At 34.4% G+C, this 57,671-nt stretch carries 66 protein-coding genes, 2 tRNA genes and 1 other annotated feature (1 of these 69 running past the window's edge); of the genes, 8 read left to right on the top strand and 60 right to left on the bottom strand.

The annotated features are described in order from the left end of the window. From recN to CBP76_RS01205, 15 genes are all read right to left on the bottom strand, one after another. Positions 1–907 carry the 5' portion of a DNA repair protein RecN gene (gene recN, locus CBP76_RS01275; RefSeq protein ID WP_102195119.1) on the bottom strand. The gene continues 791 nt to the left of window position 1, outside the view, so the window shows 907 of its 1,698 coding nt (coding positions 1–907); the start codon lies at positions 905–907; its stop codon lies off the left edge, out of view. 8 nt (positions 908–915) lie between these two features. Then, positions 916–1,740, bottom strand: a complete 825-nt coding sequence (locus tag CBP76_RS01270) for a TlyA family RNA methyltransferase (RefSeq protein ID WP_102195118.1) — start codon at positions 1,738–1,740, stop codon at positions 916–918. A 10-nt stretch (positions 1,741–1,750) separates the two neighbouring features. Then, positions 1,751–2,599 (bottom strand): polyprenyl synthetase family protein, encoded by an 849-nt coding sequence (locus CBP76_RS01265; protein WP_102195117.1) that lies wholly within the window; start codon positions 2,597–2,599, stop codon positions 1,751–1,753. After that, positions 2,589–2,834: an exodeoxyribonuclease VII small subunit gene (locus CBP76_RS01260; RefSeq protein ID WP_102195116.1), complete on the bottom strand. Its 246-nt coding sequence runs from the start codon at positions 2,832–2,834 to the stop codon at positions 2,589–2,591. The genes CBP76_RS01265 and CBP76_RS01260 overlap by 11 nt, the downstream gene beginning before the upstream one ends. Beyond that, entirely contained in the window at positions 2,827–4,176 is a 1,350-nt protein-coding gene (gene xseA, locus CBP76_RS01255) for an exodeoxyribonuclease VII large subunit (RefSeq protein ID WP_102195115.1), read from the bottom strand. The genes CBP76_RS01260 and xseA overlap by 8 nt, the downstream gene beginning before the upstream one ends. Further along, positions 4,169–5,029, bottom strand: coding sequence for a bifunctional 5,10-methylenetetrahydrofolate dehydrogenase/5,10-methenyltetrahydrofolate cyclohydrolase (locus tag CBP76_RS01250; RefSeq protein WP_102195114.1), 861 nt, complete (start codon positions 5,027–5,029; stop codon positions 4,169–4,171). Before CBP76_RS01250 ends, xseA begins: the two co-directional genes overlap by 8 nt. 26 nt (positions 5,030–5,055) lie before the next feature. Beyond that, positions 5,056–5,460, bottom strand: a complete 405-nt coding sequence (nusB, locus tag CBP76_RS01245) for a transcription antitermination factor NusB (protein WP_102195113.1) — start codon at positions 5,458–5,460, stop codon at positions 5,056–5,058. 5 nt (positions 5,461–5,465) lie between these two features. Beyond that, a complete protein-coding gene (locus CBP76_RS01240; RefSeq protein ID WP_102195112.1) occupies positions 5,466–5,885 on the bottom strand; it encodes an Asp23/Gls24 family envelope stress response protein in 420 nt (139 codons plus the stop codon). Positions 5,886–5,908: 23 nt separating this feature from the next. Beyond that, positions 5,909–6,472 (bottom strand): elongation factor P, encoded by a 564-nt coding sequence (gene efp / locus CBP76_RS01235; RefSeq protein WP_102195111.1) that lies wholly within the window; start codon positions 6,470–6,472, stop codon positions 5,909–5,911. A 137-nt stretch (positions 6,473–6,609) separates the two neighbouring features. Further along, positions 6,610–6,882 carry a 50S ribosomal protein L27 gene (gene rpmA, locus CBP76_RS01230; protein WP_102195110.1) on the bottom strand — a complete coding sequence of 91 codons (273 nt, stop codon included), beginning with the start codon at positions 6,880–6,882 and terminating at the stop codon, positions 6,610–6,612. Between the two features lie 12 nt (positions 6,883–6,894). Further along, positions 6,895–7,239, bottom strand: coding sequence for a ribosomal-processing cysteine protease Prp (locus CBP76_RS01225; protein ID WP_102195109.1), 345 nt, complete (start codon positions 7,237–7,239; stop codon positions 6,895–6,897). A 2-nt stretch (positions 7,240–7,241) separates the two neighbouring features. Beyond that, on the bottom strand, positions 7,242–7,553 hold the full coding sequence (gene rplU, locus CBP76_RS01220) for a 50S ribosomal protein L21 (RefSeq protein WP_102195108.1): 312 nt from the start codon (positions 7,551–7,553) through the stop codon (positions 7,242–7,244). A 9-nt stretch (positions 7,554–7,562) separates the two neighbouring features. Beyond that, positions 7,563–7,630 (bottom strand) — a sequence feature (ribosomal protein L21 leader region). Between the two features lie 44 nt (positions 7,631–7,674). Next, positions 7,675–9,039, bottom strand: coding sequence for a YfhO family protein (locus CBP76_RS01215; RefSeq protein ID WP_166667138.1), 1,365 nt, complete (start codon positions 9,037–9,039; stop codon positions 7,675–7,677). A 298-nt stretch (positions 9,040–9,337) separates the two neighbouring features. Further along, a complete protein-coding gene (locus CBP76_RS01210) occupies positions 9,338–9,586 on the bottom strand; it encodes a hypothetical protein (RefSeq protein WP_102195106.1) in 249 nt (82 codons plus the stop codon). Between the two features lie 144 nt (positions 9,587–9,730). Next, on the bottom strand, positions 9,731–11,131 hold the full coding sequence (locus tag CBP76_RS01205; RefSeq protein WP_102195105.1) for a carboxylesterase family protein: 1,401 nt from the start codon (positions 11,129–11,131) through the stop codon (positions 9,731–9,733). Positions 11,132–11,335: 204 nt separating this feature from the next. Here CBP76_RS01205 and CBP76_RS01200 point away from each other — a divergent pair, with 204 nt between their 5' ends. The 4 genes from CBP76_RS01200 (at position 11,336) to CBP76_RS01190 (ending at position 12,222) form a co-directional block, all read left to right on the top strand. After that, on the top strand, positions 11,336–11,521 hold the full coding sequence (locus CBP76_RS01200; protein ID WP_102195104.1) for a hypothetical protein: 186 nt from the start codon (positions 11,336–11,338) through the stop codon (positions 11,519–11,521). 172 nt (positions 11,522–11,693) lie between these two features. Continuing rightward, complete coding sequence (locus CBP76_RS13450) at positions 11,694–11,816, top strand: hypothetical protein (RefSeq protein ID WP_281258456.1); 123 nt, start codon at positions 11,694–11,696, stop codon at positions 11,814–11,816. Between the two features lie 144 nt (positions 11,817–11,960). Beyond that, positions 11,961–12,034 (top strand) — tRNA-Arg (locus tag CBP76_RS01195). Positions 12,035–12,148: 114 nt separating this feature from the next. Then, positions 12,149–12,222, top strand: a tRNA-Arg gene (locus CBP76_RS01190). A gap of 46 nt (positions 12,223–12,268) precedes the next feature. Here CBP76_RS01190 and CBP76_RS01185 read toward each other — a convergent pair. The 4 genes from CBP76_RS01185 to miaA all read right to left on the bottom strand — a co-directional run bounded on the left by CBP76_RS01185 (position 12,269) and on the right by miaA (position 16,212). Next, positions 12,269–13,243 (bottom strand): cation diffusion facilitator family transporter, encoded by a 975-nt coding sequence (locus tag CBP76_RS01185; RefSeq protein WP_102195103.1) that lies wholly within the window; start codon positions 13,241–13,243, stop codon positions 12,269–12,271. A 234-nt stretch (positions 13,244–13,477) separates the two neighbouring features. Next, positions 13,478–13,609 (bottom strand): hypothetical protein, encoded by a 132-nt coding sequence (locus CBP76_RS13445; protein ID WP_281258454.1) that lies wholly within the window; start codon positions 13,607–13,609, stop codon positions 13,478–13,480. 430 nt (positions 13,610–14,039) lie between these two features. Next, positions 14,040–15,290 carry a methionine gamma-lyase family protein gene (locus CBP76_RS01180; protein ID WP_174683314.1) on the bottom strand — a complete coding sequence of 417 codons (1,251 nt, stop codon included), beginning with the start codon at positions 15,288–15,290 and terminating at the stop codon, positions 14,040–14,042. Beyond that, complete coding sequence (miaA, locus tag CBP76_RS01175) at positions 15,286–16,212, bottom strand: tRNA (adenosine(37)-N6)-dimethylallyltransferase MiaA (protein ID WP_102195101.1); 927 nt, start codon at positions 16,210–16,212, stop codon at positions 15,286–15,288. The genes CBP76_RS01180 and miaA overlap by 5 nt, the downstream gene beginning before the upstream one ends. Positions 16,213–16,297: 85 nt before the next feature. Here miaA and CBP76_RS01170 point away from each other — a divergent pair, with 85 nt between their 5' ends. Continuing rightward, entirely contained in the window at positions 16,298–16,492 is a 195-nt protein-coding gene (locus tag CBP76_RS01170) for a DUF3042 family protein (RefSeq protein ID WP_102195100.1), read from the top strand. Positions 16,493–16,552: 60 nt separating this feature from the next. Here CBP76_RS01170 and CBP76_RS01165 read toward each other — a convergent pair whose 3' ends face one another. The 13 genes from CBP76_RS01165 to CBP76_RS01105 all read right to left on the bottom strand — a co-directional run bounded on the left by CBP76_RS01165 (position 16,553) and on the right by CBP76_RS01105 (position 28,496). After that, the gene (locus tag CBP76_RS01165; RefSeq protein ID WP_102195099.1) at positions 16,553–16,960 is read right to left on the bottom strand and encodes a rhodanese-like domain-containing protein; all 408 of its coding nucleotides are present in this window, start codon (positions 16,958–16,960) and stop codon (positions 16,553–16,555) included. A 12-nt stretch (positions 16,961–16,972) separates the two neighbouring features. Beyond that, positions 16,973–17,935, bottom strand: coding sequence for an ROK family glucokinase (locus CBP76_RS01160; protein WP_102195098.1), 963 nt, complete (start codon positions 17,933–17,935; stop codon positions 16,973–16,975). Continuing rightward, positions 17,932–18,156: a YqgQ family protein gene (locus CBP76_RS01155; protein WP_102195097.1), complete on the bottom strand. Its 225-nt coding sequence runs from the start codon at positions 18,154–18,156 to the stop codon at positions 17,932–17,934. The genes CBP76_RS01160 and CBP76_RS01155 overlap by 4 nt, the downstream gene beginning before the upstream one ends. Further along, the gene (locus CBP76_RS01150; RefSeq protein ID WP_102195096.1) at positions 18,149–18,829 is read right to left on the bottom strand and encodes a rhomboid family intramembrane serine protease; all 681 of its coding nucleotides are present in this window, start codon (positions 18,827–18,829) and stop codon (positions 18,149–18,151) included. The genes CBP76_RS01155 and CBP76_RS01150 overlap by 8 nt, the downstream gene beginning before the upstream one ends. Further along, entirely contained in the window at positions 18,801–19,382 is a 582-nt protein-coding gene (locus CBP76_RS01145; RefSeq protein ID WP_102195095.1) for a 5-formyltetrahydrofolate cyclo-ligase, read from the bottom strand. Before CBP76_RS01145 ends, CBP76_RS01150 begins: the two co-directional genes overlap by 29 nt. 48 nt (positions 19,383–19,430) lie before the next feature. Then, positions 19,431–19,580: a 50S ribosomal protein L33 gene (gene rpmG, locus CBP76_RS01140; RefSeq protein WP_075887565.1), complete on the bottom strand. Its 150-nt coding sequence runs from the start codon at positions 19,578–19,580 to the stop codon at positions 19,431–19,433. 88 nt (positions 19,581–19,668) lie between these two features. Further along, entirely contained in the window at positions 19,669–21,765 is a 2,097-nt protein-coding gene (locus CBP76_RS01135; RefSeq protein WP_425430293.1) for a peptidoglycan D,D-transpeptidase FtsI family protein, read from the bottom strand. Between the two features lie 37 nt (positions 21,766–21,802). Beyond that, entirely contained in the window at positions 21,803–22,099 is a 297-nt protein-coding gene (locus tag CBP76_RS01130; RefSeq protein WP_102195093.1) for a HesB/YadR/YfhF family protein, read from the bottom strand. 51 nt (positions 22,100–22,150) lie between these two features. Then, positions 22,151–22,627: a transcription elongation factor GreA gene (gene greA, locus CBP76_RS01125; protein ID WP_102195092.1), complete on the bottom strand. Its 477-nt coding sequence runs from the start codon at positions 22,625–22,627 to the stop codon at positions 22,151–22,153. A gap of 98 nt (positions 22,628–22,725) precedes the next feature. Beyond that, positions 22,726–23,889: an endolytic transglycosylase MltG gene (gene mltG / locus CBP76_RS01120; RefSeq protein WP_102195091.1), complete on the bottom strand. Its 1,164-nt coding sequence runs from the start codon at positions 23,887–23,889 to the stop codon at positions 22,726–22,728. Between the two features lie 53 nt (positions 23,890–23,942). Continuing rightward, a complete protein-coding gene (gene pheT / locus CBP76_RS01115; protein ID WP_102195090.1) occupies positions 23,943–26,348 on the bottom strand; it encodes a phenylalanine--tRNA ligase subunit beta in 2,406 nt (801 codons plus the stop codon). A gap of 4 nt (positions 26,349–26,352) precedes the next feature. Next, entirely contained in the window at positions 26,353–27,399 is a 1,047-nt protein-coding gene (pheS, locus tag CBP76_RS01110) for a phenylalanine--tRNA ligase subunit alpha (protein WP_102195089.1), read from the bottom strand. A 335-nt stretch (positions 27,400–27,734) separates the two neighbouring features. Then, positions 27,735–28,496: a TrmH family RNA methyltransferase gene (locus tag CBP76_RS01105; protein WP_102195088.1), complete on the bottom strand. Its 762-nt coding sequence runs from the start codon at positions 28,494–28,496 to the stop codon at positions 27,735–27,737. A gap of 65 nt (positions 28,497–28,561) precedes the next feature. On the opposite strand from CBP76_RS01105, the gene CBP76_RS01100 reads away from it, so the two are divergent. Then, complete coding sequence (locus CBP76_RS01100) at positions 28,562–28,837, top strand: acylphosphatase (RefSeq protein ID WP_102195087.1); 276 nt, start codon at positions 28,562–28,564, stop codon at positions 28,835–28,837. Positions 28,838–28,896: 59 nt separating this feature from the next. Further along, positions 28,897–29,895, top strand: a complete 999-nt coding sequence (gene yidC / locus CBP76_RS01095; RefSeq protein ID WP_102195086.1) for a membrane protein insertase YidC — start codon at positions 28,897–28,899, stop codon at positions 29,893–29,895. 143 nt (positions 29,896–30,038) lie between these two features. Here the strand turns inward: yidC and CBP76_RS01090 are convergent, their stop codons facing one another. From CBP76_RS01090 to CBP76_RS01015, 17 genes are all read right to left on the bottom strand, one after another. Then, entirely contained in the window at positions 30,039–31,121 is a 1,083-nt protein-coding gene (locus tag CBP76_RS01090) for a sensor histidine kinase (RefSeq protein ID WP_102195085.1), read from the bottom strand. After that, positions 31,118–31,804, bottom strand: coding sequence for a response regulator transcription factor (locus tag CBP76_RS01085; protein WP_057867881.1), 687 nt, complete (start codon positions 31,802–31,804; stop codon positions 31,118–31,120). The genes CBP76_RS01090 and CBP76_RS01085 overlap by 4 nt, the downstream gene beginning before the upstream one ends. Before the next feature lie 266 nt (positions 31,805–32,070). Then, positions 32,071–33,495 carry an NADP-dependent phosphogluconate dehydrogenase gene (gene gndA / locus CBP76_RS01080; RefSeq protein ID WP_102195084.1) on the bottom strand — a complete coding sequence of 475 codons (1,425 nt, stop codon included), beginning with the start codon at positions 33,493–33,495 and terminating at the stop codon, positions 32,071–32,073. Between the two features lie 148 nt (positions 33,496–33,643). Continuing rightward, positions 33,644–33,772, bottom strand: coding sequence for a hypothetical protein (locus tag CBP76_RS13440; protein WP_281258453.1), 129 nt, complete (start codon positions 33,770–33,772; stop codon positions 33,644–33,646). 147 nt (positions 33,773–33,919) lie between these two features. Then, positions 33,920–34,480, bottom strand: coding sequence for a YceD family protein (locus CBP76_RS01075; RefSeq protein WP_102195083.1), 561 nt, complete (start codon positions 34,478–34,480; stop codon positions 33,920–33,922). Continuing rightward, positions 34,480–35,580: a nucleotidyltransferase gene (locus tag CBP76_RS01070; protein WP_102195082.1), complete on the bottom strand. Its 1,101-nt coding sequence runs from the start codon at positions 35,578–35,580 to the stop codon at positions 34,480–34,482. Before CBP76_RS01070 ends, CBP76_RS01075 begins: the two co-directional genes overlap by 1 nt. Positions 35,581–35,589: 9 nt before the next feature. Beyond that, complete coding sequence (locus CBP76_RS01065; RefSeq protein ID WP_102195081.1) at positions 35,590–36,321, bottom strand: class I SAM-dependent DNA methyltransferase; 732 nt, start codon at positions 36,319–36,321, stop codon at positions 35,590–35,592. Continuing rightward, complete coding sequence (gene rsfS / locus CBP76_RS01060) at positions 36,321–36,680, bottom strand: ribosome silencing factor (RefSeq protein WP_102195080.1); 360 nt, start codon at positions 36,678–36,680, stop codon at positions 36,321–36,323. Before rsfS ends, CBP76_RS01065 begins: the two co-directional genes overlap by 1 nt. Before the next feature lies 1 nt (position 36,681). Beyond that, positions 36,682–37,284: a bis(5'-nucleosyl)-tetraphosphatase (symmetrical) YqeK gene (gene yqeK, locus CBP76_RS01055; RefSeq protein WP_102195079.1), complete on the bottom strand. Its 603-nt coding sequence runs from the start codon at positions 37,282–37,284 to the stop codon at positions 36,682–36,684. Then, positions 37,277–37,915 carry a nicotinate-nucleotide adenylyltransferase gene (locus CBP76_RS01050; RefSeq protein WP_102195078.1) on the bottom strand — a complete coding sequence of 213 codons (639 nt, stop codon included), beginning with the start codon at positions 37,913–37,915 and terminating at the stop codon, positions 37,277–37,279. The genes yqeK and CBP76_RS01050 overlap by 8 nt, the downstream gene beginning before the upstream one ends. Positions 37,916–37,932: 17 nt before the next feature. Continuing rightward, positions 37,933–38,247: a YhbY family RNA-binding protein gene (locus tag CBP76_RS01045; RefSeq protein ID WP_102195077.1), complete on the bottom strand. Its 315-nt coding sequence runs from the start codon at positions 38,245–38,247 to the stop codon at positions 37,933–37,935. A gap of 10 nt (positions 38,248–38,257) precedes the next feature. Beyond that, entirely contained in the window at positions 38,258–39,379 is a 1,122-nt protein-coding gene (gene yqeH / locus CBP76_RS01040; RefSeq protein ID WP_102195076.1) for a ribosome biogenesis GTPase YqeH, read from the bottom strand. After that, positions 39,366–39,893, bottom strand: a complete 528-nt coding sequence (locus CBP76_RS01035; RefSeq protein WP_102195075.1) for a YqeG family HAD IIIA-type phosphatase — start codon at positions 39,891–39,893, stop codon at positions 39,366–39,368. Before CBP76_RS01035 ends, yqeH begins: the two co-directional genes overlap by 14 nt. Positions 39,894–39,963: 70 nt before the next feature. After that, positions 39,964–40,320: a 50S ribosomal protein L20 gene (rplT, locus tag CBP76_RS01030; RefSeq protein WP_057892750.1), complete on the bottom strand. Its 357-nt coding sequence runs from the start codon at positions 40,318–40,320 to the stop codon at positions 39,964–39,966. A gap of 51 nt (positions 40,321–40,371) precedes the next feature. Next, positions 40,372–40,569 (bottom strand): 50S ribosomal protein L35, encoded by a 198-nt coding sequence (rpmI, locus tag CBP76_RS01025; protein ID WP_025084493.1) that lies wholly within the window; start codon positions 40,567–40,569, stop codon positions 40,372–40,374. Between the two features lie 14 nt (positions 40,570–40,583). Then, positions 40,584–41,117 (bottom strand): translation initiation factor IF-3, encoded by a 534-nt coding sequence (gene infC / locus CBP76_RS01020; RefSeq protein ID WP_102195074.1) that lies wholly within the window; start codon positions 41,115–41,117, stop codon positions 40,584–40,586. A 271-nt stretch (positions 41,118–41,388) separates the two neighbouring features. Continuing rightward, positions 41,389–42,393: an NAD-dependent epimerase/dehydratase family protein gene (locus CBP76_RS01015; protein ID WP_217350190.1), complete on the bottom strand. Its 1,005-nt coding sequence runs from the start codon at positions 42,391–42,393 to the stop codon at positions 41,389–41,391. A 98-nt stretch (positions 42,394–42,491) separates the two neighbouring features. On the opposite strand from CBP76_RS01015, the gene CBP76_RS01010 reads away from it, so the two are divergent. Then, on the top strand, positions 42,492–42,938 hold the full coding sequence (locus CBP76_RS01010) for a MerR family transcriptional regulator (protein ID WP_102195072.1): 447 nt from the start codon (positions 42,492–42,494) through the stop codon (positions 42,936–42,938). A gap of 53 nt (positions 42,939–42,991) precedes the next feature. Here the strand turns inward: CBP76_RS01010 and CBP76_RS01005 are convergent, their stop codons facing one another. The 11 genes from CBP76_RS01005 to CBP76_RS00955 form a co-directional block, all read right to left on the bottom strand. Next, the gene (locus CBP76_RS01005; protein ID WP_102195071.1) at positions 42,992–44,356 is read right to left on the bottom strand and encodes an APC family permease; all 1,365 of its coding nucleotides are present in this window, start codon (positions 44,354–44,356) and stop codon (positions 42,992–42,994) included. Between the two features lie 106 nt (positions 44,357–44,462). Further along, positions 44,463–45,497 carry a bifunctional threonine ammonia-lyase/L-serine ammonia-lyase TdcB gene (gene tdcB / locus CBP76_RS01000; RefSeq protein WP_102195070.1) on the bottom strand — a complete coding sequence of 345 codons (1,035 nt, stop codon included), beginning with the start codon at positions 45,495–45,497 and terminating at the stop codon, positions 44,463–44,465. A 41-nt stretch (positions 45,498–45,538) separates the two neighbouring features. Continuing rightward, positions 45,539–46,660, bottom strand: coding sequence for an alanine dehydrogenase (gene ald / locus CBP76_RS00995; protein WP_102195069.1), 1,122 nt, complete (start codon positions 46,658–46,660; stop codon positions 45,539–45,541). 430 nt (positions 46,661–47,090) lie between these two features. Continuing rightward, complete coding sequence (gene thrS, locus CBP76_RS00990; RefSeq protein ID WP_102195068.1) at positions 47,091–49,034, bottom strand: threonine--tRNA ligase; 1,944 nt, start codon at positions 49,032–49,034, stop codon at positions 47,091–47,093. Between the two features lie 297 nt (positions 49,035–49,331). Continuing rightward, on the bottom strand, positions 49,332–50,240 hold the full coding sequence (gene dnaI, locus CBP76_RS00985) for a primosomal protein DnaI (RefSeq protein WP_102195067.1): 909 nt from the start codon (positions 50,238–50,240) through the stop codon (positions 49,332–49,334). Positions 50,241–50,242: 2 nt separating this feature from the next. Further along, on the bottom strand, positions 50,243–51,595 hold the full coding sequence (locus CBP76_RS00980) for a DnaD domain protein (protein WP_102195066.1): 1,353 nt from the start codon (positions 51,593–51,595) through the stop codon (positions 50,243–50,245). 11 nt (positions 51,596–51,606) lie between these two features. Continuing rightward, positions 51,607–52,080: a transcriptional regulator NrdR gene (gene nrdR / locus CBP76_RS00975; protein ID WP_102195065.1), complete on the bottom strand. Its 474-nt coding sequence runs from the start codon at positions 52,078–52,080 to the stop codon at positions 51,607–51,609. Positions 52,081–52,101: 21 nt separating this feature from the next. After that, complete coding sequence (gene coaE / locus CBP76_RS00970; protein WP_102195064.1) at positions 52,102–52,695, bottom strand: dephospho-CoA kinase; 594 nt, start codon at positions 52,693–52,695, stop codon at positions 52,102–52,104. Then, entirely contained in the window at positions 52,692–53,519 is an 828-nt protein-coding gene (mutM, locus tag CBP76_RS00965; protein ID WP_102195063.1) for a DNA-formamidopyrimidine glycosylase, read from the bottom strand. The genes coaE and mutM overlap by 4 nt, the downstream gene beginning before the upstream one ends. Before the next feature lie 10 nt (positions 53,520–53,529). Then, the gene (gene polA / locus CBP76_RS00960; RefSeq protein ID WP_102195062.1) at positions 53,530–56,187 is read right to left on the bottom strand and encodes a DNA polymerase I; all 2,658 of its coding nucleotides are present in this window, start codon (positions 56,185–56,187) and stop codon (positions 53,530–53,532) included. A 113-nt stretch (positions 56,188–56,300) separates the two neighbouring features. Then, a partial coding sequence (locus CBP76_RS00955; protein ID WP_102195061.1) for an MFS transporter occupies positions 56,301–57,671 on the bottom strand: 1,371 nt, incomplete at its 5' end.

Below are 57,671 nucleotides of genomic sequence, written 5' to 3'. Positions count from 1 at the left end.
TATTATCCAAACGATCCTCATCAAAGTCCAAGTTTTCTATCTGATCAGCGATGGTTGAAGCATTGTCCTGCAATTGGTAATAAGCACCATTAACTGAATCGTATAAATCCTTATAAGACTTATCATAATCCATAATGTCTTCCAATTGATCACGAACGTTTCCTAAAGCATCTACCACGCCAGTATTATTCTCAGAAAGGCCTCGATAGCTTTCCTGTAAAGAGGAACTAATTTTCTCAAAATTGGAAAGTTGGTTCTTTTCGTCTTCTAATTGATCATCTTCGCCAGCAATTACTTTGGCACTGTCAATTTCCTCAATTTGAAATTTTAACATGTCAATTCTTTGTACTAAATTTTGTGAATTTTTTTGAATCGTTCTTAAACGACTACGTTTATCCTGATAATTCTTAAATAATTTTTGATATTGAACTAAATTCTTTTGAAACTTATTGTCAGCAAATCGGTCTAAAATATGAATATGATTATCTTCATCCAATAATTCTTGTTGCTGATTTTGACCATGGATTTCTACCAAAAATTGACCCACTTGTCTCAAAACATTGGTTTTAACTAACTCATTATTAACTCGACAAACATTTCTACCTTTACGATTTATTTCACGTTTAATAATTAATTGATTATCATCATGAGCAATCCCGTATTCGTCCAAAATAGCAAAAAGAGGACTACCTGATTTCACTTCAAATAGTCCCTGCACATTTAATTGTTCCTGTCCTGTTCTAATAAAATCAATCGAGGAACGGCTTCCGACTAGCAATCCCAAGGCATCAATAATAATTGATTTACCGGCACCAGTCTCACCCGTCAATGCAGTCATTCCACTGCGGAAGTCGATCTGTAACTGATTGATAATTGCAAAATTATTGATTATTAATTTTTTTAGCATTGTCTCACCTATTTATTTAGATTTGAGTAAGCTGCTTCCATCGTCTTCTCAACAGAAACATTATCTAAAACTTCACCATCTTGTGATTCAGTTGGTTTTTGAATATGCATCAGAAACTCAATATTACCTTCTCCACCCTTAATTGGTGAATAATCCAAACCAGATACAATAAATCCAGTTGTTTTAGCAAAGTTAATAATTTTTTCAAGAACCATTTGATGAACTTTATGATCACGAACTATTCCGTGTTTACCGACATTTTCTGGACCAGCCTCAAACTGCGGTTTGATCAAACATACTGCATCTGAACCTGGCAAAATGATATTAAACATTGGTGGCAAAATCAACTCTAAAGAAATAAAAGAAACATCAGTCATTGCAAATTGTGGCAATCCTTCGTGAAAATCTTCTGGTTTGCTGTAACGGAAGTTGACCCGTTCCATCACAACTACTCGCTCATCTTTTCTTAACTTCCAAGCTAATTGATTATATCCAACATCCAAGGCATAAACTTTTTGGGCACCATTTTGCAAAGCAACATCAGTAAAACCACCAGTTGATGAACCTATATCCAAACAAGTTCTATCAGTTAAATCAATTTCAAATGATTTGAGAGCTTTCTCCAACTTATATCCACCACGACTCACATACTTGCTATGAGCATTCTTAGCCAAATGAAAAACTGTGTCAGGATCAACCTTTTCACCTGGTTTATCAAAACGGAGATTATCCTGATTATAAACTTCACCGGCCATAACTGAGCGTTTGGCTTGTTCTCTTGATTCAAATAGATTTTGTTCAACTAATAAAACATCAATTCTTTTTTTTGCCAATATGTGTCACCTATTCTTTAAAATAATCCAAAAAGCTTACCAATAAGTTTTTATCGAATTCTTCTTCCTTCAAAACCGCATTAAGTGCAGACTTAATTAATTCAGTTAATTTTTGTTCAGTCGCTTTTTTACCAATCAAGTTTGGAAAAGTATTCTTATCGATATCTTCTCCATCATCAGCATCATTCAAATCATCCTTCAATTGAAAGGCTAAACCAATATTATTAGCATACTGAACTAAATTTTTAGATAAATCATGTCCGGCACAAAAAGCTCCAACTGTTACCGCAGCAGTAATCAAATCAGCTGTTTTTTCTTTATGTAAAGTTGTCAGTTCCTCTTCGTTCAGATGTTTATCTTCCATGGTAATATCAGTCATTTGTCCAGCTACCATACCCATCGGACCAGCATTATGAGCTAGTATGCGTATGGCCGCCATCCTCTTATCAGTTGTCAAGTTTGATTTGGCGATCCAATAAAATGCCTGTGTCAATAATCCATCTCCGGCAAGAACTGCGGGGCCAGTTCCAAATTTTTTATGGTTGGACAATTTTCCACGGCGATAATCGCTATCATCCATCTCTGGAAGATCATCATGAATCAATGAATATGTATGAACCAATTCAATTGCTCCAGCAATGTCAAAATAACTCTTCAAATCTTCTTTTCTGATACCACAAGAATAAACGACTGCCAAAAACAACATTGGACGAACCCTTTTGCCACCAGCATTCAGTGAATAAAGCATTGCATCGCGAAGAGTAGTCTGTTTTATTTCATTATTTAGTTTGTCATTCAAGAATTGATTGAATTCAGGTAAAACTTGTGTGCAAAATTCTGAAAAATTTTTAATTTGCATCTTTGTTTCCTTCATTCTGGTCATTCTTCATATTAACTTCTTGTCCATCTTTAGTCATGATTTTGGTAACTGTGGCTTCAGCATCACTAAGAGTTTTTTCCAATTCCTTACTCAAGGTAACACCGATCTTAAACTTCTCCATAGCTTCTTCCAATGGGACATTACCTGACTCAAGGTTTGTCACTATTGCTTCTAAATCAGCCAAATTTTCTTCAAAAGTTTTCTTATCAGCCATTATTATCCTCACTTATTTCTTTGGTTATTAATTTGACATTACCATTTTTAACGTGTAAATCAACTAACTGATCTACTTGATAATCGGAAACATCTCGCAATACTTTACCGTCTGGATTGGTAGGAATAGCATAACCTCTACTCAATGTCTTCAGCGGACTCAATGAATCTAATGCAGCTACACGACTATTAAATATATTACGATTTTTATTGATAATTTTATTAACATTGTTAATTAAAATTTGATAATTTCGATTAACTTGATTGCTATAACTATATATTTGTTCACGTGGTGATTCTCTGACTAATCTATTAGCATATTGAATCAAATCAGTTTTTGAACGAGTTAATGTATTCTTGATATTTTGATTTAATTTATCTTTTAAGTAATCGACCTTTTGTAGGTATACCTCATAGATACGTTCAGGATGCCTCAAAAAAACGTTCTGAGACAAAGAATTAACTCTGTCCTTATAATTACTTATTATATTATTTTGTGCGCTGTAAAGACGAGTCTGTAACTCTTGTAGATGTTCCAAAACATCATTTAAAACAGGGGTTGCTAATTCTGCTGCCGCTGTTGGAGTTGGAGCCCTCAAATCAGCAACTAAATCAGCAATTGTAGTATCAGTCTCATGCCCTACTGAGCTAATTACAGGTATTTTGCTTTGGACAATAGCTTGAGCAACAATTTCTTCGTTGAAGGGCCAAAGATCCTCAATCGAACCACCACCACGACCGATAATAATCGTATCGAAATGACCGTTTTCATTAATTCGTTTTAGTTGTTCAACGATTGTACCTGCTGCTTCATCTCCTTGAACCTGAGCCGGATAAAGTACCAATTGAACAATCGGAAAACGTCTACTTACAGTTGTCATGATATCATGAATCACTGCACCCGATTGGCTAGTAACCACGGCAATCCTTTTAGGGAATTGTGGTATCACCTTTTTTGGTAAATCAAAGACCCCTTGTTCAGCTAATTTCTTTTTCAATTGTTCAAAAGCAACATATAGAGCTCCTAGACCAGCCGGTTCCATCGAATCAATATAAATTTGATAGGAACCTGAGGGTTCATAAAGAGAAATTCTTCCTTGGACGAGGACTTGCATACCCTCTTCTGGTTGAAATTTAATCTTTTCAAAATTTCCTTTAAACATTATCGCAGAAATTTTAGCTTTATCATCTTTTAAAGAAAAATATTGATGAGCATGCGGACGCAATCTAAAATTAGAAATTTCCCCCATCAAATAGACGTGTCCCAAATAAGGGTCCACGTCAAATTTCTTCTTTAGATATTTACTTAAAGCGGTAACTGTTAAATATTGATCATTATCCATTTATCCTGCCTTCAGCTAATTCAATTACTTGATCTACTAAAGCTGTGATGGTCATTGGTCCAACTCCTCCAGGAACTGGTGTTATCATTGATGTTTTATCCTTTACATCATCAAAGTCAACATCTCCACAGAGTTTACCATTTTCATCGCGATCCATACCAACATCAATTACTATGGCCTGATCTTTAACGTAATCTTGAGTAATGAATTTAGCTCGGCCAATGGCTACAACTAGCACATCAGCCTTACTTGTTATTTCTTTTAGGTTCTTAGTGTGTGAATGCGTGATAGTCACGGTAGCGTTACGTTCCAACATTAAAGCCGCCGTGGGTTTACCAACAATATTAGAACGACCAATGATAACAACATTCTTACCATCAAGATCAACATTATAATGATCTAACATCATCAAAATACCGGACGCAGTGGCTGGCTTAGTCATTGGTGTTCCAATCCATAGATTACCTACACTTATTGGAGTAAATCCATCAACATCTTTATTAGGGCTAATTGCCTCATTAACCTTATCTTCATCAATATGATCTGGTAGTGGTAGTTGTACCAGAAAACCATCAATGGCTGAATCATTATTTAATTCATCAATCTTTGCTAACAACTCTTGCTCAGTAACTGATTCTTCAAAGCGAATCAATTGAAAATTAATACCCAATTTTTCAGCACGTCGTTGCTTATTACGTACATAAACTGCACTTGCACTGTTATCGCCAACTAGTACAACAGCCAATCCCGGTGTAATACCTTTTTCTTTCAAAGATTCCACTCGTTTAGCCATTGTTTCATCTAAAGCCTGAGCCACTTTTTTACCCTCTAATAATTTCACACTAATCACCATAAAAAGGCTGGTAAATTTACCAGCCTTTACCCTTCTACAAAATTAGATAAAATACCATTTATAAAGGACTTTGAGTCCTTATCGCCAAAGTCACCAGCCATTTCGATTGCCTCATCAATAGCTACTTTCTTTGGTACTTCCAAACTGTTTTCCATTTCAAATAATCCTTCGCGTAAAATTACACGATCGATTCTAGACAGACGGCCAACCGTCCATTTATTCTTCAAATGAGTAGCAATTTGTTCATCAAGTTCTGCTTGATGTTCAATTGTCCCAGAAACTAAAAACGTCAAATAATCAGGTACAGCCTCTTGATCCAAATCACATAGTTGCATGGTAGATGTGATGGCATCTTCAGGATTGTTTTTGGTAGTTTCAATGGAAAATAGTGATTGAACTGCAAGTTCTCTGATCTTATGTCTACTTATCACTAGTTTTATTCCTTTTTGTCTGTTGTTACACGTTCGATATCGCCAGTTTCTTTTTTGGCAATCAATCCGACAACATGCACATTTATTTCACTTAAGTTTAAATCGGTCATGAATTTAAGCTGTTCGATGGCTGATTTTTGAATCTCCAATGATACTTTAGGGATTGAGACGCCATATTCTAAATACACGTATACATTTGCTGAAACTTTATCAGCGTCAAATAACACGTCAACACCCTTACCATGGTTGATTCTTCCAAAAAGTGAATCGATTCGACTAGAAATTGTACCACGCATCTCGTAGACACCTTCAACTTGATTTGTAGCAATTCCTAATAGGATTTCAATAACTTGATGTGATATCTCAACATTACCATTTATTTTTCCACTATCTTGTTGTAGAGAAATATATTTTTGCTCAGCCATAAACTTATCTCCATAATCAGTTATTAATTAGCACGTGAAATATAAGTACCATCTTGTGTATTAATAGTTAACTTGTCGCCTTCATTAACGAAGAATGGTACTTGTACAACTAACCCAGTTTCCATTGTAGCTGGTTTTGAACCACCTGATTGAGTATCACCCTTGATAGAAGCCTCAGTAGCTGTAACCGTAAGATCAACTGTATTAGGTACGTCAACCCCAAGCGTCTCACCATTGTAAGTCATGATACTTACTTCCATATTTTCCTTCAAGTATTTCAATTCTTCTTGAATTTGTTCCGCTGGAATAGTCAATTGTTCATAAGTTGTTGTATCCATAAAGACGTGATTTTCACCATCAGCATATAGATATTGCATCTTTTTATTTTCAATAGTAGCTTTTTCAACTTTAGCTGTTGATCTAAAAGTCATTTCTTGAACAGCACCAGTTCTCAAGTTCTTTAACTTTGAACGTACAAAGGCACTACCCTTACCTGGTTTAACATGTTGAAATTCTATAACACGCCAGATACCATCTTTTACTTCGATTGTTAGTCCATTTTTGAAATCATTTACTGAAATTGACATTTTGTTCTCCCTTAGTTCTAAGATTTTGCCGATGAAACACTATACATTATATTACCAATATTTACATGATAATGGCAATAACTCAAGCTTATTATATAAAAAAAAGAGGAACAATGTCCTCCTTTTCTATCAATATATTAATATACTGAAACTTTCTTCTTGTCTTTGCCAAGTCTTTCGAACTTAACAACACCGTCTGTAAGTGCGAACAATGTATCATCGCCACCGCGACCAACATTTGTTCCGGGATGAATCTTTGTACCACGTTGTCTATAAATAATTGAGCCAGCAGTAATAGCTTGGCCATCAGCACGCTTAGCACCTAGTCTACGACCAGCTGAATTACGGCCGTTACTTGTTGATCCACCACCCTTATGGTGAGAGAAAAATTGTAAATTCATCTTAAGCATGAAGTTTACCTCCTAATCAAGATCTATCTTATTTTTTTGTACTTGAACTTCAATGTTTTTTGGATAACTGCCTTCGATATCTTTAAGAATCCAAAACAAATTATCCAATAACAAAGCAGTATCGTGTGATATCGCCTTGTCAAATTGGCAACCTAAATGACCACCATTGACTTCATCCATGACTATCTGAGGCGTTGCCCCAGTCAGCTTATCCAGATTGTTGATTGTTCCAATTGTCACTGCCGAAACAGCGGCACAAACCAAATCTTGACCATATGGTCCTGAATCAGCATGTCCCTTAATCAAAAAGGAATCGATCGACTGCTCTGAATCTTGGTGAAAACTTGCTCTAATCATGATTAAGCCTTGATACTATCAATAAGTACCTTTGTATATGGTTGACGGTGACCTGTCTTCTTGTGTGAATGCTTCTTAGGCTTGTACTTGTAAGTAACAACTTTCTTTTCCTTACCTTGCTTTTCAACCTTACCAGAAACACTAGCGCCTTCAACTACAGGGCTACCAATCTTAATGTTGTCGCCATCAGAAACCAAAATTACATCATCAAATGTAACTGCGTCCCCTTCTTTGACATCAAGCTTTTCAACATAAATTGAAGCATTTTCTTCAACTTTATATTGCTTACCACCAGTTTTAATAATTGCGTACATAAACGTACACTCCCTTCTAAGACTCGCCAATCGGGTGCACTAAGCTTAAACCCGATTTTGAGCGGTTGTAGATGCAATAGTGATTGCAACTTATAAAATATAGCAAATTTTGCTTGCTTTTTCAACTATTCTCAGGAACTTTTTTGTTTTTTCCAATCAGATCTTTCAAAGATAAATATCCCAAAATAATAAAGCCAAACAAATTAATTAGTAACGAAATTATCCCAATCCAATTATACCTAGAATGAATCTCTATTATATTCTTCCCTGAGTAGGTACGTAACTGCAACGTTCCTCTTTTAGAAATAGTCGTTTTCACAGTTTCATTATTTAGTTGTACCTTGTATCCTGAATAATCTTGAATAGGCAAATCCAAAATTACAGATTTAGGATTATAATACTGAATCCAATAATCGTTATTTTTAGTATAAAAAGAAACATCTGCTTTTTTATTGTCTACTAAAAATTTACTCTTGCCAATTGCTGCATGATCGTGATAACTTACCACAGTTTTAGAATAATCAATTTTTTGACTAATATTAAAATTTTGCTCGGAATCAATTGAATTCGATTGATTGTAGTTAAGCCATCCCAAACCACCAATAGTTAGTACCATAAGGAATAATTTTAAGATTCCTGGCCCCTCTTGAAAAACTAATATAATAATTCGACTGATTAAAATGATCACAAATAAATCAAGAATACATTGAAAAGCTAAAATCAATCTGCTCGTATCAAATTCTGATATTTGAAAGCGACATATTATGATTGCCATTAAAGGAATCATTTCTAACATTAATACTTTATAACTAAACGAGCTTTTTAAAAAGATCATTATCAGTAGCAATGATAAAAGCACACCAATTGCCAATAACATATATCCTTGAATTGTAGAAAAGCCAAAGGTATTGAACCAAGATATAAAATCAAAGTTTTTCATCGGTTGCTGCACGATATTGTGATGAAATTGAATATCAATCAATGGCCCGATAAATCCAATAGTAGTTATTAAAACTAACCCGATTAGTTTTAATGAATTGATCGACAATGAGCCCCAATATTTCCAATGATGTGAAATCTTTGAAAAAATAATTAATACTCCTATTGGTAACAGCGTCAATAAAACACCGATTGCCATATAGGGACTTGTCCAAATAATTAAAGTAAAACTCCAAGCCAAAGTCTTCCAAGAATGATTTTTAAAAAATATATAAACTCCATAATAAAACATCGGTAAAAATATCAAGACCAAATAATTTTCTAAACGTTGTTCGTGGAAAACTAGCCAAAAACGATTCATTGAAAAAGCATAAATAATAGCAAAAAGCAATGATTCGAAAGTATCTTTGGAGAATTTTTCCATATAAAAATAGGCACTGACTAAGGTTAAAAAAGTAATCAAAGCCAGATAAACGCAAAATCCAATTGGTACATTGAAATTAACAAATAGAAATCCCGACATAATTGTCAACCACGGACTAAACAAATTAATCAGACTTCCTGAATGATCCCAATAATCGAAATTTATTGGAGAAACAAAAACATTAGATAAACTTTTTATATGGGCAATATTAAAAATTGTTGTCTGTGTAAAATTTACCTTTTGAAAAAAAACAACCGCATAAAGAATACTTAACAGTAAAAAAATAAAACCCAGAATAATTTTCTTCCATGAGTGATTCGACATGGTGACTCCTTTTTAAAACAATATCTTGAATCATTATACTAAAAAAAGGATTGTGTAAACTAATTCTCACACAATCCTTCAATAATATTCAAATTTTCTACGCTAATGTAGTTAAAACCAAACGTCCCAGAACCAATCCTAAGAAAACAGCTACAAAAACTAGCTTGCCACGTCTTAGATTTAGTTTTGTAAGAACTCTAGTTATTATTACTAAAGCAACAATCAACGCAATTCCGATTATTATCCCCATCAGATTACTAATCACTGCTTGTTGTGTTAAATATGCAGCCATAACATCAATTAATATGAACGTAATCGTAATAACGAACGCAAATTTCCTTTTCAAATTCGCCCACCTCTAAAATTCTAAGCATCTTAAACAATGCTTAACCTTTAAGCATAACGGCTACATTGTAAATTTTATTTATACTCTTTGCAAGACTATTTTTTAATTACATGCCAAAGATACTAATACGATGGTATTTATTTTTTATATTCTATAAGATTGCCATGGTAATTTTTCTGGATATCGCTGATTTATTATAGAAATACTTTTAAGATCATCTGAATCCAACTCTAAAACTAATCTATCATCATCATACAGCGGCCATTCATATTTAATTTCTTCCACATAAGGTTTCCCACTACTGATAAATTCGCATAATAGATCTAACATATATTGTCGATTTTTACGGAAATCAATATTTAATTCTTCCTCAGGAATGCTCAAGTAACGAACAGTTCCTCCATGTTGTCCCTTAAAAACCTTAGCATAATTACAATAAACCTCAGCATCGCCCTTTTGAACGAGTAGTTCCGCTAACCGTCTTGCTGGCAGAGCGTACATGGCAATCCCTAACATTTCAATAAAATCACTCTTTGAATACTCTTTTTTTAGAAGAGTATTTTTTAAATTCTCGGAATTATCGCCAAACAGATCAGTTATCGTATTAGTTTCCAACTTATTAATATTAATATCTTTCAAGCCTACTAATTCATTGCTACCAGCGGAAATGATTGTTTTAAAATGCGTCCGTTTAACCCGATCTATTAACTTTTCCTGCCAATTTGATGCAATTAAATCATCATCAATTACCGGGCCAAACCAATTAGTTGGTAAATGGTTCTCTAAAGCCCGTTTCTGAACTAACTGTAATCCATCATCAGTTAGATTAAATAAATCCTTAGTCGATTTAATATTATTCTCTTGGCAAATAAAATCAGAAACTTTTTTAGAAGTCTTTGAATCGCGAATGGTCTGAACACCACCGGAAAATAATATAATCTTTTGAATCTTATCTAATACATTTGAATTGGATGCCATTAAAGCAGCAATTGATTTAGCACCCGCAGATAATCCAATTAAACTAATATTTTCAACGTCTCCACCTAGACTACTAGCATTATCAATAACCCATTGAATCGCTAGCAATTGATCAGACAAGCCAACATTTGTATCTCCGCCTTCAACATATCCCCAGCCAAACATTCCAAGTCGATAATTAGGTACGATATGAACAATAGCTTCATGGTCAAGCCAGGACATCTGTTTGCTATAATTTCCACCTCGTAAGAACCCGCCACCATAAAACTCAATCACGATTGGGTATTTTCCGTCAATATCGGGGGTACAAATATCTAGATTCAAACAATTTTCACCAAAAGTGATTTTACTGTTTTGATCCAGTGCATCATCTTGCATAGGTTGAACCCCATTATGAACAGCATAATGCATTTTATTTAATTCATTGGGTCCAAATTTTGCAATTGAAAATTTCTCTGCTCTTTTGAACCTTCGTCCATATCCAAAAGGAATTCCTAAAAAATCTATATGACTGTGGTCAATAACTCCATGATATGTTCCTGTAGTTGTTTTTATTATCTTCTTCATTTACAAACAAACCCCCAATGAACAAAATATTAATTTATTTAATATTTCAATTATTTAATATTCTAACCTAATAATATCAATGTACAAGAATTTACTGTAATCATTTTTATAACAAAATTATCTAAATTTATTCACTTTTTTCCTTGTTTACTTAAATAACCTTGTATATAATTTCAAAGATACGTTTTTAAGGGAGAGAAATATATGGTACTAACAGATGCACAAAAACGTGCTAATGAAAAATGGCATAAAAATCATCGTGATCGTGCTAATTACATTGCCATGCGATCATCAGCCAGAAGCTTTATTAGAAAAAAATCTACATTGGATGACCTTAAAGAATTACAAAATATTATTGAAGATCGTCGTAAAGAATTGGTTCAACCTTAATAATAGTTTACATTTAGTATTATCTTCTTAAATATGAAACATTTATTTATGATGAATATAATAATTCTGATATAATTCAAAAATAGATAAGGGCTATTAAAGCCTTGTCCATCAGTGTCTATCTATGGTACTGATGAAATTAAAAACTGCAATTATTTCGGAGATGAAGACTATGAAATTTATAAAATGGTTTAAATCACTATTAAAATCCGGAAAGACTGAAGTTTCCACACATGATAAAGAAATTCTAGCTGAACTTGAAGGTGAAAATAAGGCCTTTATCTTCAACAAATAGCATTATTCAGTAAATTATTATTAGGGATGGTCCACTTAATATTAAGTGGACTTTTTATTTTATACAAAATCAAGAATTTTCTTTATTTATATCAATTTTACATTGACATAAACTAATATATTTAACTATAATAGTAAAAGTGATGTCACAGTGGCTCAGTTGGATAGAGCAACGGTCTTCTAAACCGTAGGTCGTGAGTTCGAATCTCACCTGTGACATATTTTCTAGATTAAGTCATTTAAGTATAAAGCTTAAATGACTTTTTTATTTGAATATTTTTATAAATATCCGTTGCATGTTCAAATATTTTTCTCTATAATAGTACGAGTGATGTCACAGTGGCTCAGTTGGATAGAGCAACGGTCTTCTAAACCGTAGGTCGTGAGTTCGAATCTCACCTGTGACATATCAATTAAAAAGATCGTTAGAGTTTATATTCTAGCGATCTTTTTTTATGCTGGAACAGCCATTACATCAGTGTCAACTATTCCAAATTGACGTCTCATCTGTGCCTCAATTTCCTCACCTAACTGATAACTATCTTTAACCTGCATATTGCCATCAACAGCAATGATAATATCTAAAGTTACAATATTTCCATTATAATGAGCATTCAAATCATCAACCCGAATAACTCCAGACCAATTCTCAATTACATCCCTAAACTGTGCCTCTAATTCAGGATCGAAATAATCAGCTAAGTTCAAACTACTTTCTCTAAAAATTTTAATACCAGCTATTAAAATAAAAATACCGACCACAATACTGGCAACACCATCTAACCAAGATAATTTAAACCACAAAGCACCAGCAATAGCTATCAATGTTCCTAAACTAGTTAAAGCATCGCTTAAACTATCCTGAGCAGCAGCAGTCAAAGCTGCATTTTGTAATTTACGACCAGCTCGACGATTCATCCACCAAACAAATATCATGATTATCATGGCAATGCCTGCTCCTATCAAAGTAATAGGCTGAGGAATTTCTTGAGTAGATTGATGAAGTAAACTTTTAATTCCTGTATAGAAGACATTAATAGCAATTGCAATCATAACAACGCCAGTTATCATGGTAAAAACTGTTTCATAATGAAATCTGGTTAGTTGTAGTCTTTGACCATTTCTAGGTAGATCTTCTGGCAAGGGTTGTCCCATCAGATCATCATCATCAATATCTCGTGCAATGTAAATACCTATTAATAATAAAATTGCCGAAATAATTCCTGCTAAATTATTTAAGGCGTCGGCACGAAGTGTTTGTGAATGTCCAATAATGGCTAAATAAAATTCAATCACAGAAATCAATAAATATGCCCCAACATTAAACCACAAATGGTGTTGCGCACTATGAAGCTTTTGTAATTCTTTTTCTTGAATCTTTTGCCAAGCCTTTTCTTCTTCCTGACGATGTGTGCTTTGTTCTTGCATTAAAATGGCCTCTTCCCTAACTACTAACAATTATATTCATTAAAGACTAACTATAAAACAAAAAGCCCTCCCCAATCTGGGAAGAGCTCTCTTTAGTTATCGTTGAGGATAGAACTGCAACTCTCGTTGCATATTCAATATATCATCTATTAACATCTAATTCTATATTTAGAACCATACGTAAAGTAACTGTATTCTAAGTTACATTTATATTAACAAATGAAGACTGATTTCCTATATAGTCATCTTCAACAATTTATTCATAGCTTCTTCAATTGACTTACCGCATGCAGAAACCCTAACGTTTTTCTTATCAAATACGGTAAACAACTGACGCTTTGTATCCAATGTTACTTTATATCTCATATTGTTTACCTCCAATTCTTATGATTCCTTATCATACACGCTTTTTAAAAAAAATCAACAAAAAGAACCAAACGTTTTTATTTTTTTAGTCAATTATAGTTCGGTACCTAATTCTTGCGTTTCTCAACAAAACTAACTAATTTCTTATTATTAACTTTCTAATTAATATCTTAGACCAAACTAAAATATGGTTTCAAAAAACTTTCAAATTGGCATTCTGTCATGGAAACGTAATATTATAATTCAGTACTGATACAAGTAAGCTTCAACCCTTCAAAGTAATAATAAATAATAGTTCAGCAAAACATTATTCCAAAATTTTCAATTATTATTCGGATTTTAATTCATTTATTCCAAATTGTTATCAATAATGTTTCATAGAAAATCAAAAGCGATAAATCAATTTTTGATTTTATCGCTTTTATTTGTTCTATTTAAAAAATAATTCTTTACAAGCATTTGAGATAGCAATCTTAACATGTTCATAAGTTAGACCACCCTGAATATAGATAATATAAGGGGCGCGCATTGGACCATCACAAGAAAATTCGATACTTGCTCCTGAGACAAAGGTTCCCGCCGCCATAACAACCTGATCTTCATATCCAGACATAGCACTTGGTACTGGAGAAACATTTGAATCAATTGGAGAAAACTTTTGAACCATTTTGGCAAATTGAACCATTTTATCAGGATCATTAAATTCTATCGTTTGAATTAAATCAGTCCGATCATCGTCCCATTTGGGTGACACATTCAAGCCTAGTTTTTCAAAAATACCCGCTTCAAAAATTGCACCTTTAATAGCGTTTCCAGTGACCCTTGGTGCTAGGAAGAAACCTTGAAACATTTCAGCCTGACGACCAATGGTTGCTCCCTCAGATCCTCCAATTCCTGGCGCAGTTAGGCGATAGCTAGCTAATTCAACTAATTCCTTTTTACCTACAATGTATCCACCAACTTTAGCCAAACCACCACCAGCATTTTTGATTAAAGAACCTGCCATCAAATCAGCTCCAACTTCAGTTGGTTCAATGGTTTCAGAAAATTCCCCATAGCAATTATCAACAAAAATAATTGCATCAGAAACCGTTTTTACTTGTTTAATGATCTCAGCAATTTCTTTTACCGTTAAACTCTTTCTGGTTGAATAACCACGTGACCTTTGAATAGCAATGACTTTAGGCCTTTCTTTGGTAATCTTTTTTTTCATCAAATTAAAATTAACATGGTTCCCATCCATCTCAACATAATCAAAACCTATCTTATAGTCGATTAAAGAACCCTTTTTATTACCTGCAGTTCCGATAACCTCTTGCATAGTATCATATGGCTCACCCGTCACATATAACAAATTATCCCCTGGACGCAAGAGTCCAAAAAGAGCGGTAGCCAACGTATGAGTTCCTGAAACAAATTGTGGGCGGACCAGAGCGGCCTCTGTCTTGAAAACATCAGCGTAAACAGCTTCTAATTGGTCACGTCCACGGTCATCATCCCCATAACCAGTCGTGCCAAGTAAACTACTCTCATCAATATTTTCTTTTCTGAAAGCCTCTAAAACCTTATTTTGATTGTCCAAAACTTGTTCATCAATCTCAGCCAATTTTGGAGCAATGGTCTTATCTGTATCTTTAATAATTTCCTTTAATCTATCCGGAAATTTAGCATCCCATTTAATCATTATGCCCTCCTATAAATTCAATGATATTTTTTTCAATCATTTCTTGATAATTTTTATCATCACTTATATTATACCAATCTACATCCATCTGATTACGGAAATAAGTAAATTGACGTTTAGCAAAATGACGAGAATTCTTCTTAACTTCACTCAAACATTCATCCAAATCAGCTTGACCATCAAAATATGGAAATAACTCTTTATAACCAATACCATTCTTAGCTTGAGGAAATATATCTTGATGATCATAAACATATCTAGCTTCATCTAATAAGCCCAGAGAAACCATTTTATCAACCCTTTTATTAATACGATCATAAAGTTTAGAACGCTCATCTGTTAAACCAATTAAATAAAAATCAGCCCATTTCATACCATTATTTTGTTCTGCAATCGATTTTCCTGTTGTTCTGATCACCTCAATGGCCCTGATTAGACGACGAGAGTTTTCAATATCAATCTTTTGAAAAGCTAAAGGATCTTCTTTTTTCAAAATATTTTGTAACTCTTTTAAATTACCAGCTTGTTCTAACTTTATTAATTCATCTCGAATTGTTTTATCGCTAGTAGATTTACCACCCAAATTGAGATTATTTATTAAAGAACTTAAATAAAAGCCTGTTCCTCCTACCACTAAAGGTAATTTTTTTTTGGAGTTCAATTCTGTGATTACTTGACGAGCCTTTGATTGAAAATCCTTAACAGTATATCGCTGATCCGCATCACAAATATTTACCAAATGATGAGGGACTTCTAACAATTCTTGCTGCGAATCCTTAGCTGTTCCTATATCTAAGCGGCGATAAATCTGCATCGAATCACCTGAAATAATCTCTCCATCAAATTTTTTTGCTAACTTTAAACCCAAAGCACTTTTGCCAACTGCAGTTGGCCCTACTATCGCAACAACTTTTATCAAAAAATTACCTCTCTTGGACAGTTTTTTATAGATATTTTATAAGAAATACACCATAATGGAAATTAAAGACAGGAGGAATATTATTATGGCAAAAAAACAAAAACATCTTCGTTTTGTTAAAGGTTTCCTTGTAGGTTCATTAACAACAGCTACTGCTGTTTATGGTGCTTTGCACGCATTTAAGAAAAAGGTCATCGAACCTGAAAATGAGGAAACTGATCGTATCGAAGCCAACCGCAGACGTGCTAACCGTAAAAGTTTACAAGCACACCAAGGTTAATTCAATATTTTAATTATACTAAAAAATGCTGTGTCAGAATTTATTCTGCACAGCATTTTTTTATAATTTAGTAGTTTTCTTCTTTTTACCTTCCCAATCGGCAAAACGGTCCTCTAACCACTTAACATCAGTAAAGCCCCATTTTTTTTGCAATTTAAGAGCCGCACGGACACATGTATTCTTATTATCTCCATACAAATAGACTGGAAGATCAGGTCGCAATTCACCCTCATTATACTTTAATTGCGTATATGGAAGGTTTCTAGCCCCTAGAATATGATTGGCATCAAATGCATTTTTTTCTCTTAAATCAACAATTTGAGCTTTTCTCATAGTTTCCTCAAACGTCTTTTGGTCAAGAGCTCCCTTCATCTGTCTACCTTTAAGCCAAAAGTAGAGATATGAACCAACCCAGTAAACCAAAAAGCCAATTACAACAACATACAAAATAGCATTCAAAACTTGCATCAACAAAAACTCCTAATCTACTTTAATTAAAGAAGCAGCACCAATAACACCAGCACCATTACCAAGACTTGCAAGTCTTAGTTCTGTTGAATCCTTAATAGTAGCAAATTCGTTTGCACGCATAGCCTTATCAACTTTGTTTAACAAGAATTCACCAGCAGCTGAAACACCACCACCAATAACGATGTACTTAGGATTCAATGTATTAGCAATGTTACCCAGAACAAATCCTAGTGAATCACAAACATAATCAGCTACGATCACTGCTAGGTCATCATCTTTTTTAGCTAAATCAAAAACATCTTTAGCTGAAATATCTTGACCATCATCAAGCATTTCTTTTAACTCAGAATTTCCAGCATACTCTGAAGCACGATCTCTAGCAACACGTACAATACCAGTAGCTGAAGCGATTGTTTCTAAACAACCACGCTTACCACAAGTACACATGAAACCATTAGGGTCAACTGTGACATGGCCAATTTCTCCAGCAGCACCATTGGCGCCTTGAACTAATTTACCATTAGTGATGATACCACCACCAACACCAGTACCAAGAGTTACGAAAACAACATCATCGGCATTATTACCAGCACCTTGCCATCTTTCACCAAGAGCTGCAACATTGGCATCATTTTCAATAGTTACAGGAAGACCTGTTCCCTTTTGAATATCACGCACTGGATAAACTTCATTAGTCCAGTTAAGATTAAAGGCACCCTTGATCGTACCTTTTTCATGATTGATAGTACCAGGTGAACCTAATCCAATACCATCAAATTGATCTGGAGTCATATCATACATCTTAATATGATGATTGATTGAATCAATAATATCAGGAATAATCAATTGTCCATCAGATAGAATATTTGTTTCAATACTCCATTTTTGTTGAATCTCACCTTTATCAGTAAGAATAGCAAATTTAATTGTTGTACCACCAAGGTCAACACCGATTAACTTTTTGTCTGTCACTTTGATCTGTCCTTTTCTTCTTCTTTTCTGTGCTCACGTTTTAAGACCAATTGAGCTCTTATAAAAGTCTGTTTGTCGATTACTCCACTCTCGTACAAGCGCTTAACCTCAATAAACATAAGTTCAATGTCCCATATTCTTTTACCAACATGAACAAAGGTTCCATATCGTTTCAGCAATTGCTGTACATCATAGAGGGTTCTAAAGCTCATTTCATCCATAAACTATCATACCCTTTACATACATAAAATAAGAAATAACGACAACTAATACTATAGCCAGTATTCGAAGAATCATCTTGGGACGGTTAATTTTTGGCAATCCTAATGCATAACCTATTAGCAATCCACCAATAGCACCACCAACATGACCCCAGATATCGATACCTGACATGGTTAAATCCATTAACAAATTAATAACAATCAGACCAAGAAAACTTTTACCAAGCTCGGTCAAAAAACGGTTTTCACGATAAATATAAGCAATAGCAATAAATGCCGCAAACATTCCGAATAATGAGGTACTAGCACCTGCCGAAATGGCATTGTTAGCTCCAAAAGCTAAACTAGCCAAATTTCCCATAATACCGCTTACTATATAAATAATGAAAAAGCGCCAATGACCGATCATTGGTTCCAATATCTGACCAACATATAATAGTGTAAACCCATTCATAAAAATATGAAAGACACCAATATGTAAAAATATTGGTGTAATTAAACGCCACCATTGACCTTCTTGAACCAAACCATTGGTTTTTGCACCTAACATTATTAAAGTATTAATGTTCTTTGAACCACCACTAAAGGTTTCAACAAGGAAAACACCAATTGTGATGGCTAACAATCCCCAGGTTACATAAGCCTTACTCTGTCGATTTATTATCTGTTGCATTAGATTCATCCTCTGAAACAATAATCTTATCAATTGATTTATCCAAAACATAGATTGGCCATGGTGTTTGTTCGTAATATTGTCTGGATAGAGCTAAGGAAATCGTCTTAGTTGGATACTTAGCTAAATATCGATCATAATATCCAGTTCCAAATCCTAGTCGATAATTGTCTTTTGAATAGGCTAGGCCTGGAACAATCATTAGGTCAGGAGGGTCCATTATATTATTTTCATAATCCTTAGGTTCCTTAGCACCAAATGAATTTTCAACTAATTCGGTTTCTTTAGTATATTTAATAAAAGTCATTGAATAATCTTGAAAAGTCTTAGGAATATAAACTTCTTTTCCCATTTCCCAACATTGATTAATAATTGGAAAGGTCGGAATTTCATCATTTATACTTAAGGTAATACCAATACTAGGTGCATTTTGAAAATCTATATTATTGAACAATTGAAAATAAAGACTATTGATTTCCTTTTGAGCTTTATCAGATTTCATAAATGCACTGACTAAATCAATTTGCTTTTTTCTAAAGCTTACCTTATCCAATTAATCACTCCCTAGTAAAAAAAAACAACAGGAATTTTAACCTGTTGTTTATTTTGTTTCACGATGCAATGTAACAGTACGTTCTCTTGGACAATATTTCTTAAGTTCAAGACGATCAGGATTGTTACGTTTGCTCTTGTTTGTTAGATATGTACGTTCATGACATGAAGTACATTCCATTGTTATGTTTACTCTCATCTTTTGGAACATCCTTTCATAATTCTAAACTAAATTCAACTAATTAAATATATCATTTTTTAGCTTATTTTGAAAGGCTAAATTCAGATTATTTCTGACCAGTCATCTTATAATAATCTGTATAAATTTCCTTAGCAAGCAATTGTGGATATCCACCATCTTCACTAGTTAAATTAGGGAAAACAATCGCCATAGCAATATTAGGATCATCATAAGGTCCAAAACTTACTAAACTTGTAGTAATTGTTTCAGGAGGATCTGATGACGGATTATCAGGGTCATAATAGAATGACTGAGCTGTACCTGTCTTAGCAGCAACTGCTGGTGAAAGATCAGCTAACCTAGTGGCAGTCGTCCAGTATCCACTACCATGAACAGCAGCATACATACCTTTTCTAACGACATCCAATTCATCTTGAGTTACTCCAACCTTATTAAGTACAGATGGCTTAGTAACAGATTCATAAGCACCCTTAGTTCCATCATCTTTAGTCTTCTGAATAGATTGAACGATATATGGTTTCAAACGATATCCACCATTAGCAATCGTTGAAATATATTGAGCCATTTCAATCAATGTATAGGCATCATAGTTACCATACGATAGATCCAGTGCTGAACCAGTCTTTAGTTCACCGTCACTATTTTTAGTAGCACCCTCAATACCGGTTGTTTCACCAGAAATATCAATCCCAGTCTTAACACCTAATCCAAATTGATTAAAGTATCCACGCAATTTAGAAAAAATGTCTGAATCCATATGAATATATGAATTTGGAGTATATTTAGCATTAGCCTCTTTCATTGCCAAATTCATCATATAGATATTAGATGAAAATTGTAACGCCTGAATTGCAGTCAAACTACTAAATGTTCCAGCTGGATAAACAGACTTCTTAACTGGGGTACCTGGCAAGTAAATTGGAGTATCATCTTGACTATTATTCTCAGGAGTAATAACCCCATCCATCAAGGCACCTAATACTGTAGCTCCCTTAACAGCAGAACCCATAACAAATGTTCGATTAATAACACCAAGTGAATCTTCAGTTGTTTTACCAGTTTTAGGATCATTGTGAATCCCAGCCATAGCTAGAACAGCACCAGTCTTAGGATTAACAGCCACTGCATATGCACCATCTGAATATTGAGTTATACCAGCCGCCTTAGCGGAATTATATTGCTCTTCCAATGCACTTTGAACTTGCTTTTGGAACTTAGAATCAATTGTTAAATTAAGATTACCACCCTTTTGACCCTTATAGAGTAAGGTACTCTTCTTAATTTGATTATTTGAACCAACTTGAACCTCCCTTTGACTCTTAGTACCGGCCAAAATGGATTCATAGTTTTTCTCCAAATAACTTGTACCAACACGGTCATTTCGTGAATAACCAGAAGCCAGCATCTTATTCAACTCATCATCAGGGATACCCTGTTGCTCAGTTGAGACACCACCAATGATACTAGCAATAGATTTACCCTGAGGATATTCACGTTCCCAATTACTGCCAATACTGATACCTGGCAATTCTGTTAAATGCTCACTGACTTGAGCGATTTCTTTAGCAGTCAGATTCTTATCCTTCAAAAATACTGATGAAAGTGAATATGCTGCACTCATTTTTTTAAACAAAGTTGCCCTTTGAAGGTCTTTATCATTCAAATGAATACCCTGTTGTTCAATATATTTAACTTCATTGGCATAAATCTTAGTAGACGTCAACGAATCTCCTCTGGAATCAACCCGATAGGATTTTGGCATCTGTTTAGCAACTTGTTCTGATTTATTAGGTGCTGCCAAAATATAATCCGCTTTATCTCGCTTAGTTAAATTACCTACTTCAACAGTCATGTATTTTGTCAATCGATTGGCGATTGTATAAATATCACTCGATTTAACACTCCCACTCTTCGTATACGTAATTGCATTCGAAGTCGAGTTACCAACTAATAATCTGCCTTTAGAATCATAAATCATTCCACGTGGTACATTGCCTGTCATTACTGTCTTATCTGTTCGATCAACCTCAGCTGTAAACTTACCACCATAAACAATCTGGAGATAAGCCAACTGTGCGACTAACATTGCGAATAGAACAAAGACAATAAAAAAAAGCAGGTTTAGACGAAATGGAATAGTAGACTTCGCTTGACTACCTGTTCTTTTCTTTATTATATCCAGTATTCTTCTCATATTTATCCTTCAAAAAAACGAATAATTACTCATTCGATTTAAAAATATACTTAGGTCCATCAAGATCAGGATCATATTCAACCAATAGATCATATCTAGCAAAGAACCAGGTATCACTATCGGTAATGTAGTATGTTATCCCATTAATGATGGTACTTGATTCCGGATCAACTGGTTTTTCTTTACGCATAGCAATTGAAAAACCATCATGAACCATTGTCTTTCCATAGACCTTACCATAAAAATGTACACCATCACCGGGTACTAAGTCCAACTCTTCTTCAAACCATTTAATTGCTTGGTCAGTTAATTCTATTTTCATCACGTTCACCTCAACATTTTACTAAGATAAACATAGCAGAAAACGTATTCACTAAGCAACCTCAACGGCTTTTATTGTTACCTCATAACCACCAACAGGTGTTTCAACAGTAACGACATCACCAACATGTTTACCTATCAAAGCTTTGGCAATAGGAGAATCATTTGAAATTTTACCCTTATCAGGATCAGATTCAGAAGCACCTACGATCGTATAAACATCAGGCTCCTCACCATCTTCTTGGACGGTAACCTTTTTACCAATTGAAATTTCATCAGCATCAACATCATCAGCATCAATAACATTAGCGTATTGTAATTGCTCAATAATTTGTGAAATTCTTGATTCAACGACACTTTGTTCATCTTTAGCAGAAGTATATTCTGAATTTTCTGATAAATCGCCAAAACTTCTAGCAATCTTAATACGATTGATTACCTCAGGACGTTTAACTTTTTTTAAATTTTCTAATTCTTCTTCTAGCTGTTTTTTACCTTCAGCTGTCATTGGATAACTTCTATCTGCCATTTTTATAACTTCCTTTTCAAAATCATTATTATTATAATTTCAAAATGTCATCTAATCAAACGCGATTAGATGACATTTATTTTATATACGATTATACATTATTGTCCAGTCTTTGCATATCTACTGTTGTGCTCTTCAAGAGTATGTGAGTAAGTAATCTTACCTGTCTTCAAATTAGCGAAGAAGTATAGATAATCTTGATCTCTATCAGCAGGATTCAATGTTGCTTCAATTGAGTCCATACTTGGCGTATTAAACGGACCAGGACCGAATCCTTTATTCTTATACAAGTTATACGGTGATTTAACACTAGTATCTTTGTTAGTCAAACTGGTCTTATGGGTATTCAAAGCATACATGACCGAAATATCAGATTGTAATGGCATATCTATTGCCAAACGGTTAAAGAATACACCTGCAATCTTTTTACGATTCTTTGTATCCAAGCCTTCACGTTCAACTAATGAAGCCAAAGTCATAATCTGTTGTACAGTATAGCCCTTTTCTTTAATAGTTGCGTAATAAGGTTGTAACTTTTCATCTTCATTAGCAACCATTTGGTTAACTAACTCTTTTAAAGTCATTCCCTTATAAACACTATATGTGGCTGGGAACAGATAACCTTCCAAGTGATATCTAACATTCTTTTTAGCCATTGAAGAATCAAGCAACTGTGGATATTTCTTTTGAAGTTGCTTCATGTAAGATTCATCCTTCATCAGCTTCAAGAAATCAGACTTCTTGAATTTCAAACTCTTCTTAGTTCCACTCTGAATAGCATCACCAATTTGATCAATCGTTATACCTTCACGAACTAATACGCTGTCACCCGAGTTACTTACTGGTGGTTGTGCGCTTCCACCCTTTTGTAACTGTTTAACAACATCGCTCACGCCCCATGACTGTTTAAACTTATAATAACCAGCTTGAAAATCGTTATAGTTTTGAGCTTTAATGTAAAAATTAAAGACGGTTGCACTTTTGATGATTTTATCTTTCTCAAGTGTTTTAGCAATTTCTTTACTAGAAGAACCTACTGGGATTTTAACAACAACATCTTCTTTACTATTTGCATCATATGGTTGTAATGAACTATTTACATAATTGAAGCCAATTATAGCAACAACTACCGCCAACACAGCAATCACACCAACTATCCAATATGCAATATGATTTGCAACGGAACGTTCTTTGGCACGACTTTTTATCTTGTCATTAGATTCTTGCTGTAAAGCTTCTTTTTTATCATCCTTCTGGCTCAAGACACAGCCTCCCGAGTTAATTTATTAGAATTATACCATTAGATTTGGAATAATTATCTAATTTCCACATTAAATTTTTGAACTAAACTGTCTTTAACAAGTGAGAATGCCTTTTCAACTTCATCATCAGTCAAAGTATCATCTGGATTCAAGAATTCTAAATGATACCCAAGTGACTTATGACTAGGTTTAATGTTCTTACCTTCGTAGACATCAAAAATATTAACATCTTTCAAGTACTTTCCGCCATTATTATAAATATCAGCAATAATTTGACCATTTTCAACGGTCTTATCAACCAAAATTGCCAAATCACGACTAATTGATGGATATTTAGGCGCACTTTGAGCTTGAACACTCTTTTTGTTCAAATTGAATAGCAGATCAACGTTCAATTCAAAAACGAAAGTGTCATCAATACTATGAGCTTTTTGATAGTTAGGATGTAATTTACCAACTAATCCAATTACTTGCTCATTGGCCAAAATTTTGGCCGTTTGACCTGGATGCAAGTTGCTGTATTCATCAGTCGCTACAAAAGTAAAATCAGAATCGGCATTGACATTATTAAGCAATTCTTCAACTAAACCTTTAACATAATAAAAATCTACTTTTTGCGCTTTAGTATTCCAAGAATCACTTACTACGTTACCACTCACGGCTCCAGAAATATATTCAACCTCATTGGGACGATCTTGTCCAGTTGGTCTATCAAAAATACGTGCTTGTTCAAAAATACTTATGTCAGCATTCTTACGCGCTTGATTATACGCAATATTTCTAACTAAGCCGGGGATCAAACTACTTCTTAGATATTCGTGATCTTCAGTCATTGGATGTAATAATTTAGTATATTCAGTGTCAATTGCATTAAAATCATCAACTTCTTTTTTATTCAAGAGACTGTAATTGATAACCTCATCCATCCCAGCTCCTAATAAAACATTACGCAATTTATTATTTAATTCACGTTTTGGACTATAACCTCCACGTGTTTCCATACCTGCAGGTAAGGTATTTGGTAAATTGGCATAGCCATAAATACGATTAACCTCTTCTACAAGGTCTGCTTCAATACTCATATCCCAACGACGTGTTGGTACAGAAACCGTTAAGTTATCCCCATCAACCTCAACGTTAAAACCTAGACGCTCCAAGATACCAACCATTTTTTCTGTAGTGAGTTCTAAGCCCATCAAATGATTGATATGTGAAACACTACCTTTGATAATCGTTGGTTTAGCCTCAATATAACTACCAATAATCGTTTCAGAGATTTCCTTAACTGAATCTGTTTGATCAACCAACTGAGTAGCACGTGTCAAAGCTTCAGTAACAATTCCATTATCAACGCCCTTTTCAAAACGGTTAGAGGCATCATTACGCAAGTCATGTCTTTGAGCTGTCTTACGTACATGAGCACCATCAAAGACACCAGCCTCCAATAGAACATTAGTAGTGTTCTCATCTACTTTTGCTACATCACTAGAAATAATCCCAGCAAGACCAATAATTTGATTACCAGAAGACACTACCAAGTCATTTTGGTCTAAAACCTTATCATTATCAGATAAATTTAATTTGTCGCCATTTTCAGCAAATTTAACTGTTAATTGGTTACTTTCTAATTTGTCTAAATCATAAGCTTGAATTGGTTGACCATATTCGATCATTACATAATTAGCTGCATCAATCACGCTATTAACCGGACGAATATTTTGATTCCAAAGTCTTCTTTGCATCCACAGTGGACTCTTGCCAACTTTAACATCCTTTAATTCACGAATTAGATAATCTGGTACTAAGTCCTTGTTTTCAACAGCAACATCAATGTCACTAAACTCTTTAACTTTATCATTAATTAATTTAGGTTCAGTAAAACTTGGCTTTTCATCATAAGTAGCACCTATTTCCCAAGCAGCACCACGCATACCCAAAGTATCAGCACGATTAGGGGTAATATCAATATCAATCATTTGGTCCTTAAGACCCAATAAATCATAAACCGCCTCACCAGGTTTTTGTGGTTCATCAAAAACATAAATTCCATTTTCAAATTCTTCAGGCATGTATTTAGCTGGTACGCCAACCTCATCAAGTCCACAGATCATACCATTTGATTCTTGACCACGTAACTTACCGCGTTTAATACGAACTCCATTTGGCAAATGTGCACCATGCATTGCAACAATTACATATTGATCAGCTGCAACATTTGGCGCCCCACAAACGATCTGAATATCTTCAGCTTCACCAACATCAACCTTACATACTTTCAAGTGATCTGAATCAGGATGTGGCTCAACACTTGTAATATGACCTACAACTAGGCCTGTCAATTCTTCACCTAATTTAACTGGGCCAGATTCAATTCCTGTTAGAGAAATTTTATTAGCCATCTCTTCAACAGTATGATTGACGGGAATATACTCTTTTAACCAATTAGTAGAAATCTTCATTATCTTAATTTACTCCTTTGAATTGTTCTAGGAATCTAACATCATTTAGATAGAAATCACGAATATCGTTAACTCCATATTTGAGCATTGCAAAACGTTCTGGTCCAAGTCCAAAAGCCATTCCGGAATATTCATTAGGGTCAATTCCTGACATCTTTAAAACATTGGGATGTGTAAGTCCGGCTCCTAATACCTCAATCCAACCAGTGTACTTACAGATACGACACCCTTCACCACCACAATTGAAACATGAAACATCGACCTCAACTGATGGCTCAGTGAAAGGAAAGAAACTAGGACGGAAACGAATTTCACGATCAGGTCCAAAGACATGACGACAAAGAGCATCCAAAGTTCCCTTTAAATCAGCCATGGAAATATTTTTATCAACCACTAGACCTTCAATTTGATGGAATTGATGTGAATGAGTTGCATCATCATCATCACGACGATAAACCACTCCTGGTGAGATCATTTTTAGTGGTCCTTTAGTAAAGTCATGAGCTTCCATATCACGACCTTCTTGAGCCGATGTCTGAGTTCTCATAAGCAACTCGTCAGATAAATAAAATGTATCCTGCATATCTCGAGCGGGATGATTCTTAGGGATGTTTAATCTTTCAAAGTTATAATGATCCTCTTCAACCTCATACCCCCCGGCAACCTCATAACCTAAACCAATAAAGAATTGTTCAATATCCTCAATTGTCTGATTCAAGATATGTTTTGTACCCTGAACTTGTTTTGTGGCAGGTAAAGTAACATCAATTTTCTCTTCAGCCAATTTCTTAGCAACGATTGCCTTATTAAGTTCATCCATTTTTTCTTCAATAGCGGCCTGAATATCATTCTTTACATTATTAGCTAACGTACCAATTTCAGGACGTTCTTCAGCTGGAACATCTTTCATACCACGAAGTGCTTTAGTAATTGGTCCCTTCTTGCCTAAAAGATTAACTCTTAGGTCATTTAGTTCTTGCAATCTTTGAGCACGTTTAGCTTCATCGATACCATTTTCTCTTAAATTTTTTAATGTATCATTTAATGACATGTTTTCCTCCAAATGTTATAGAGCGTTTATTCATAAACTTACTAAACAAATCCTCTAAAAATATTTAAATCTGAATAAAATAAAAAAGTCCTCATCCCAAATAAGGGACGAGGACTCGCGGTACCACCCTAGTTCATGTCAAACATGCACTCAAGTGGTTATATAGTAACCAACTAAAAACTCAGAAAGTGAATTCACTGTTTTATTCATCAAGCCTATTCCAGTTTACGGCTCTCCCTGTTATGAAATTCACAGTTACTATTTTTCGTCAAAGTTTAAATATCATTTATTTTTATATAAGTAGATTATACAAAAACTAAAAAGTTTCGCAAGTTTTAAAGTGATTGTAGTCCATACATTAAAACACCCGCAGCTACAGCTACATTAAGTGATTCTGCTTTTCCGAGGATAGGAATATAAATATTTTCATCAGTTTCATTAAGTACCTCTTTAGTAATTCCATGAGCTTCATTACCCATTACTAAAGCAAAATTATCATTCTTTGTTAATTCATTATATGGTTTAACATTTGAATTTACTTCAGATCCATAAACCCTTAGGCCTGATTCTTTAGCCATATTAATAGCCTTGTTTATATCCATCCGATAAATTGGCAAATGAAATTGACTTCCTTGCATCGAACGCTGTACCTTTGGTTGATAAAAATCTGCTGAATCCAAACTAGTAATAACGCCATCGTAGCCGGCAGCATCGGCAGTTCTGATAATTGTTCCTACATTACCTGGGTCTTGAACATCATCTAGCATAACCCATTTTCCAGTAATATTTTCTAAATTATCACTTTCTTGTACTTTGAGAACCGCAAAAATTCCCTGTGGAGTCTTTGTTTCTGATAACTCATTAGCAACATCTTCTGAAACTACAGTTGCAATATCATAATATTTTTTAGCTAAACGATCATCTTGATATTTCTCAGTTACGAAAAGTTTAACAATTTCTTGTTCAAATTGATCGGCTTCACGTACTAGATGAAATCCCTCAATCATGTAAGTTCCCGTCTTACGAATATTCTTTGTGGCTGACAATTTTTTCAATTGTTTGATTTCATCATTCTTCTTTGACTCAATATATTTCATATCATCCATCCCTCTTGTTCTATAATATAGATATTAACACATTCAAAGATTTGAGGTGATTAGTTGTGAAACATCTTTCCATTAATGTTAATGGTTTAGTACAAGGCGTTGGATTTAGATATTCAACTTTTCAAGTTGCTAACGAATTGGGAGTTTGCGGCACAGTAAAGAATGAAATAGATGGCTCTGTTTCAATTGAGGCTGAAGCAGATCAAAAAATTCTCTATATTTTTCTAAATCGAGTAAAATCTTCCCCTTCACCCTTTGGAAAAGTGAACAAGTTGGACTATACTTTTTCTGACGACTTGCAACATTACGAAAAATTCACCGTGATTGGTTGAAACGTCAAATGAGTTAACGTATATTACTTTGTATACAATTAAAAGGGTGGTTTATTTAAGTGAATAAAAAATATGTCAAATATTTATCAGTGCTTTCACTCGTCTTAGTACTGACACTAGTTTTGACAGGGTGTGCACAAGGAACAACAAACCTACATGCCCCAACTAGTGGTCCTTATGGATTTATCTATAAGTGGCTAGGTATTCCGTTCCAAAATTTGATTCTAAAGACAGCTCAAGCAGTTGGTGGGAAAAATTCCTATGCTTGGGGAATCGTAATTATTTCTTTCGTTGTTCGTTTAATTCTTGTTCCTTTATCATTGAATCAACAATATAAATCAACAACGCAACAAGAAAAGATGCGCGCTATTCAACCACAATTGAAGTTGATTCAGGATGCGCAAAAGAAAGCTAAGAACCCTGAGGCACAACAAAAAATCAGCGCCTTGATGATGGATGTCTATAAGAAGAATAACATGAGTTTGACTGGTGGTATGGGATGTCTTCCATTGCTACTACAAATGCCAATTTTGATTGGTATTTATCAGGCCGTGCAATATTCTAAACAAATTGGTGCTGCTACATTCTTATCAATTCCACTTGGTAAACCAAGTATGTTGATTGCTATAATTGCTACTTTGTTCTACCTTCTACAAGGTTGGATGTCACTTCAAATAGTTCCACAAGAACAAAGAAAACAAATGCAAACGATGATTATCATGAGTCCTATGATGACATTCTTTATTTCTTTAATTTCAACAGCTGCCTTAGCTCTTTATTTCTTGGTCGGTGGTATTGTAATCGTAATTCAACAACTGATCACTAATTATGTTGTTACACCTAAGATCAGAAAAAGAACTGATGCGGAACTTGCTAAAAATCCAGTAAAAGTTGTTGTTACCCAAGAAATGCTCGATGGTATTTTAGGTAATTCAACTACTGCTTCTACAGGCGATACAGTCACTCCTGAAGCAGAAAAAGAAGATGTCAAAGAAATACACAAGAATATCCGTGAATTGAATCAAGGAAAACAAAATCGTAATAATCAAGATAAATAAAAAACGACCATAATGGTCGTTTTTTATTTATTTTATTTAGTCATTCTTTTTTCCTTATTAGAGGTTTTCTAACTTAAAACAAACGGCGTTAGTAATCAAACTCGATTACTAACGCCGTTTGTTTTAATGAAAGTTAGGCATTCTCACTCTATTTCTTGTTCTGTTTGCTCATCATCCGAAGACTTTTGTATGAGTGGCAATTCAATCTTAAAAACTGTACCCGAACCAACTACACTCTCTACCTCAAGACTACCATGATATATTTCAATCAGCCTTTTAGCAATAGAAAGCCCTAATCCGTTGCCTCCACGTTTTCTAGAACGTGCCTTATCAACTCTATAAAATCTATTAAAAATGCGTTTAAGGTCATTTTTAGCGATTCCTAGGCCATAATCTTGGACAACTACCTCTAACAAAGCGGAATTAGTTGAAGCAGCTAAATTGATCTCTTTTCTATCGGCAGAATACTTAAAGGCGTTATCAAGCAAGATAACCAAGACTTGCTCCAAGTGATTGCGATAAATCTTAACCTCACTACCCTCACGGATATCGTCATCGAAGTTGATCACAAAATCTGGATGCAACATTTTAAAGTCATTATAAACCTGTGTAAACATTGGTTTAACCTCAGTTGTTTGTTCCAAATATGCACTGTCGATCTGTTCAACACGTGTAAGATCTAGCATCTCTTGAATCAAAGATTGCATTCTGTTTAACTCTTGTAATGAAGAATTGATCGAATCATTTAAAACCTCAGGGTCATCCTTACCCCATCGTTGTAACATACTCAAATGCCCTTCAAGGACCGCTACAGGTGTTCTCAATTCATGAGAAACATCTTCCACAAATTCCTTTTGTTGATTTGTATATGCCTGCATCCGATCCAACATCTTATTAATATTAACCGTCAAATCATAAATTTCATCATTTCTTTTACGTATTTTAATTCGAGAGTCTGAATCTGGTTTCTTATTTAAATCGTCAATTGTATTATTTATTTTTTTCAAATCATTTAGAACTAGAGTAACCGCATAAAAACTCAACAATACTCCCAAGATAAATACAACCAGACCACCAACAATTAATCTTGTAACAAATGAATGAATCTCATGAACCGAAGCAACGCTTTGAACAGTTCTCATGGCCAAAATTCCCACAAAAATATAAGCAAGTAAAATTACGATTGAAATCAAAGCAGTCCATTTAAATCTTATTGAAATTCTCATCGACGCATCACGTACCCTTTACCACGAACAGTTGAAATGTAACTAGGTGCCCCCGCACGGTCAATCTTATTTCTAAGATATTTGATATAAACATCAACAACATTAGTTTCTGTTGAAGAACCAGTTCCCCAAACACGTTCCAATAGATCATCTCGACTTAAAACTGTTCCGACATTCTCCATTAGTGCACTCAACAAATCATATTCTCGACGAGTCAAATCTATGACCTCACCGTTACGTTTTAATGTTTGAGTTGTCTTATCGATCACAAGATTCTTATATTTAAGAACTTGATCGTTATTTCTCGTAACATCGATATCTAAATCAATTCGACGCAAAAGTGCTCGAATTCTTGCAAGTAATTCTTCAATTGCAAATGGTTTAACAATATAATCATCGGCACCATGGTCCAAACCAGATACACGATCGATGATTGAATCACGTGCAGTCATCATAATAATCGGTGTATTCTTTTCTTGACGAATGCGACGGCAAACTTCGATACCATTTAGCTCAGGAAGCATTAAATCAAGTAGGATCAAATCCCAATCTTCCGATAAAGCTGCATCAAGGCCGGTTCTACCATCACGTTCAACTGTAACTTCATAATTCTCATGTTGAAGTTCGAGTTGAACAAATTTTGCCATATTCTCTTCGTCTTCAATAACAAGTATTTTAGCCATACGTATCTCCTATACATAAAATATTAAATTATCTTTAATTATAGCCTAATCATTGATTAAAATGTGTCAGTCTTTTGGCACTGCATTAATGATTTTAACATATAGCAAAAATTAAAAGAAGACAAGCTTTAATTTTTATTTTTTTAAACTATATTCTTTAATATTATTTCCAAATATAAAAATAATAACCCTCACTTCACAAAGACTGTGAAATGGGGGTTATTTGAACTATATATTCAAGAAATTAATTAGCCTAACTTCTCAGATTATTGTTCTTCATACCATGTATAGTGGAAAATACCTGGTTTATCGTTTCTTTCATATGTATGAGCTCCAAAGTAATCTCTTTGAGCTTGAATCAAATTAGCAGGTAATACTTCTGAACGATATTGATCGTAATAAGAAATAGCTGCCATAAATCCAGAAACTGGAATTCCTGCTTGTACGGCATAACTAACAACGTCACGAACATCTGCTTGATATTCTTTAACAATACCCTTGAAGTAATCATCTAATAATAAATTGTCCAATTGTGGCTCTTCATCATAAGCATCAGTGATCTTTTGTAGGAATTGTGCCCGAATGATACATCCAGCACGCCAGATTTGAGCAATCTTACCATAATCAAGATTCCAGTCATAATGGTCTGATGCTGCCTTCATTTGAGCGAAACCTTGAGCATAACTAATAATCTTGCTGAAATACAATGCCTTACGAATCTTATCTACCAACTCATCAACATTTTTGATTTCAGGTTTATTTTCTGGTGCAGGTAATACTTTACTTGCGTTGACACGTTCGTCTTTATAAGCTGAAACGTAACGTGAATAAACTGACTCTGTAATCAATGATTGGGGAACACCTAATTCCAAAGCACTTTGGGAACTCCACTTACCAGTACCTTTGTTGCCAGCTTTATCCATAATCTTATTTACGATATAGTCATCTGAACCTTCGTCGTCTTTTCTAGTTAAGATTTGGGATGTAATATCAATTAAATAACTTGAAAGTTCACCCTTATTCCAGTCTTGGAAGACCTCAGCAATCTTATTAACATCATTGTTAAACAAGTGCTTCAACAAGTTATAACTTTCTGAAATTAATTCCATATCACCATATTCAATACCATTATGAACCATCTTTACATAATGACCTGCTCCATTAGGTCCGATATATGTAACACATGGTGCACCGTCTTCATCAGCTTTGGCCGAAATTTGTTCCAAAATAGGAGCAACTAAGTCATAAGCTTCTTTTTGACCACCAGGCATCAATGAAGGACCTTGTAAGGCACCAAGTTCACCACCGGAAACTCCCATTCCAATGAAATTAATTCCTGATTTATCTAGACGTTCACTACGTTCCATTGTATCTTCAAAGAACGTATTACCACCATCAATTAACACATCACCTTTATCCAATAAAGGCAATAATTGATTGATAACAGCATCAGTACCAGCACCAGCTTTGACCATCATCATAATACGACGAGGTTTTTCTAGTGAGTTAACAAAATCCTCAATTGTATAACTTGGTACTAATTTCTTTTCGGGATGTTCCTCAACAACCGCTTTAGTTTTTGAACCTGTACGATTATAGATAGCAACCTCATATCCACGACTTTCAATGTTTAGGGCAAGATTCTTACCCATAACAGCCATACCGATAACACCAATTTGTGGTTTTGCCATTATAATAATTACCTCCGATTTTTGTTCACAATAACATCTTAACAAAAAAATAAAAAAGGAGTGTACAAAATCACTCCATTTTACTTAAATTTTTATGATAATTTTCCATCTATATTTATATTAAATTTTATTTATGATTAAAATATTTCTATATAAAAGCACTTACGAATTTACAAAAAATTAAAATAACCTCAGTAATAATCGCCAGCTCTAAAATAAGAACTCTGAGATTAGTTTTTCTTGTTTTCTCACGTGCTTGTCTAATTTCTTCTCTCATGACTATGCACTTCCTATTTTTAGATTTTTATTATCTATAAAATATGCTAGCATAACCACTGATTTTGACCTCTTTTAAAGCATTATCGTTAAAAAAATTTAAGTTTTCCTTAGTAAATTTTTTAAAAATAAAAAAGAGCAGTTTACCCTACTCTTTATCGTCGTCATCGTCTTTAAATAAGTCTTTTAACTTAGCAAATTCAGGGTTTACATGCTCTTCTTCTTCTTTTTGCTTTTTAAAATCATCCTCGGAAATAACTTCCCAATTTTTACCTGATGGCATAATGTTTTCTTCAGACTCTTTCTTGGTTAAAACCTTCTGTGGAATACTCAATAAAATATTATCAACAATTGATTCATAGACATTGATAGTAGGATTTTCATCATCAATCGGAATTACAACGTTGTAGTCTTCCAGATCCTCCGCTGCTACGTCATCAACGTTATAAGCCTCATTTATTCTAATATTAATTGGCAATTCAACTGGCAACAAACTTCTAGTTGAAGGAACTGTTAAAGTTGTCTTAACTTTAACATCAGAGATAACTAGTCCATTATCATTAAATAATTGTCCTTGTATTTCAACAGGAGCCGCATTCATGATATCTTCTGATCTAGCTTTCAATTCTTCAGTCAAATCGAGTTTTTCCTCAAATTCAAAAGGTTTGTCTTTATAGCGACGAACATCTTGAACATCCCAATTTAGCATTAATTTACCCCTTTCATATAAGGTATTCTTCCAAAATCTTCTTCTTGATCAGTTACTAATTGACGAATCCTGTCCGCCCTAATTTCCAAATCAAGTATTTTTTTTTCTTTTTTTCCAACTCGAGTTATTAAATTCAAATCTTCTTTTTTTAAAGATTTTAAATACTTTTGACCTATCGTGTCAAATCCTAAAACTCGCAAATAAGGATTATTGTATAAGTTATCAATTTCTGTTTTCTTAACATTTAAAAGTGTATAAACCATTAGCCTTCTAAGTCGCGCCATAGTATAACGCTTTGATTTAATCTGTTCCATAAACTGATTAAAACTATCACTAGTTGAAATTTCTTTTTGTAATTTATTTTCTAAACCTTCAACCATTTGATAAATTTGTTGCAATTCTGTAGTTGAGGAATTGATGATTTGATACTTTAAATAAACAAAATAATCACTCCAAGATACCGTTGAACTCTGATGCAGCATCTTTTCGATTGTCACAGGAACCAATTCTTCAATTGATTCTTTAGTCACTAATCGTTTGCGAATCTCAGTTGCACTAAATTGACTTTCATGACGTTCAATTGTTGATATTTCAATGCCTACTTGTTGTTTTTCAATTTGCATAGCATAATTTAAACCCAACATTTGATTAGGTAATTTTGCAATATCAATTCCCTTTGACCGATAAAAATCCGTCAAATTAGTGGCGGAATTTTTTTGATAGTCTTGTTCAAAGTCCGTATCAATTTGTAGAATTCTCTGAGACATTTTTGAAAAATCAATTTGATTTTCAGTCCCAAAAACTAAATGATCTATCTTTAAAAGATCAAGCAGTTTAATTGCTCCTTTGGCAAACAAATCCGCTGGTTCAACTGCATATCCAACTGGTAACTCAATTACTAAATCAACGCCACTATCAATCGCAGCTACCGTTCGATCCCACTTATCTAAAATTGCAAAATCACCCCGTTGAACAAAATTGCTAGACATAACCGCAATTAATACATCAGGGTGATATTTTTGTTTAATAGTGTCAATAAATAGTTTATGACCATTATGAAACGGATTAAATTCAGCTACAAAACCATAGATACCTGTCATAATATCCTCTTATTTTTCGGCAGAGAAGAACCATCGAGTTGAATCATTTTGAACATCTGATTCACCAAAGTCAGCACTGATAGAGATATTTTTAAAACCAATATCTTCTAGAATCATTTTAAATGTTTCGATCGGATAAGTTCTTTCCTTATGTAATTCAGTATTGACTGAGTATCCCTTAATATCATCGTTCCAATTAAAGAAAGTCAACTCATGTTCAATACTATGCGGATATTCACCTTCAAAACTATTCCACATGAATGCAGAATCTTCCGTTCGATGATTAAACATGTATCCAGGGAAAACTTCATCCATTTGATAAAGTGAGTGAGCATCAAACAAATATTTTCCACCATTATTTAAATGTTGATACGCCTGATTAAATGCAACCGCTAACTCATCTTCATCCCTTAAATAACAGATAGAATCATCAAAACAAGTAATTACATCAAAACTTTTAAAGTCATAAAGATCCATCATGTTACTCTGCTCAAAGGCAATGGCTTTATGTGCTTTGGTTGCTTTCTCGTCCGCTATTTTTAACATTTCTTTGGATAAATCTGTTCCTGTAACTTGATACTTATCGGCTAGCAAAATAGTTAAATCACCAGTTCCACAAGCAACATCAAGTAAGGACTTATTATCCGGAGAAACTTGATTTTCAACATATTTAGCCCATTTACTATACAATGAATCATCCATCAATTCGCTGTAAACTCGGGCAAATGAATTATAAATCATTAAGCTTCAGTTACAAGACTTGAAATATCAACTTCTGGTGCATCTGACCATAGTTTTTCAAGATTGTAAAAATCACGTTGTTCTGACGTAAAGACATGGATAATAACGTCATGAAGATCAATCAAAACCCATTCAGAATTACGATTTCCTTCAACGTGACCAATTTCAACATCATTTTCGCCTTCCTTGTCCAATACTGATTGAACAATAGCGTCAACTTGTCGTTGTGAAGAAGCATCCATAATGACAAAATAATCAGCCATAATACTTACTTCACTAATATTTAAAACTTTGATGTCATTAGCATGCTTTTCATCAGCAGCTTTGACAGCAATTTCCATTATTTTTTTTGAATCCAAATTACAATTCTCCTTTTGATATCCAGTAATTATAACTAGCAAAGGTTGCTGGATATATTTCTCTATTTTTATCAACTAAATGTTGAACCGAATGTTTTAATTCATAAGTTACCGCTGAGTCCAATGATTTTTGAGCATATTCCCGAGCCATATCAATTCCAGGAAAATCACGGCCTGGTTCAATGAAATCACCCACAAACACACATTTATCTTCTTGTGTCATATGAGTAGACCCGACTGTATGTCTTCTAATGGCGTTTAAAACATCCTCATCATAAATACCCAACTCATCTTTAATAATTTCAGCACCCACAATACCATGCCAAATAGCATTATTATAATGCAATAATATTGGGTTTAAATTTTTCCTTTGGATTACATCGATAAACTCTTGATCATCACGTTCCTTGGCATAATCGTGCAATAGTCCGGCCAATCCAGCTCGTTCCACATCACCACCAAATTCAGCAGCCAAACCTCTACTTGCCTTCTCAACTCGTAAACAATGATTATAACGATAGTCACTCAAAGTATCATGCATTTTGTTTAAAATTTCATCACGATCTAACCCATTTTTAATGGAAGTATAATCAAAATCAGTCATTATAAAGCCCCCTATCCTTTATGTACCAAGCAACATCATCAGGAACTAAGTATTTAATAGATTGTCCCCTTTTAATGTGCTGGCGAATCATACTTGAACTAATTTCTAGCTCAGGAGTATTTACCCAAAGTATAGGATATTTTGATTTTTTCTCAAACCCTTTTCGACAAACCCCAACAAAATGAATCATTTGTACCAATTCATCTATATGCGACCATTTAGGAAGGTTTTCTACCATATCTCCACCAATAATAAAATAATATTCGGTATTAGGATTTAAATCTTTTAATAGTTTGATTGTTTCATAGGTGTAACTAACTCCACCACGCCTAATATCAGTCATATCCAAATCAAAGTGCATATTGTCTCTAATAGCCAACTTGATCATATTTACTCGATCATCGCTTTTAATGTCGGGTACAACTTTTTTAACACCACGATGTGGCGGAATCTTATCAGGTAAAAATAATACTTTATCAAGACAAAGTTGTTCATAAACCTGTTCTGCAATCACCAAATGTCCTAGATGAATGGGGTTAAAGGTTCCACCCAAAATTCCTACATGACGTTTGGGAAAATTACTATGGAATTCCAATTTTTCCTTGGTTAATAATTTTTTTTGAGTATTCATATCTTCATCACTTAAACTTAAATATTCTCTAGTTCAATTGAGTATTTACGATTTTTGATTTTGGAAGCTTTCTTATAAAAGATCATTTTTGAACCAATCGTTTGAATTGGAACAATATCCGCATCAAATTCTTGTAAAGCATCAATCAAATCTTGGGGTTCTACTCGTGTATTTTGTAATAAAGAAACCTTAATAAGTTCGTTTTTTTCAATCAAAATCTCTAATTGATTTAAAAGGTTCTCGCTGATACCTTCACGACCAATTTGAATAGCTGGCTTCATTGTAGCTGCCTGGCTTCTCAAATAACGATTCTTTTTTCCTTTAATAATCATATGTTTCTCCTTAAATAATTGCGTTTCGAATTGAAACGTGAACTCCATCAGGTACATAAGCCTTAACTTTTGAACCCGCTGGAATTGTCAACCATCCTAAACCATAAATTACAATATCTGATTTTTCATGTGCTGAAAAAATTTGGCTCTTAAATTTAGGAAACTCCTTAACATCAGTTGGGGGAGCCAAAATATCGCCTAAATGTTTCTGATAAAACTCGTCAGCATTGATTGTCTTTGTTCGATGCAAAGGTAAACCTTGATTTACATAGAAAGTAACATTTGTCTTATAGTCAAGAAAATCAAACCTAGCTAAACCAGCAACGAAAATAGTTTGACTATCGCGCAATTGGAATGTAGCTGGACGTAGTGGTTTTTTAGGTGTGACAGTTTTTAGATCTTGAGCATTAAGAAAATGAGCCAATTGATAGCGATGGATAATACCTGGTGTATCTATTAGATAATGACCATCATCTAATGGTATATCAATTCGGTCTAAAGTTGTACCAGGAAATCTTGAGGTTGTAATTAAGTCTTTGACATCTGAATTGGCACTGATAATCCGATTAATAAGAGTTGATTTACCAGTATTAGTTGTTCCTACGACATAAACATCTTTGCCATCACGATATTTTTCAATCATTTCCATCAACTTATCGACATTAGTACCCTTAACAGCTGATACCATAATTTGATCAACAGACTTAATACCATTTTCCTTACTCTTTTGTTGCAACCAATTTAATAAACGATTTTGATTAACGGAATTAGGCAATAAATCAACTTTATTACCAACAACCAAAATCTTTTTGTCACCAACAAAACGTTGCAATCCTGGAATTACACTACCTTCATAATCGAAGATATCAACCACATTAACAACCAGAGCATCTTTTTCAGAAATAGAATCCAACAGTTTCAAAAAATCATCATCTGAGACGTCAACATCAGTAATTTCGTTATAATTACGTAATCTGAAACATCTCTTACAGAACAATTCAGCGTTTTCATCATCACTTTCAAGATACTTCTTTAAAGTGGCCGATTGAACATAACCTGGTTTTTCTTTATCCTCAGTTTGAATCTGTGCACCACAACCCATGCAGTACAATTTTTCATTATTTTCTATCATCTAATGAATCCTTCCAATATAAATTCTTATCACGTTTTTGCATAATCTTTAAAATAGGACGTTCAAAAAATCTATTAACTCGGGTTTTCTTTGCATCTGTATCAACCAAAGGTTTTACTAAAACTGTTTTTAAATTAGCCATATTTCCAGCTAAAACATCAGTCATAACTTGATCCCCAACGAACAACACATTCTCTGGATCAATGTTTTCTTCCTTAATATGGTTCATAATTACGAATGGCAAGGGCTTTACAGCGCGAGCAACGATACTAACTGGTAATTTACTTACGGCCTTTTCCACACGCTCGTAACTATTATTAGATACTATCATAACCTCAATATCATTTTGGGCCATTTGATTAAGCCATTTACGTAATGATAAATCATATTCATCACTATTCCATGGCAAAAGAGTATTATCTAAATCCGTCATGATCGTAGTAATATTAAGTTTCTTGAGAGACTCAACGTCGATATCCGTGATTTTATCAAGCATAATATACGGTTTAAACATAATTTAATCCTCATCTCTGCTAATTAGTAAAAAAACGTAATTTGGGTTTATCCAAATTACGTTTTTAAATTTAAGCTAAAGCTTTCTTAGCTGTATCTACTAAACTTGTGAATGCCTTTGGATCTTCAATAGCGATTTGAGCCAACATCTTACGGTTAATGTCAACATTAGCTAATTTCAAACCATGCATTAATTTGCTGTAGCTAATTTCATTCATTCTTGCAGCAGCATTGATTCTGGCAATCCAGATCTTACGGAAATCGCGTTTAACTTGGCGACGATCACGGAATGCATAACGGTATGAAACCATGATTTGAGTATGAGCTGCTTTAAAAGTGATATGTTTTGAACCACGATATCCCTTAGCTAATTTTAAAACCTTTTTACGACGTTTACGAGTTACTGTTCCACCTTTTACACGTGGCATAATGACTCCTCCTTTAATTTAACGAAAATAAATATTTAAGTGCTTAGCTAATTAATATGTAGCTAACATTTGTTTGATACGTTTCATATCACTTGAGCTAACCATACCTGGTTTAGCTAATTGACGACGTTGCTTCTTTGTCTTACCGTGGAAACGGTGACTTGTATAAGCATGCATTCTCTTCCAACCACCATTAGCAGTCTTCTTAAATCTTTTTGCTGATGCGCGGTGTGTCTTTTGTTTAGGCATTGGAAATCCCTCCACTATTTCTTCTTTTTATTATCTTTGGCGTTAATTGGATCAAGCATTAAAAACATACTACGACCGTCCATCTTAGGTCTAGTTGTTACCGTGGCAACATCCTTAGTCTGCTCAGCGACGCGGTCTAAGACTTCCTTACCTATCTCTTTATGAGTAATCGCTCTACCCTTAAAGCGAAGAGAAACTTTGACCTTATCACCCTTAGCTAAGAACTTGCGAGCATTGTTTAGCTTAGTATTGAAATCATTTGCTTCAATAGTTGGGCTCAAACGTACTTCCTTAAGACTAACAGTTTTTTGTTTTTTACGTGCTTCTCGATCCTTCTTTTGAAGATCAAACTTATATTTACCATAGTCCATGATTCTGGCAACAGGTGGCTTAGCACCTGGTGACATTAGAACTAGATCCATATTAGCTGCTTCGGCTAAACGTTGTGCCTCAGCTGTTGGCTTAACACCAACTTGATCACCAGTTTCAGAAATCAATCTTACTTCTTTTGCACGTATTTGATCATTTAATAATAATTCTCTTGCTATGAGTAGTCACCTCCGGAGTAATTTAGCCCACTAAAAAAGTGGGCCGCATAAGCATGCCCACTATATATTTACGCAATCGTATTAACCTAGAGGCGAATGCATAGGTGAGAAGCGGGCGCTTCTGCTTAATCTCAACAGTTATTAACTATAGCAATGAAATGATTATATGTCAACACATTCCACCAACTTACTATAAATAACTATTGTCATAACTTTGAAAGTTTAAATCTTTTGAACAAAAAATACAAATAATTGGCTCTTGAGACTAATACTAATCCTTACCAAGTGAATCCACAGCTGATAATACTGCTGCTCTATTATCAGCAATCGGTGTCCATCCTAAAACGTTTTTGGCTTTTTGATTGCTAACCTCACGATTCATATCTAACATAAGTTGACCTTCTCTGGCTGTTTTATTAAATAAAGCACCAATCTTAACTATCCAGCTAGGTAATGGTTTTACATTTATTTTATCAGAAATTGTTGGACGTTCCTTTTTGATCAATAAGGCTATTTCTTTCATTGAAATTTTTCCATCCGCACTGGCAATAAAGCGTTGTCCATCGGATTCTGAATTTTCCATTGCTCTGATTTGAATATCAACAACATCACGTACATCAACAACATTCAAATCAAAATCGGGCATTTTATTACCATTAAGAATGTTTTTCAATAAATCAAAGCTTCCTGAAACATGTTGATCCAGCGCTGGCCCAAAAATTGCAACCGGATTAACCGTCGCAAATTCCAAATTAACATCAGGTTCCCTTACGTAACCCCAAGCCGCTTTTTCGGCCAGTAATTTTGATTTTTCATAAATAGATAGACCCTTTTGCTCTGGATCAGTCCAATCTCTTTCAGTCGTCACACCTTTTGTTTTGCTAAATCCTACTGCTCCAAAATTAGATGTCATAACAACTTTCTTTACTCCAGCATTATTAGCTGCCGATAGTATTCTTAGTATTCCTTGTAATGCTGGTTGAATAGCATCAGATTCATCTTTAGGTTTATTGAAAAAAACTGGTGAAGCAACGCTAAAAACATATTCTATGTCTTTCATAGCTTCATCCCAGTTATTATCGCTTAATAAATCAGCCTCTACAAAAGATAGCTTATCAGTGTTTTTAATTCCATTATCTTGTAAAACTTTCAAAATTCGTTGTTTACCGGATTCTTTTCGAATAGTCGTCCTTACATCATAACCATCTTGAAGTAATCTGAAAATTAATTGTAAACCTAGAAACCCTGTTCCACCTGTTACTAATGCTTTTTTCATAATAAATTCCTCTTTATTGATATTATTGTCTTAATTGATTATCATTACTTTAAACCCTAAACCATAGTTTAGAGCAATAACTTTGAGGAAGTTTTTTTATGGAGAAATTATATTCAATTAAAGACGTGGCTGAACACTTTGATTTACCCATTTCAACTATTCGTTATTATGATAAAAAAGGACTCTTACCTTTCGTTTCAAAAAATCAGGCCGGTTATCGCGTTTTCTCTAAATCAGATTTCGGTTTCATTCAGACTATCTGTTGTTTGAAAAATACCGGCATGCCGATAGAAAAAATAAGAGATTATATTCAGCTATGCATGCAAGGTACTTCTACAATTAAACAAAGAAAATATCTATTACAAGAACACAAACAAAATGTTTTAGATCAACAACGCATTCTAAATGAAAGTTTGAAGGAAATAAATACCAAACTAGACAGATATTCTTCTGACGATGCATTCAATATTATTAGTACCCAAATAAAATATGTAGAAACCGAAAAAAGAACTCTTAACCTACATGATCCATTTCTAACAAAATAAGCTGAACAAAAACAGGTCTAGTAACTATTTTAATAGTTGCTAGACCTGTTTTGCTAATCCACGGCACTCTTCAATCCTGATACATCACATTCTTCAAACCTCCATTTTTTCTTCAAATAGAAATAAATTGGAATTCCAATAGCCGTGACTGCAATACCGATTATTGTTGTAAAAAATTCAGTAAATAAAGTAACCACTAAGATAAATAATCCACCGACGATCGCAATTAATGGAATAATTGGATAAAGTGGAACTTTGTATGGTCTATAAAGTTCCGGTTGCGTATGTCTTAACTTAATAACTGCTATAAATGCCATTACATAAAAGATCCAGATAACAAAAATCAACATATTAGTAATCGCATCGAATTGTCCTGATAGCATCATCAAACATGCAATAACTAATTGAATTGCTCCGGCAGCCCAAGGAATACCAGCTTTATTCAATTTAGCAAATACATTGCCAAATGGCAATTTGTGTTCTTTTCCCATCACATAAGGAACACGCATACTTGTCATAGTATAGCCATTTAAGCCACCATATACTGAAATCAAAATTCCAATTGTTACTAATTTACTACCCATACCACCAAAAATTGCAGTTGATGCATCTGAAGCAGCATTTAGATTACCAGAAATTTGATTAATAGGTAAAACATACATGAAAACAGCATTTACCAGAATATAAACTAACATAACAACCGCAATACCTAGAGAAATAGCTTTAGGCAAATCCTTTCTAGGATTTTTCATTTCACCAGAAATATTACCTACGTGAATCCAGCCATCATATGCAAACATTGTTGCCAAGAGTCCATTTCCCATGGCTGTAATAAGATTACGGTGTGGACCCGCTACAATTGGAAAAAGCGAAAATTCAACCGGTCCTTCATGTAAGAAACCAAAAAGAACTATTAAAGCAAGTGGAATCAATTTGGCGACTAATGAAACGGACGTTACCCAACCACCAACTTTTGCACTAATCCAATTTAATGAAGTAACTGACAGAGCACTTATAATGGCAATTGGAACGATCCAAGAGTTAGATAGTGTAAATAAATGTGCAAACTGCGTTCCAAAGGCAATTGATATTGCCGCTACATTGGCCGGAAAATAAATAATTGCCTGAGCCCATCCAGCCATGAATCCCCAAAAGCCACCATAACTATGTTCAATGTATCTAGTTAAGCCGCCCGTTTCAGGATAAGCAGCTGCTAATTCTGCACCGGTTAGACCAGCACAAATTGTAATAAAACCTCCCAAAAACCACACAAGCATTGTCAAACTTATCGATCCAGTATAATTGGTAACAGCCGAGGCCTTGAAGAAAACCCCTGTACCAATTACACTTCCAGTAACTGTCGCAAAGGCTGGAAAAAATCCAATCGATTTTTTCAAACCATCATCTTGTTTGCCCATAAATATTTACCTCCAATACAACGGAATATTAGATTTACAATGTTTTAAAAACAAAAGATGTTGCACCCCATATGCAGCATCTTTTGTTGTATTCAATAACTAAGTCTTAGCCAATGCCCCCGTCAGCTTTAACTGGCTTAAAGAATTGATCGATAATTTGTGAAACTCTATTAAGATCAACATTACCACCAGATACCATGGCAACAGTCTTCTTATTTTTAAGCCATCTATCATCGATCTTATGTGATTCAAGAGCGGCTACAGGAAGTGCCCCAGCACCTTCAGCAACAACTTTAGTTCTTTGTAATAAGTCCTTCATTGCTTGAGCAATTTCTTTTTCATTAACCAAAACAATTTCATCAACTAATGAACTAACGATTGGGAAAGTAATGTCCCCAGGTACCGCCACATCTGTTCCGTCAGCCAGTGTAAAGTCATCGTGATGTTTTGTAATTTGACCAGCTTTAACAGATGCATACATTCCATGAACATTTTCTGATTGAACACCAACGATATGAATATTAGGGTTGAATGATTTCAAAGCAGTTGCAACACCTGAAATCAATCCGCCACCACCGACAGGAACAATTACGGTATCTACATCCCAAATATCATCTAGAATTTCCAAACCAATTGTTCCTTGTCCAGCAATAACATATTTATCATTGAATGGATCAACAATAGTTTTTCCTTCTCTTTCAGCACGTTCAAACATCCATCTGTGTGCATCATCAAATGTTGCGCCGTGAATATCAACTTCAGCACCATACCCACGAGTAGCATCACGTTTCATTTGTGGTGCTTCATCTGGCATAACAACCGTTGTATCAATTCCTAACAAATGGCCTGTCAAAGCTACACCTTGTGCATGGTTACCAGCTGATGCAGTGATAACCCCACGATCTTTCTCTTCTTGAGTAAGATGATTGATCTTATTATTAGCACCTCTGAACTTGAACGATCCTGTTAATTGCATGTTTTCTAACTTTAGAAAAACATCCCCACCAACTACATTTCTACTTAAAAACATGGATTGAACTAGAGGGGTTTTACGAGCGTATTTCCCAACAATAGCTTTAGCTTCTTCAATATCATGAATATCTACAACACTATCTGCATTTACACTTACACCTTTGATCATTGTCCACACCTCATCTTTTATATTTGCCCTTAATTATTTTTTTAATTTACAGAAGATTCCTCAACAGAAAGCTCTGTGTATGGTAAATCCAATGAATCTGCCAGTCCTTTATTTGTTACTTTTCCTTCAAAGACATTAACCCCTGAAGCAAGTGCCCCATCTGACTTAATTGCTTCATTAATACCCTTGTCGGCAATTTCTAGTAAGTAACGCAAATTTCCCTTTGCCAAAGCCATTGTAGCTGTTCGTGGTACTGCACCAGGTTGATTAGGAACAGCATAGTGAATAATTCCATCTTTAACAAAGATTGGGTCATCAATTGTGGTTGGATGATCAATTGTTTCAACCGTTCCGCCTTGATCGATGGCAACATCAACAATTACGCTACCTGGTTTCATGGATTTAACCATATATTCTTTAACCAACTTAGGTGGTCTTGAACCAGGAATAAGAATTGTGGAAATAAAGATATCAGCATCTTTAATTTCTTTAGCAAGATTTTCTTCGTTAGACTTAACGGCTCTAAACTTTTTACCAGCAAACTTATCTTCTAGGAATTTAATTCTATCATCATTAAGTTCAATGATAACCACTGATGCTCCCATTCCTAGTGCTAATTCAGCGGCGTTAATTGCAGCATTTCCACCACCAAAAATAACAACGTTTCCAGCTTCAATTCCTGGAATTCCTGGCATTAGGATTCCTTGTCCTTGATGTTGAGCCTCTAGATAGTAACTACCCATGATAACTGAACGTCTTCCAGCAATTGCACTCATTGGTGCTAACAATTCTAGTTTGCCATCTTTAACAATTGTTTCTCCACCAATTGCAGTTGTCCCAGCCTTTATCATTGCTTCAACAGTAGGTTTCGATGATGCTAAATGTTGAAATCCCCAGATTACTTGTCCTTTCTTAAAATACTTATACTCTTCTGGATCAGGCTCCTTAACCTTGATGATCAATTTAGCATTCCAACCATCTTCATGGCTAACTAACTTACCACCAGCTTCGACATACTCTTCGTTCGTAAAACCAGCTCCAATACCTGCATCTTTTTCAACAAGTACTTCATTACCAGCTTCAACCATTTTGCGAACATTTTCAGGAGTGGCCGCTACACGACCTTCTCCTTCTTTTTGTTCTTTAATAACAGCGATTTGCATATTTACACTCTCCCTTGTGAAGATAATAACTATTTCCTTACAACTCGTATGTTAACGCTTACCTTAACGGCTGACAACCTTATTTTTATCTTCACAAACTCAAAGTATCTCCAAAGCATTATGACCATTGAGAATAAATTAACAAAAAAAATTTAAATTCACAATTATCATTTTCTAATTAATATTTATTCTCAAATATCTGTTATATCATGATTAAACAGGTGTTTATTTTTAGTGAACAGTGTTGATATATCAACTGCTCTAGGGATCGATAATAAAGCATATATTTTAGGTTCATATTTTAGATCAAGCTTAGACTTTAAAAAGTTAATTGTTTACAATAAAAATCAACTATTTTTTCAAATTTAAAAGGACAAAAAAACACTCGATCATTTTCATAATCGAGTGCAAAATAAATAATTATTTTCAATTAGTCTTCACGACTATAGTTACTAATATCAGCAACAACGCTATCTACAAACATCTTAGCATTCTCTGATTCTGAATCCTCTTCACCATATTTTCTTACAGAAACTGTGGCATCTTTAACTTCATCATCACCAACAACTACAGTATAAGGCACTTTCATTGTTTGAGAATCACGGATCTTGTAACCCATCTTTTCATCACGGTCATCAAGATAAACACGAATATTCTTATCACGAAGCTTTGCAGCTATATCATTAGCATAGTCAGAATGTAAATCTTTATTAACTGGAATAACACGTACTTGTGTTGGAGCCAACCATGTTGGGAATGCACCTTTATACATTTCGATTAGGTAAGCAACAAATCTTTCCATTGTTGAAACAATACCACGGTGAATCATAACTGGTCTGTGATCTTGACCATCAGCACCAACATATGTCAATTGGAACTTCTCTGGTTGCATAAAGTCTAATTGAATTGTTGATAGTGTTTCTTCATTACCAAGGGCTGTCTTTGTTTGAACATCAAGTTTTGGACCATAGAAAGCAGCTTCACCCTCAGCTTCGTAATATTTAAGACCAAGATCATCCATAGCTGCCTTAAGCATTGTTTGTGATCTATTCCACATTTCATCATCATCAAAATACTTCTCTGTATTAGCGGGATCACGATAACTTAGACGGAATGTATAATCTTTAATATCAAAGTCGTTATAAACTTCAACCATCAATTGTAGTGTACGTTTGAATTCTTCTTGAATTTGATCAAGAGCAACAAATGTATGACCATCGTTTAGAGTCATTTCACGCACACGTTGTAGACCTGACAAAGCACCTGATTTTTCATATCTGTGCATCATACCAAGTTCAGCAATACGTAGTGGAAGGTCTCTGTATGAACGATTATGGTGATTATAAATTTGAATATGTGAAGGACAGTTCATAGGACGTAGTTCAAGCATTTCACCATCACCCATGTCCATTGGTGGAAACATGTCTTCACGGTAGTGTTCCCAGTGACCAGATGTCTTATAAGCATTTAAGTTCATAAGGATTGGTGTATAAACGTGTTGGTAACCCCAAGCAACTTCCTTATCGATGATATATCTTTCAATAACACGACGGATAGTAGCACCATTTGGCATCCAGTATGGAAGACCAGCACCAACTTCTGGATCAACGAAGAATAGATCAAGGTCACGACCAATTGTTCTGTGATCACGTTCTTTGATTTCGTCGCGGCGCTTCAAGTCAGCTTTTAATCCATCTTCCTTATAGAAAGCTGTACCATAAATTCTTTGTAACATTGGATTACTTGATTTACCTTGCCAATATGCACCAGCAACTGACAATAACTTGAAGTGTTTCAAATCCTTAAGACTTGGAAGAACAGCATCATAACCGAAATCAACAAATCCATCTAGGTTGTACACAGGGATTTGAACTGATTCAATAGCTGAAATCAATGATGATTTGTATGGATCATCCTTAAACATTTCAGCAAGATCTTTTTTGTCCATCATTGATCTTTCAATTTTATCGTTATTCTTGATAATCTTATTCATCAATGCGGCAATCTTTTCTAGTTCATCAACACTGATTTGTCCATTCTTATCATCAGTATCAACATAGAAACCATCATCATTAGCTTGTTTCTCACCAAAATGTAGATCTTCTTTAAAGTTCTTTGCAGCAGCACTAAATACCAAAGCAGCTGTATTTCTTAGAACCTTTTGGGAATCTTCCTCATCCTCACCGGCAATAATTGCAATTTTACCATCTTGCTTGATAGGACGTTCAAGATCAACTAATGTATCGTTAAGCTTACCAGCTACAGCTTTCTTACCTAGCGATGTACTGATTGATTTAGCAACATCCAAAGTAGTAGTGCCTTCGTCAAACTCCTTAACTGAATCATCTGGGAATGTTAACTTGATTTTTGACATATACTTTTCCTCCTAAAATATTAGACAACAAAAATGCGTCCCTGAAGTATAAACATATAATTAAATATGCACATACTTCAGGGACGCATTCGCGCGGTTCCACCCACATTAAAACTGTATAACAAAAAAACAGTTTTCACTCTTTTGGCTATATAGTAACCGACTATTATACAGATTTTAATGAAAGTGGTAACTCCAGTAATGGGTAAGCTTCCAGTAACCGTACCCTCCCTGAGTAGAACCGAAGTGTTGTCTCTCATTGGCTATATTGAACCATTTATTTTTAACTTTTGCAAGCTATTTTTCAAATCTTCTGTTAGGACCACTCACAATTACCTCACGAGATAAATACTTTATCCGCTCCATAATTCTTTTAGCCTTGACAGGTTCCTCTTCTCCCCGTTGATTGACAGCCAGGTGTTTTTCTAATTCCTTCATAGAAAAGTTAGAAGAGAAAAACGTTGGTAAGTTTTCCTGCATTCTATATTGCAAAATTACGCCTAGAACCTCATCACGTATCCAACTAGACATTGAATCTGCCCCGATATCATCTAGCATCAAAACCTCAGTTCCCTTAATCTTGTTAACCTCAGATAAGACGCTATTAGATCCGATCGAACTCTTTATTTCCACTGCAAAAGTTGGAAAATGCATCAAAGTAGTATGAATGTCATTTTTAAATAATTCGTTCGCAATTGCTCCTAGAAGATATGTTTTTCCGACACCGAAATCGCCCGCTAAGTATAATCCCGGAACGAAACCATTATTACTTAAATAATTATCAATAAAATCTAAAGACTCAGCCAGAGCATCCTGTCGGCCTTCCCCGCTATAATCATCCAACTTAGCTTTACGGATATCTGATGGCATGTCTTTTAAAACAAAGCCAGTTTCATATTGTGCCCGTTTCTCACGGTTTTTAGTTCGCTCATTAGGGTAATAAACAACTTCAATATTATGATTGTTAACAATCAATTTAGGATAATATCCCTTAGACAACTCACTAGCATGAGTTTTATTATTATAAAACTCATAAATACTAGCAGCACTCGTTGAGATCGCCTGAGGATCGATCGAATCACTATTCTCCTTCAAAAATTTTTGAACATCAGGGTCTTTCACCGCACTATTAAGAAGACGGCGATAGTCTTCCGTCAAATTTTTTGAATTTAAATATTCTGCCAATGTATTTCCTAAATTTTCCATGCTTAATTATCCTTATTTCTTAATCGTTTCAACCTGTCTTGAAGATTATTACGATTATTTTCTTGGTTTTGATTATTTGAAACCTTGGCCTTTACCTTGCTCCAATCAGTTGCCTGCTCTACTTTACGAGTACGGTTATTATTATAACGACGTTTAGGGTTACGTGGTTTTGTTTGAAAATCAGTAATCCGTTGCAAAGCTTGCTCTGGAGTCTGAACATTATTTTGTTGCCAATCATTAGCCATCGTTTCCATAAGTGGCAATGTCAAAGTTGGAGAATTTTGCAAAATATAATAAACCATAATATTCAAAACAGAAGCAGGCAAGTATGTCTTCATAGCCATATCACGTAGGGCTCGGGACTCAACTGTTCCTATAAATCCACCACTCTTTTGTTTCTGAGCAGCCAAAAAGTCGGCTGGAGTCATTGATTTTGCTTGTTGTAAAATCAATTGATCTGAACGGTTAAAATCAGTTGTGGTGGTTTCTTTTTCAACCGTCTCAGTTTGTCTTTTTACAGAAATATTAGCATTTTTTTCAAAGCGATCTTGAACAGACTTTTTAAGGCGGTCAGGATCAATTTTATTATTAACAATATCACAAGTCTTGCCAATCAAATCAATTAATGTTATTTCATCTAAGCCATAAAAAGCATGCAAACTAAGGATCAATTCCTGATTCTCCAGTAAATCATCCGGGTGAATCTTGAATAATTGCTGAATCCTATCGGAAATCAGTTCCCAATCTAATTGAGGAATTTCTTTCTCATTCAACACAGGTTTTTTCACTTCAGAATTTTCAGCAAAATTCTCTTGAGCATTTTTTACTTCTGTTGGTGTATTAATCAAATCACTATTGCTCAACTGGAAAACTTCCAGAAAATCTTTGGTTATTTCATTTGAATCTTTTAAAATCAAATCCGAATGAGCATACTTATCGGCCAATAAACGATATTTGCTTTCACCAACTTGCTCATACAAAAAAATACTCATTAAATCATCTTTGAAAAATTCATCAGGAGATAGGGGTTCAAATAATTGATAAATATAATATGACCCTAAATCATCCTTTTTCTCAAAAGTCCTAATCAATCCTAATGCCTCAGCTTTGATTCGGGCTTCATAAAACCTCTTTAAATCAATACCTAATAAACTCATCAATTCAGAATGACTTTTTCTTTGAGTTATAACCTCTTTATTAGGTATTTTTTCCCATAATAGTAAGTACAGACTAAAGGCCTCCGTACCTAAAATCGGTAAATACAAATCAGTTAAAACATGACGATCATCATCATTCAAATGACCATTTGGCAGACACCAATAGCCTACTAGTGGTGTAAATTTATCTGTAGACACTGGCTCACCCCTTATTTTTCATCAATTTTATTACCATTAGCCATCATTTCTTGAACCTCTTTCATGAATCCATTCATATCTTTAAACTCACGATAGACGCTAGCGAAACGAATGTAAGTTACATCGTCAACCTTGGCCAAAATTTTCATGACATGTTCACCGATCAGACGTGAATTAACTTCACTTTCACCAGTAGCTCTGATTTGGTTTTCAACCTTATCAACAATATCATTCATTTGATCCATTGTGACGGGACGTTTTTCAGCAGCTCGAACTAAACCACGTAACAATTTTTCACGACTAAATTCTTCACGATTGCCATTCTTTTTTATAACTAGAAGTGGCGATTTCTCTAATCTTTCAAACGTTGTAAATCTAGTACCGCAATACTCGCATTCACGACGTCTTCTAATAGCCCTTCCTTCATCACTAGGACGGCTGTCAATTACTTTTGATGAATCATGGTGACAATGTGGACAAATCAAAGTTCTAACCTCTTTTCCAGATTAAAGTTGTGCGATTAACCTATCAAACTGCTTCGTAAGATGTGTTAAATCTTCAGAATTATCAACCACAAAATCGGCTCGACGTCTTTTTTCATCCATCGACATTTGTGAATTAATTCGTTCTAAGGCAACTTTTTTTGTTAAATTATTTCTTTTCATCAAACGGTCCAATTGTACTTCTGGTCTAACATACAAACTAATTACACCGTCAAAATACTCCTGGTAACCTCCTTCAAACAACAACTGAATCTCAAAAATAGAAATTGTTGAGTTTGAAGACTTCTTTACTTCCGCAATTGTTTCTAAAATATTTTTTTTAATTAGAGGTCGCGTAATATTATTCAATTTATTCAATTGTTTACTATCACTAAAAACTATTTTGGCAAGTTCTTGACGATTTAAGGTCCCATCGCTCAACAACACACTCTCACCAAATTGTTCTGTGATTTCATGAAGGCCTATTGATCCAGGTACAACGACCTCTCGAGCCACTTTATCAGCATCAAAGACTTGAAATCCGTGATCTTTAAATAAATTCAATATTGTCGACTTTCCAGCCGCGATACCGCCAGTTAACCCGTATATTTTACTCATTTGATTACCTGACAATGTGGGCAGAAGTGCGTTCCTCGACCACCAACTTTGATCTTCACAATCTCAGTCCCACATCTTGGACAAGGTGTTCCTTCTTTACCATAAACTTTCAAACTATTCTGCATATTTCCTTTATGTCCGCTTGCATCAATATATGAACGGATTGTAGAACCACCTGAAGCAATGGCCTTCTCCATCTCTTGGTTAGATAATTCAATGATATTCTGAATATCCTTATCACTCAAATGGTTAGCTGTCGTTTCTGGATGAAGTTTTGCCTTCCAAAGTACCTCATCAACATAAATATTACCTAAACCACTCATAACTGACTGATCCAATAAAACAATTTTGATATCCTTATGGTGACGCATAATTCTAGGCTTTAATGTCTCAAAAGTAAATTCCTTTGAAAGTGGCTCTGGACCTAATTTTTGAATTGACTTGTTATTTTTCAAATCATCCGTATTCCATAATTGCATTCGACCGAATTTTCGAACGTCATTATAAATCATCTTTTGACCATTATCTAAAGTAAAAATAGCATGAGAATGTTTATCAATTGCATTGGGATCAGCAGAAATACGATACTTACCTTCCATTCGCAAATGACTAATAATTGTATATCCATTATCTAAATGAATCAACAAAAATTTAGCCCGACGTCCAACATCAGTAATAGTTGCTCCAGTTACAAACTCTATAAATTGATTAACATCCCCCGTTATCAAATCATTATAACGAATTTCTACATGCGTGATTTCATGTCCTTTAACGTAAGAATTCAAACCACGCCTAACTGTTTCTACTTCTGGCATTTCTGGCATTTTTTATCACCTATTTTGCTTCGTACCAAGTCTTTCCATGAGCTGTTTCAACTTTTAAAGGAACATCAAGTTTAACGGCTGAATCCATTACACTTGGAACTAGCTCTCCTAATGTTTCAATTTCAGATTTTGGTGCTTCAAAAATCATTTCATCATGAACCTGTAACAATAAATTAGCTTGAAGATTTTCTCGTTGAATCATCTTTTGCATATTAATCATTGCGACTTTAATAATATCAGCCGCACTGCCTTGAATTGGTGTATTCATCGCAGTTCTTTGTGCAAAGTTTCTAACATTGAAATTACTTGAATGAATATCTGGTAGATAACGACGACGATGCATTATCGTCTCAACATATCCATTTTCACGTGCATACTTAACAATATCATCCATATATTTTTTAACACCAGGATATTGTTCAAAATATGATTCAATGAAAGTAGCAGCCTGCTTACGACTAATACCTATATTCTGTGACAAACCATAATCACTAATTCCATAAACAATCCCAAAGTTAGTAGCCTTAGCCTGTCGACGCATATTTGGAGTTACTTCATCCGTACTATTCAGACCAAAAATTCTCATAGCAGTATGCGCATGGATATCATAATCTTCCTTGAAAGCTTCTTGCATATTTTCATCACCAGAAATATGTGCCAATACTCGTAATTCAACTTGAGAATAGTCGGCTGAAAAAATCTCCCAATCGTCATGTTGAGGTACAAAGGCTTTTCTAATTTGCTTGCCCTCATCAATTCTAATAGGAATATTTTGTAAATTAGGTTCTATTGATGACAAACGCCCTGTCTGAGTTAGCGTCTGTAAATAAATAGTATGGATTTTATTATCAGGATGAACAAATTTTTGTAATCCGACAACATAGGTCGATTGAATCTTAGAAATTTGACGATATTCTAAAATCTTTTCGACAACTGGAGACTTATCTTTTAATTTTTCAAGAACATCAACTGAAGTCGAGTAACCAGTTTTAGTCTTTTTTATAACTGGTAATTTCAAATCTTCAAACAATACCACACCCAGTTGTTTAGGTGAATTAATATTAAATTCCTTACCAGCCTCTTGATATATTTTCTGTTCGATCTCTGACAACCTAGTAGCAAAAGTATTTTCCATTTCCTTTAATTTGGAAACCTCTACTTTGATACCCTTAATTTCCATCTCGGCTAACACAATAGAAAGCGGCAATTCAATCTCATCATATAAACTATCTTGATCATTATCCTTTAACTCTGAAAGCATTTTATCTTTCAATGTATCAATTACTTGAGCCTTTTGAGCAATGAAATTTATCAAAATAGAATTGTCTTCAGGAACAGCCTTTTTAACACCCTTACCATAAAATTCTTCTTCAGTAGGTAAGCTAACATTATAATTCTTTGCTACTAGACCAATATCTTGTTTATTATCATTTGTATCAAGCAAATAAGCTACTAATAACATATCAAAACTGACACCATTTAAATTGCATCCATAACGATGTAATAACGCAATTGTTCGCTTGTTATCAAAAAGATACTTTTCTTTAGTTTTATCAGCTAACCATCGTTTCAAATCATCATTCTCAAGTATAGAAACATCACTTGTTCCATAATAATTTTTTCCATCAGAAATTAATATTCCAGTTATCGGAGCCGTATGATAATTTTCTCCAAAACCTTCTATAACCAAAGTATGCGCCTTATTGCTCTTTACAATATTTTCAATAGAATCAGAATTCAATTGTTCAACTTTAATATCAGCTAAGGTTTCTGCTGTATTTTCAAGTGGAACATTCATACGTTCAAGAAATGAATTAAAATTCATTTTTTGATAAAACTGAATCAGTTGCTCTTGATTGTCTCCACGATATTCTAAGTCATTCAATTTTAAATCTACTGGAGCATCCACATCAATAGTGGCAAGCTTTTTACTTAAAAACGCTTTGTCTTTATCATTGATTAGATGTTCTTTTAATTTACTCTTTTTCATCTCATCAACATGTTCATAAATTCCTTCAACACTGCCATATTGATCTATCAATTTAATAGCTGTTTTTTCGCCGACCTTTTCAACTCCAGGATAATTATCAGATGTATCTCCCATTAATCCCTTCATATCAATAATTTGTTCCGGCGTAATACCCAATTTTTCTTTAACATGTTCAGGAGTATAACTTTCTGTTTCGGTGACACCTTTAACATTCACACGAACAGTTACCTTATCGGTCGTTAATTGTGTTAAATCACGGTCGCCTGTAACAATAGTTACATCCATACCTTGGGCTTGTGCTTTACGTGACATTGTTCCGATAATATCATCGGCCTCATAGTCAGGTAATTGATAGGTTTTCATGCCACGATAATTTAATAAATCCTGAATTAACGGCATTTGTTCAGTAAACTCTGTTGGTGTTTTAGAGCGGCCATTCTTATAGTCGTCATACATTTTGGTTCTAAAAGTAACTTTTCCCGCATCAAATGCTACTAACGCATGTGTAGGCTGTTCTTCCTTCAAAATAATTTCCAACATATTGTTAAAAGCATACAAAGCATTTGTATGTACACCTTCGCCATTAACAAACTTATCTAAAACGTTATGCATTGCAAAGAATGCTCTAAAGGAAACACTGTTTCCATCTATTAAAAGTAATTTTTTATTTTTTGACATATATTCTCCAATAAAAACGAAATTAACTATCTCTATTTTAACAAATCCTGGCTCTTTGTAACAGTTTCACAAAGACTAAAAAAGCCTAGATTCCAACGAATCGAGACTTTCACCTAATTATTTCTTTCTTCATATCTGATAGCGACATAAATAACTGATATTAATACCAGTAATGATAGAGCAGTTAAAACTATAAAGTCAATTTTTGTACCCGTAATTGTATTTAAAATTCCATTTTTAGTTCCACTTGTCAAAGCAACTGCTGAAATAATTACGGACAAAACGTTTGTACCTAAAGATCCTGCATATTGTTGCATCATACTGAAAAGTGAATTCTGATCGGATTTATTTGAACCTTTAACCTGCATACTACCATCTGATAAGTAAACTGCAAAGCCCATACTAAAACCAATTCTAACCAAAATATAAATAAGAATTATACCTATAAAACTCAAGTTCTCACTAAAAAGCCAGAATAATAATGACCCACAAAGTAACAATATTCCACTAATAAATAATGGTCTCGTTGCTCCAACTTTATCATACATATAACCTGCAATTGGACCAACGGCAGCACCAAGTAGCGATCCTGGCAAAAGCATCAATCCTGCTTGGGCAGAATCCAATTTGAGTACCGTCTGTGCAAAAATTGGTAATACAAAAGATAATCCAATATTAATAAATTGCAAACTAAAATAACCAAACAGACGTAACCTCAATACTGGAATTTTTAAAATGGAAAAATCAATTAATTGACGATCACTTTTTCTGTTGTACCAAATAAACAATAAGAAAGTAATCAATGATGCAACAATCCATAATAGAAATTGTTTCGACATCCAGCCATATTTACCAGCCTGATCAAATGTAAAGAGTATGATCGAAAAGATTATTGCTAAACCTATAACACTGCCATAATCAAAAGAAATTCCTTTGGTACCTCGGGCTGTACCATGAATAGAAAAGACACCAATGATAAACAGTAAAACTATCAATGGCAAAACGCCAACGAATATTTCTCGCCAGCTCCAAATTCCATTAATAACACCACCATAAGTAGGCCCCAACGCCGGAGCTAAAGAAATCACAATACCCGCTAAACCAGTATAAATCCCAATTTTTGATGTTGGTACTTCGTCAAATATCAGACTAAACATCAAAGGCGTTGATAAACCTGTGGAAACTGCTTGCAACAATCTTCCTCCCATTAGGATTGAAAAGTTGGGCGCCATTAAGCAAATTAATGAACCAATAAAACAACAAAAAGTCGCAAAAATAAAAATCTTCAAAGGATCAAATTTTTTTAAAACATAGGCTGTGGTACTCATAACAATTGTTGTTAACAGTAAATAACCTGTTGTTAACCATTGAATAGTGCCTAAACTGACATTCAACTGTTTAACTAAAGTCGGAAAAGCAACATTCATTGATGTTTCAATTAAAATTCCTGTAAATGATAATAATCCAACGGCTAAAATCGATAA

Origin of the sequence: Companilactobacillus nuruki, from assembly GCF_002872255.1 — a bacterium.
Classification (GTDB): Bacteria; Bacillota; Bacilli; order Lactobacillales; family Lactobacillaceae; genus Companilactobacillus; species Companilactobacillus nuruki.
The sequence above is the reverse complement of the archived record's forward strand: the minus strand, read 5'-3'. Positions and strand labels throughout refer to the sequence as shown.

What these genes read in the sequence shown, in the direction of transcription:
- mutM (WP_102195063.1), bottom strand. Translation starts at nt 53,519, where the DNA reads ATGCCAGAAATGCCAGAAGTAGAAACAGTTAGGCGTGGTTTGAATTCT.
- CBP76_RS01155 (WP_102195097.1), bottom strand. Translation starts at nt 18,156, where the DNA reads ATGGATGAAATGAGCTTTAGAACCCTCTATGATGTACAGCAATTGCTG.
- rpmI (WP_025084493.1), bottom strand. Translation starts at nt 40,569, where the DNA reads ATGCCTAAACAAAAGACACACCGCGCATCAGCAAAAAGATTTAAGAAG.
- yqeK (WP_102195079.1), bottom strand. Translation starts at nt 37,284, where the DNA reads ATGACTGATTTTGATTATACTTCCATTAAAAATGGGTTAGATCGTGAT.
- pheS (WP_102195089.1), bottom strand. Translation starts at nt 27,399, where the DNA reads ATGTCATTAAATGATACATTAAAAAATTTAAGAGAAAATGGTATCGAT.
- CBP76_RS01065 (WP_102195081.1), bottom strand. Translation starts at nt 36,321, where the DNA reads ATGATTTATAATTCATTTGCCCGAGTTTACAGCGAATTGATGGATGAT.
- tdcB (WP_102195070.1), bottom strand. Translation starts at nt 45,497, where the DNA reads ATGATCAAAGGTGTAAGTGTAAATGCAGATAGTGTTGTAGATATTCAT.
- thrS (WP_102195068.1), bottom strand. Translation starts at nt 49,034, where the DNA reads ATGTCAAAAATCAAGTTAACATTCCCAGATGATTCAGTTAAGGAGTTT.
- coaE (WP_102195064.1), bottom strand. Translation starts at nt 52,695, where the DNA reads ATGAGTAAAATATACGGGTTAACTGGCGGTATCGCGGCTGGAAAGTCG.
- CBP76_RS01035 (WP_102195075.1), bottom strand. Translation starts at nt 39,893, where the DNA reads ATGTTTAAACCGTATATTATGCTTGATAAAATCACGGATATCGACGTT.
- CBP76_RS01205 (WP_102195105.1), bottom strand. Translation starts at nt 11,131, where the DNA reads ATGAAGAAGATAATAAAAACAACTACAGGAACATATCATGGAGTTATT.
- rpmG (WP_075887565.1), bottom strand. Translation starts at nt 19,580, where the DNA reads ATGAGAGTAAACATAACAATGGAATGTACTTCATGTCATGAACGTACA.
- CBP76_RS01050 (WP_102195078.1), bottom strand. Translation starts at nt 37,915, where the DNA reads ATGAATACTCAAAAAAAATTATTAACCAAGGAAAAATTGGAATTCCAT.
- CBP76_RS01130 (WP_102195093.1), bottom strand. Translation starts at nt 22,099, where the DNA reads ATGAAAATAGAATTAACTGACCAAGCAATTAAATGGTTTGAAGAAGAG.
- CBP76_RS01250 (WP_102195114.1), bottom strand. Translation starts at nt 5,029, where the DNA reads ATGGTGATTAGTGTGAAATTATTAGAGGGTAAAAAAGTGGCTCAGGCT.
- dnaI (WP_102195067.1), bottom strand. Translation starts at nt 50,240, where the DNA reads ATGGAAAATTTAGGAAATACATTGGCAGAATATTTAAATTCAAAAAAT.
- CBP76_RS01225 (WP_102195109.1), bottom strand. Translation starts at nt 7,239, where the DNA reads ATGATTAGAGCAAGTTTTCACCAAGATTCAGAGCAGTCGATCGATTCC.
- CBP76_RS01075 (WP_102195083.1), bottom strand. Translation starts at nt 34,480, where the DNA reads ATGCTAAATTGGGATGTTCAAGATGTTCGTCGCTATAAAGACAAACCT.
- xseA (WP_102195115.1), bottom strand. Translation starts at nt 4,176, where the DNA reads ATGGATAATGATCAATATTTAACAGTTACCGCTTTAAGTAAATATCTA.
- greA (WP_102195092.1), bottom strand. Translation starts at nt 22,627, where the DNA reads ATGGCAGATAGAAGTTATCCAATGACAGCTGAAGGTAAAAAACAGCTA.
- CBP76_RS13450 (WP_281258456.1), top strand. Translation starts at nt 11,694, where the DNA reads ATGAAATTTATAAAATGGTTTAAATCACTATTAAAATCCGGAAAGACT.
- CBP76_RS01240 (WP_102195112.1), bottom strand. Translation starts at nt 5,885, where the DNA reads ATGGCTGAGCAAAAATATATTTCTCTACAACAAGATAGTGGAAAAATA.
- CBP76_RS01005 (WP_102195071.1), bottom strand. Translation starts at nt 44,356, where the DNA reads ATGGGCAAACAAGATGATGGTTTGAAAAAATCGATTGGATTTTTTCCA.
- CBP76_RS01085 (WP_057867881.1), bottom strand. Translation starts at nt 31,804, where the DNA reads ATGGCTAAAATACTTGTTATTGAAGACGAAGAGAATATGGCAAAATTT.
- CBP76_RS01185 (WP_102195103.1), bottom strand. Translation starts at nt 13,243, where the DNA reads ATGCAAGAACAAAGCACACATCGTCAGGAAGAAGAAAAGGCTTGGCAA.
- CBP76_RS01105 (WP_102195088.1), bottom strand. Translation starts at nt 28,496, where the DNA reads ATGAAATATATTGAGTCAAAGAAGAATGATGAAATCAAACAATTGAAA.
- rpmA (WP_102195110.1), bottom strand. Translation starts at nt 6,882, where the DNA reads ATGCTTAAGATGAATTTACAATTTTTCTCTCACCATAAGGGTGGTGGA.
- CBP76_RS01015 (WP_217350190.1), bottom strand. Translation starts at nt 42,393, where the DNA reads ATGAAAAAAGCATTAGTAACAGGTGGAACAGGGTTTCTAGGTTTACAA.
- gndA (WP_102195084.1), bottom strand. Translation starts at nt 33,495, where the DNA reads ATGGCAAAACCACAAATTGGTGTTATCGGTATGGCTGTTATGGGTAAG.
- yqeH (WP_102195076.1), bottom strand. Translation starts at nt 39,379, where the DNA reads ATGATAGAAAATAATGAAAAATTGTACTGCATGGGTTGTGGTGCACAG.
- CBP76_RS01165 (WP_102195099.1), bottom strand. Translation starts at nt 16,960, where the DNA reads ATGCAAGTTTTGAATGCTATTTTGTATGTTGTTGTAATTGGCTTTTTG.
- CBP76_RS01045 (WP_102195077.1), bottom strand. Translation starts at nt 38,247, where the DNA reads ATGATTATTAAAGGAAAAAAGAATCGTTATTTGAGAAGCCAGGCAGCT.
- CBP76_RS01170 (WP_102195100.1), top strand. Translation starts at nt 16,298, where the DNA reads ATGGCAAAAAAACAAAAACATCTTCGTTTTGTTAAAGGTTTCCTTGTA.
- CBP76_RS13445 (WP_281258454.1), bottom strand. Translation starts at nt 13,609, where the DNA reads ATGAGATATAAAGTAACATTGGATACAAAGCGTCAGTTGTTTACCGTA.
- CBP76_RS01090 (WP_102195085.1), bottom strand. Translation starts at nt 31,121, where the DNA reads ATGAGAATTTCAATAAGATTTAAATGGACTGCTTTGATTTCAATCGTA.
- ald (WP_102195069.1), bottom strand. Translation starts at nt 46,660, where the DNA reads ATGCAAATCGCTGTTATTAAAGAACAAAAAGAAGGAGAAGGTCGTGTA.
- CBP76_RS01200 (WP_102195104.1), top strand. Translation starts at nt 11,336, where the DNA reads ATGGTACTAACAGATGCACAAAAACGTGCTAATGAAAAATGGCATAAA.
- rplT (WP_057892750.1), bottom strand. Translation starts at nt 40,320, where the DNA reads ATGCCACGTGTAAAAGGTGGAACAGTAACTCGTAAACGTCGTAAAAAG.
- CBP76_RS01070 (WP_102195082.1), bottom strand. Translation starts at nt 35,580, where the DNA reads ATGACAGGTATCTATGGTTTTGTAGCTGAATTTAATCCGTTTCATAAT.
- CBP76_RS01260 (WP_102195116.1), bottom strand. Translation starts at nt 2,834, where the DNA reads ATGGCTGATAAGAAAACTTTTGAAGAAAATTTGGCTGATTTAGAAGCA.
- rplU (WP_102195108.1), bottom strand. Translation starts at nt 7,553, where the DNA reads ATGTACGCAATTATTAAAACTGGTGGTAAGCAATATAAAGTTGAAGAA.
- CBP76_RS01150 (WP_102195096.1), bottom strand. Translation starts at nt 18,829, where the DNA reads ATGCAACAGATAATAAATCGACAGAGTAAGGCTTATGTAACCTGGGGA.
- pheT (WP_102195090.1), bottom strand. Translation starts at nt 26,348, where the DNA reads ATGAAGATTTCTACTAATTGGTTAAAAGAGTATATTCCCGTCAATCAT.
- efp (WP_102195111.1), bottom strand. Translation starts at nt 6,472, where the DNA reads ATGTCAATTTCAGTAAATGATTTCAAAAATGGACTAACAATCGAAGTA.
- CBP76_RS13440 (WP_281258453.1), bottom strand. Translation starts at nt 33,772, where the DNA reads ATGAGAGAAGAAATTAGACAAGCACGTGAGAAAACAAGAAAAACTAAT.
- polA (WP_102195062.1), bottom strand. Translation starts at nt 56,187, where the DNA reads ATGTCAAAAAATAAAAAATTACTTTTAATAGATGGAAACAGTGTTTCC.
- CBP76_RS01010 (WP_102195072.1), top strand. Translation starts at nt 42,492, where the DNA reads ATGGAGAAATTATATTCAATTAAAGACGTGGCTGAACACTTTGATTTA.
- CBP76_RS01265 (WP_102195117.1), bottom strand. Translation starts at nt 2,599, where the DNA reads ATGCAAATTAAAAATTTTTCAGAATTTTGCACACAAGTTTTACCTGAA.